General features: G+C 69.9%; 52 protein-coding genes (2 of these 52 only partly in view). 21 read left to right on the forward strand and 31 right to left on the reverse strand.

From position 1 onward, the window contains the following. From HUS56_RS06790 to HUS56_RS06800, 3 genes are all read right to left on the reverse strand, one after another. Positions 1–901, reverse strand: the 5' portion of a protein-coding gene (locus HUS56_RS06790; RefSeq protein ID WP_173922644.1) for an NAD(P)/FAD-dependent oxidoreductase. 779 nt of this gene lie to the left of the window's left edge; only the first 901 of its 1680 coding nucleotides appear in the window; the start codon lies at positions 899–901; its stop codon lies off the left edge, out of view. A gap of 127 nt (positions 902–1028) precedes the next feature. Further along, positions 1029–1850, reverse strand: a complete 822-nt coding sequence (locus tag HUS56_RS06795; RefSeq protein ID WP_173922645.1) for an ABC transporter permease — start codon at positions 1848–1850, stop codon at positions 1029–1031. Positions 1851–1980: 130 nt separating this feature from the next. After that, positions 1981–2991, reverse strand: a complete 1011-nt coding sequence (locus HUS56_RS06800; RefSeq protein WP_254431327.1) for an ATP-binding cassette domain-containing protein — start codon at positions 2989–2991, stop codon at positions 1981–1983. A 60-nt stretch (positions 2992–3051) separates the two neighbouring features. Between HUS56_RS06800 and HUS56_RS06805 the strand changes: the two genes are divergently transcribed. Beyond that, entirely contained in the window at positions 3052–4041 is a 990-nt protein-coding gene (locus tag HUS56_RS06805) for a YafY family protein (protein WP_173922646.1), read from the forward strand. A gap of 54 nt (positions 4042–4095) precedes the next feature. Here the strand turns inward: HUS56_RS06805 and HUS56_RS17250 are convergent, their stop codons facing one another. Further along, positions 4096–5268 carry a LysR substrate-binding domain-containing protein gene (locus tag HUS56_RS17250; RefSeq protein ID WP_254431328.1) on the reverse strand — a complete coding sequence of 391 codons (1173 nt, stop codon included), beginning with the start codon at positions 5266–5268 and terminating at the stop codon, positions 4096–4098. Positions 5269–5406: 138 nt separating this feature from the next. Between HUS56_RS17250 and HUS56_RS06820 the strand changes: the two genes are divergently transcribed. Then, positions 5407–9039, forward strand: coding sequence for a bifunctional proline dehydrogenase/L-glutamate gamma-semialdehyde dehydrogenase (locus HUS56_RS06820; protein ID WP_173922647.1), 3633 nt, complete (start codon positions 5407–5409; stop codon positions 9037–9039). 66 nt (positions 9040–9105) lie between these two features. On the opposite strand, the gene HUS56_RS06825 is transcribed toward HUS56_RS06820, so the two are convergent. Beyond that, positions 9106–9666, reverse strand: coding sequence for a RimK/LysX family protein (locus HUS56_RS06825; protein ID WP_254431329.1), 561 nt, complete (start codon positions 9664–9666; stop codon positions 9106–9108). Positions 9667–9693: 27 nt separating this feature from the next. Between HUS56_RS06825 and HUS56_RS06830 the strand changes: the two genes are divergently transcribed. Then, a complete protein-coding gene (locus HUS56_RS06830; protein WP_173922649.1) occupies positions 9694–10887 on the forward strand; it encodes a RimK family alpha-L-glutamate ligase in 1194 nt (397 codons plus the stop codon). Positions 10888–11184: 297 nt separating this feature from the next. Here HUS56_RS06830 and HUS56_RS06835 read toward each other — a convergent pair whose 3' ends face one another. Both HUS56_RS06835 and HUS56_RS06840 read right to left on the reverse strand, forming a co-directional pair. Continuing rightward, positions 11185–11571 (reverse strand): GntR family transcriptional regulator, encoded by a 387-nt coding sequence (locus HUS56_RS06835; RefSeq protein ID WP_173922650.1) that lies wholly within the window; start codon positions 11569–11571, stop codon positions 11185–11187. Between the two features lie 2 nt (positions 11572–11573). Next, complete coding sequence (locus HUS56_RS06840) at positions 11574–12011, reverse strand: Lrp/AsnC family transcriptional regulator (RefSeq protein WP_173922651.1); 438 nt, start codon at positions 12009–12011, stop codon at positions 11574–11576. Between the two features lie 86 nt (positions 12012–12097). Between HUS56_RS06840 and HUS56_RS06845 the strand changes: the two genes are divergently transcribed. After that, complete coding sequence (locus tag HUS56_RS06845) at positions 12098–12898, forward strand: LLM class F420-dependent oxidoreductase (protein WP_173922652.1); 801 nt, start codon at positions 12098–12100, stop codon at positions 12896–12898. Positions 12899–12904: 6 nt separating this feature from the next. On the opposite strand, the gene HUS56_RS06850 is transcribed toward HUS56_RS06845, so the two are convergent. Beyond that, positions 12905–13675 carry a hypothetical protein gene (locus HUS56_RS06850; RefSeq protein ID WP_173922653.1) on the reverse strand — a complete coding sequence of 257 codons (771 nt, stop codon included), beginning with the start codon at positions 13673–13675 and terminating at the stop codon, positions 12905–12907. Between the two features lie 334 nt (positions 13676–14009). On the opposite strand from HUS56_RS06850, the gene ddaH reads away from it, so the two are divergent. Further along, positions 14010–14870, forward strand: coding sequence for a dimethylargininase (gene ddaH, locus HUS56_RS06855; protein ID WP_173922654.1), 861 nt, complete (start codon positions 14010–14012; stop codon positions 14868–14870). Then, positions 14867–16111: an ornithine--oxo-acid transaminase gene (gene rocD, locus HUS56_RS06860; protein WP_173922655.1), complete on the forward strand. Its 1245-nt coding sequence runs from the start codon at positions 14867–14869 to the stop codon at positions 16109–16111. The genes ddaH and rocD overlap by 4 nt, the downstream gene beginning before the upstream one ends. Before the next feature lie 70 nt (positions 16112–16181). Here rocD and HUS56_RS06865 read toward each other — a convergent pair whose 3' ends face one another. Beyond that, complete coding sequence (locus tag HUS56_RS06865; RefSeq protein WP_173922656.1) at positions 16182–16925, reverse strand: DUF4097 family beta strand repeat-containing protein; 744 nt, start codon at positions 16923–16925, stop codon at positions 16182–16184. Between the two features lie 26 nt (positions 16926–16951). Further along, a complete protein-coding gene (locus HUS56_RS06870) occupies positions 16952–17782 on the reverse strand; it encodes an alpha/beta fold hydrolase (protein ID WP_173922657.1) in 831 nt (276 codons plus the stop codon). Between the two features lie 197 nt (positions 17783–17979). On the opposite strand from HUS56_RS06870, the gene HUS56_RS06875 reads away from it, so the two are divergent. Next, positions 17980–18735 carry a polyprenol monophosphomannose synthase gene (locus HUS56_RS06875; RefSeq protein ID WP_173922658.1) on the forward strand — a complete coding sequence of 252 codons (756 nt, stop codon included), beginning with the start codon at positions 17980–17982 and terminating at the stop codon, positions 18733–18735. Here HUS56_RS06875 and HUS56_RS06880 read toward each other — a convergent pair. Then, complete coding sequence (locus tag HUS56_RS06880; protein ID WP_173922659.1) at positions 18674–19276, reverse strand: TetR/AcrR family transcriptional regulator; 603 nt, start codon at positions 19274–19276, stop codon at positions 18674–18676. The two genes, HUS56_RS06875 and HUS56_RS06880, sit on opposite strands and share 62 nt — an antisense overlap. Before the next feature lie 127 nt (positions 19277–19403). On the opposite strand from HUS56_RS06880, the gene HUS56_RS06885 reads away from it, so the two are divergent. From HUS56_RS06885 to HUS56_RS06895, 3 genes are read left to right on the forward strand one after another with little or no spacing between them, the layout of a single operon-like run. Further along, entirely contained in the window at positions 19404–19754 is a 351-nt protein-coding gene (locus tag HUS56_RS06885) for a hypothetical protein (protein ID WP_173922660.1), read from the forward strand. 22 nt (positions 19755–19776) lie between these two features. Beyond that, positions 19777–20289, forward strand: coding sequence for a hypothetical protein (locus HUS56_RS06890; protein WP_173922661.1), 513 nt, complete (start codon positions 19777–19779; stop codon positions 20287–20289). 11 nt (positions 20290–20300) lie between these two features. Beyond that, entirely contained in the window at positions 20301–20819 is a 519-nt protein-coding gene (locus tag HUS56_RS06895) for an isoprenylcysteine carboxylmethyltransferase family protein (protein ID WP_173922662.1), read from the forward strand. 15 nt (positions 20820–20834) lie between these two features. Here HUS56_RS06895 and HUS56_RS06900 read toward each other — a convergent pair whose 3' ends face one another. Together HUS56_RS06900 and HUS56_RS06905 are read right to left on the reverse strand one after the other, a co-directional pair. Continuing rightward, complete coding sequence (locus tag HUS56_RS06900) at positions 20835–22181, reverse strand: alpha-hydroxy acid oxidase (protein ID WP_173922663.1); 1347 nt, start codon at positions 22179–22181, stop codon at positions 20835–20837. 17 nt (positions 22182–22198) lie between these two features. Then, complete coding sequence (locus HUS56_RS06905; RefSeq protein ID WP_173922664.1) at positions 22199–22921, reverse strand: FadR/GntR family transcriptional regulator; 723 nt, start codon at positions 22919–22921, stop codon at positions 22199–22201. Positions 22922–23121: 200 nt separating this feature from the next. On the opposite strand from HUS56_RS06905, the gene HUS56_RS06910 reads away from it, so the two are divergent. Then, the gene (locus HUS56_RS06910; protein WP_173922665.1) at positions 23122–23364 is read left to right on the forward strand and encodes a hypothetical protein; all 243 of its coding nucleotides are present in this window, start codon (positions 23122–23124) and stop codon (positions 23362–23364) included. 7 nt (positions 23365–23371) lie between these two features. On the opposite strand, the gene HUS56_RS06915 is transcribed toward HUS56_RS06910, so the two are convergent. After that, entirely contained in the window at positions 23372–24406 is a 1035-nt protein-coding gene (locus tag HUS56_RS06915) for an NAD(P)-dependent alcohol dehydrogenase (protein WP_173922666.1), read from the reverse strand. Between the two features lie 35 nt (positions 24407–24441). On the opposite strand from HUS56_RS06915, the gene HUS56_RS06920 reads away from it, so the two are divergent. Continuing rightward, positions 24442–25038 (forward strand): DUF1707 domain-containing protein, encoded by a 597-nt coding sequence (locus HUS56_RS06920; RefSeq protein WP_173922667.1) that lies wholly within the window; start codon positions 24442–24444, stop codon positions 25036–25038. A gap of 10 nt (positions 25039–25048) precedes the next feature. Here HUS56_RS06920 and HUS56_RS06925 read toward each other — a convergent pair whose 3' ends face one another. The 3 genes from HUS56_RS06925 to HUS56_RS06935 all read right to left on the reverse strand — a co-directional run bounded on the left by HUS56_RS06925 (position 25049) and on the right by HUS56_RS06935 (position 29126). Next, positions 25049–26071, reverse strand: a complete 1023-nt coding sequence (locus tag HUS56_RS06925; RefSeq protein ID WP_173922668.1) for an NYN domain-containing protein — start codon at positions 26069–26071, stop codon at positions 25049–25051. 46 nt (positions 26072–26117) lie between these two features. Then, the gene (locus HUS56_RS06930) at positions 26118–27998 is read right to left on the reverse strand and encodes a CHAT domain-containing protein (protein WP_173922669.1); all 1881 of its coding nucleotides are present in this window, start codon (positions 27996–27998) and stop codon (positions 26118–26120) included. Between the two features lie 198 nt (positions 27999–28196). After that, positions 28197–29126: a 2-hydroxyacid dehydrogenase gene (locus HUS56_RS06935; protein WP_371808299.1), complete on the reverse strand. Its 930-nt coding sequence runs from the start codon at positions 29124–29126 to the stop codon at positions 28197–28199. Between the two features lie 38 nt (positions 29127–29164). Between HUS56_RS06935 and HUS56_RS06940 the strand changes: the two genes are divergently transcribed. Then, positions 29165–29737 (forward strand): hypothetical protein, encoded by a 573-nt coding sequence (locus HUS56_RS06940; protein WP_173922671.1) that lies wholly within the window; start codon positions 29165–29167, stop codon positions 29735–29737. Between the two features lie 9 nt (positions 29738–29746). Here the strand turns inward: HUS56_RS06940 and HUS56_RS06945 are convergent, their stop codons facing one another. The 8 genes from HUS56_RS06945 to HUS56_RS06980 all read right to left on the reverse strand — a co-directional run bounded on the left by HUS56_RS06945 (position 29747) and on the right by HUS56_RS06980 (position 39680). Beyond that, positions 29747–31186 carry a rhamnulokinase family protein gene (locus tag HUS56_RS06945; RefSeq protein ID WP_173922672.1) on the reverse strand — a complete coding sequence of 480 codons (1440 nt, stop codon included), beginning with the start codon at positions 31184–31186 and terminating at the stop codon, positions 29747–29749. A gap of 115 nt (positions 31187–31301) precedes the next feature. Then, the gene (locus HUS56_RS06950) at positions 31302–33338 is read right to left on the reverse strand and encodes a bifunctional aldolase/short-chain dehydrogenase (protein WP_173922673.1); all 2037 of its coding nucleotides are present in this window, start codon (positions 33336–33338) and stop codon (positions 31302–31304) included. A 1-nt stretch (position 33339) separates the two neighbouring features. Continuing rightward, positions 33340–34506 (reverse strand): L-rhamnose isomerase, encoded by a 1167-nt coding sequence (gene rhaI / locus HUS56_RS06955; RefSeq protein ID WP_173922674.1) that lies wholly within the window; start codon positions 34504–34506, stop codon positions 33340–33342. 30 nt (positions 34507–34536) lie between these two features. Continuing rightward, on the reverse strand, positions 34537–34884 hold the full coding sequence (locus tag HUS56_RS06960) for an L-rhamnose mutarotase (RefSeq protein WP_173922675.1): 348 nt from the start codon (positions 34882–34884) through the stop codon (positions 34537–34539). 99 nt (positions 34885–34983) lie between these two features. Then, positions 34984–36021 carry a rhamnose ABC transporter substrate-binding protein gene (gene rhaS, locus HUS56_RS06965; RefSeq protein ID WP_173922676.1) on the reverse strand — a complete coding sequence of 346 codons (1038 nt, stop codon included), beginning with the start codon at positions 36019–36021 and terminating at the stop codon, positions 34984–34986. Positions 36022–36085: 64 nt separating this feature from the next. Beyond that, positions 36086–37141 carry an ABC transporter permease gene (locus HUS56_RS06970; RefSeq protein ID WP_173922677.1) on the reverse strand — a complete coding sequence of 352 codons (1056 nt, stop codon included), beginning with the start codon at positions 37139–37141 and terminating at the stop codon, positions 36086–36088. Then, positions 37138–38163, reverse strand: a complete 1026-nt coding sequence (locus HUS56_RS06975; RefSeq protein ID WP_173922678.1) for an ABC transporter permease — start codon at positions 38161–38163, stop codon at positions 37138–37140. Before HUS56_RS06975 ends, HUS56_RS06970 begins: the two co-directional genes overlap by 4 nt. Next, complete coding sequence (locus HUS56_RS06980; protein WP_173922679.1) at positions 38160–39680, reverse strand: sugar ABC transporter ATP-binding protein; 1521 nt, start codon at positions 39678–39680, stop codon at positions 38160–38162. Before HUS56_RS06980 ends, HUS56_RS06975 begins: the two co-directional genes overlap by 4 nt. A gap of 269 nt (positions 39681–39949) precedes the next feature. Between HUS56_RS06980 and HUS56_RS06985 the strand changes: the two genes are divergently transcribed. From HUS56_RS06985 to HUS56_RS06995, 3 genes are all read left to right on the forward strand, one after another. Next, positions 39950–40969 (forward strand): LacI family DNA-binding transcriptional regulator, encoded by a 1020-nt coding sequence (locus HUS56_RS06985; protein WP_217423956.1) that lies wholly within the window; start codon positions 39950–39952, stop codon positions 40967–40969. 129 nt (positions 40970–41098) lie between these two features. Next, the gene (gene gdhA / locus HUS56_RS06990; RefSeq protein WP_173922681.1) at positions 41099–42457 is read left to right on the forward strand and encodes an NADP-specific glutamate dehydrogenase; all 1359 of its coding nucleotides are present in this window, start codon (positions 41099–41101) and stop codon (positions 42455–42457) included. A 268-nt stretch (positions 42458–42725) separates the two neighbouring features. Further along, the gene (locus tag HUS56_RS06995) at positions 42726–43250 is read left to right on the forward strand and encodes a hypothetical protein (protein ID WP_217423957.1); all 525 of its coding nucleotides are present in this window, start codon (positions 42726–42728) and stop codon (positions 43248–43250) included. Positions 43251–43298: 48 nt separating this feature from the next. On the opposite strand, the gene HUS56_RS07000 is transcribed toward HUS56_RS06995, so the two are convergent. The 3 genes from HUS56_RS07000 to HUS56_RS07010 all read right to left on the reverse strand — a co-directional run bounded on the left by HUS56_RS07000 (position 43299) and on the right by HUS56_RS07010 (position 49092). Further along, positions 43299–44708, reverse strand: coding sequence for an MFS transporter (locus HUS56_RS07000; protein ID WP_173922878.1), 1410 nt, complete (start codon positions 44706–44708; stop codon positions 43299–43301). A 5-nt stretch (positions 44709–44713) separates the two neighbouring features. Beyond that, positions 44714–45196 (reverse strand): MarR family winged helix-turn-helix transcriptional regulator, encoded by a 483-nt coding sequence (locus tag HUS56_RS07005; RefSeq protein ID WP_173922683.1) that lies wholly within the window; start codon positions 45194–45196, stop codon positions 44714–44716. 128 nt (positions 45197–45324) lie between these two features. Beyond that, positions 45325–49092, reverse strand: coding sequence for an NPCBM/NEW2 domain-containing protein (locus HUS56_RS07010; RefSeq protein WP_254431330.1), 3768 nt, complete (start codon positions 49090–49092; stop codon positions 45325–45327). 279 nt (positions 49093–49371) lie between these two features. Between HUS56_RS07010 and HUS56_RS07015 the strand changes: the two genes are divergently transcribed. Further along, entirely contained in the window at positions 49372–50220 is an 849-nt protein-coding gene (locus tag HUS56_RS07015; RefSeq protein WP_173922685.1) for an alpha/beta fold hydrolase, read from the forward strand. Positions 50221–50275: 55 nt separating this feature from the next. Here HUS56_RS07015 and HUS56_RS07020 read toward each other — a convergent pair whose 3' ends face one another. Then, on the reverse strand, positions 50276–50917 hold the full coding sequence (locus tag HUS56_RS07020; protein ID WP_173922686.1) for a histidine phosphatase family protein: 642 nt from the start codon (positions 50915–50917) through the stop codon (positions 50276–50278). A gap of 43 nt (positions 50918–50960) precedes the next feature. On the opposite strand from HUS56_RS07020, the gene HUS56_RS07025 reads away from it, so the two are divergent. Together HUS56_RS07025 and HUS56_RS07030 are read left to right on the forward strand one after the other, a co-directional pair. Beyond that, on the forward strand, positions 50961–52010 hold the full coding sequence (locus HUS56_RS07025) for a biotin/lipoate A/B protein ligase family protein (RefSeq protein WP_173922687.1): 1050 nt from the start codon (positions 50961–50963) through the stop codon (positions 52008–52010). A 140-nt stretch (positions 52011–52150) separates the two neighbouring features. After that, positions 52151–52474 (forward strand): hypothetical protein, encoded by a 324-nt coding sequence (locus HUS56_RS07030; RefSeq protein ID WP_173922688.1) that lies wholly within the window; start codon positions 52151–52153, stop codon positions 52472–52474. Between the two features lie 83 nt (positions 52475–52557). Here HUS56_RS07030 and HUS56_RS07035 read toward each other — a convergent pair whose 3' ends face one another. Then, a complete protein-coding gene (locus HUS56_RS07035; protein WP_173922689.1) occupies positions 52558–53745 on the reverse strand; it encodes an MFS transporter in 1188 nt (395 codons plus the stop codon). 55 nt (positions 53746–53800) lie between these two features. Between HUS56_RS07035 and HUS56_RS07040 the strand changes: the two genes are divergently transcribed. Beyond that, positions 53801–54235 carry a MerR family transcriptional regulator gene (locus HUS56_RS07040; RefSeq protein ID WP_173922690.1) on the forward strand — a complete coding sequence of 145 codons (435 nt, stop codon included), beginning with the start codon at positions 53801–53803 and terminating at the stop codon, positions 54233–54235. A gap of 66 nt (positions 54236–54301) precedes the next feature. Here HUS56_RS07040 and HUS56_RS07045 read toward each other — a convergent pair whose 3' ends face one another. Then, complete coding sequence (locus HUS56_RS07045; protein ID WP_173922691.1) at positions 54302–54802, reverse strand: flavodoxin family protein; 501 nt, start codon at positions 54800–54802, stop codon at positions 54302–54304. 110 nt (positions 54803–54912) lie between these two features. Here HUS56_RS07045 and HUS56_RS07050 point away from each other — a divergent pair, with 110 nt between their 5' ends. After that, a protein-coding gene (locus HUS56_RS07050; protein ID WP_254431331.1) for a site-specific DNA-methyltransferase crosses the window boundary here: on the forward strand, positions 54913–55327 show its 5' end (the start). It continues 503 nt past the right edge of the window; 415 of the gene's 918 nt are visible here — the first part of the coding sequence; it begins with the start codon at positions 54913–54915; its stop codon lies off the right edge, out of view.

Genomic DNA, 55327 nt, shown 5'->3' on the forward strand with positions numbered 1-55327 from the left:
CCGTTCGGTTCATCTCCAGCAGTCGATCGAGCACCGCTGGGGCGACGTTCGCGAGCAGGGTGCCAGCGGATGCCTCGTGCTGGATGCCGTCGGCCAGGTAGCGCACACGTCCGACCGGGTCGACCGCGATCACCTCGGCGCGCGTCACCAGCCGCGCCCCCGCCTCTCGTGCCGCACGAGCGAGCTCGCCGCTCACGGCGCCCATCCCACCGGTCGGCACGTCCCAGTCACCGGTGCCGCCGCCGATGACGTGGTAGAGGAAGCAGCGGTTCGCGTCGAGTGATGCGTCGTCGAGGTCGGTGAACGTGCCGATGAGCCCGTCGGTCGCGACGACGCCGCGCACGAGATCGTCGTCGAATCGTGCATCGATCGTGCGGCCCAGCGGCTGCTCGACGAACTCGGACCAGATGCGGTCGTCGCCGACGAGCGCACGTGCCTCGGTTCGAGTGGGAAGTGGTTCGGTGAGGGTCGGGAAGAGCCGTTCGGCAACACGGGCGGTGTCGGCGTAGAAGGCCGACCACGCCTCGGCGTCGGCTCGGGCGCCGACACGTTCGAACGCCTCGCGTGCGGCCGCGGCATCCGCTTCGACATCCACGAGCAGGCCGCGCCGCGGGTCGCGTGGATCGGGGGTGTAGGAGGAGTACCGACGCCGGATGAGCTGCACGTCGAGGCCGAGGTCGTCGATGATGCGCTGCGGCAGGAGGCTCACGAGGTACGAGTAGCGGGAGAGGCGCGCGTCGACGCCCTCGAATGCTTCGGCCGAGACGGCCGCGCCGCCGAGGTGGTCGTCGCGCTCGAGGAGCAGCACGTCGAGCCCTGCACGTGCGAGGTACGCGGCGGCGGTCAGTCCGTTGTGACCGCCGCCGATGATCACGACGTCATGGGGCTGGTGCTGGGGCATCCGTCGATCCTAAGCCAGGCGCTGCAGGATACGCGGGTTGAGGAGGCCTCAAGGGCCGTCTCGAGACCCGACCGCGAACGGGGGTTCGAGACGCGGCTGCGCCGCTCCTCAACCCGCAGAGTCCCGCTCAGCGGGCGCGGCGCATCGCTCGCACGCCGACGACGATCCCGATCGCGCACGTCACGGCGGCCGCGATGAGGCCGCCGAGTACGACGGGCGCCCCGAAGTCACCCGCGAGGAGCGCCCGCTCGGCGCCGACGAGGTAGCTGAGCGGGTTGACGGCCGCGGCGACACGCATCCATGCGGGGCCGTCCTCGAGCGGAAGCAGCATGCCCGACAGGATCATGAGCGGGAACAGCAGCGTCTGGTGCACCATCCAGAACATCCAGTCGCGGTTGCGGCAGGCGAGCGCGAGCGTGTAGCTGAGGGCGCCGAAGCCGATGCCGAAGACGGCGAGGATCGCGAGACCCGCGACGAGCCCCGGCACGTCGAGCCGGAAGCCGAACGGCACCGCGACGACGACGACGATCGTGCCCTGGATGACGAGCGGTACGACCTCCTTGAGGGCGCGTCCGATGAGCAGCGCGCTGCGCGAGACCGGCGCGACGAGGGTGCGCTCATGCGAGCCGGTCTGCATCTCGAAGAGCAGGTTCGCGCCCGTCGAGGCCGTGCCGAACAGCGCGACCATCACGAGGATTCCGGGTACGAACCACTGCAGTGTTCCCGCGACGTCGCCGCCGGCCGCGCCGACGAGCAGCGGCCCGAACAGGCCGAGGAAGATGAGCGGCTGTACGAGCGAGAACATCACGCTGAACGGGTCGCGCACGAGCGGGCGCGACTCGCGAACGAAGACGGTGGCGGTGTCGTGCACGAATCCGGTCTGGCGAACGGATGCCGCGGCGGGCGTGTCGTGGGTGGCGGTGCGTGCAGCAGTGGTGATGGTGTTCATGGGGTGCTCCTTGTCGGTTCGGTGGTGTCGTTCGTTGGTCGAGTAGCGCCGCCGAAGGCGACGGGTATCGAGACCGGAGGTGAGGTCTCGATACGGCTGCTCCGCGGCCTACTCGACCACCGGGAGTGGGTCACGCGGCTGCGGGCGTTGGGGTGGCCGCCTCGTCGCGGAGGCTGCGGCCGGTGAGCGCGAGGAACACGTCGTCGAGTGTCGGCTCGCGGTGGGTGGCCGCGACGACGTCGATCCCTGCGTCCGACAGCTCGCGGATCCAGCGCGGCAGCGCGCGGGCTCCGTCGTCGGCCGTGGCGGTGACCACGAGATCGCCGACACCGCCGACACCGCCGACCCCGGCGACCTCGCCGCCGATGCGGGCTGCGGCGGCTGCGGCATCCGTCGCCGACCCGAGCGTGAGCGTCACGCGGTCGCCCGCGAGCGAGGACTTGAGCGCCCTGGCGGTGTCGTCGGCGATGACCGAGCCGTGGTCCATGACCATGACCCGCTCGGCGAGCTGGTCGGCCTCGTCGAGGTAGTGGGTGGTCAGGAAGATCGTCGTGCCGGTCTCGCGGCGCAGATCGACGATGTGCTCCCAGAGGTTGGCGCGGCTGTGCGGGTCGAGCCCGGTCGACGGCTCGTCGAGGAACAGCAGTTCGGGCCGGTGGATGAGCCCGAGCGCGATGTCGAGCCGGCGCTTCTGGCCGCCCGACAGGGACTGCACCTGGCGGTTCGCGACCTGCCCGAGCTCGAGCGACTCGATGAGCTCGGTGGCGCGGGCACGGGACTCGCGTCGGCCCAGTCCGTAGAACATGCCCTGCGCGTGCAGCTCGTCGCGCACCCGCTGGGTGTGCCCGCCCGACGAGCCCTGGCCGACGTAGCCGATGCGGCGGCGCACCCCGGCGGGGTCGCGGCGGATGTCGCAGCCGGCCACCGTCGCCTCGCCCGACGTCGGCGGCAGCAGCGTCGTCAGCATGCGGAGGGTCGTCGACTTGCCGGCGCCGTTCGGCCCGAGGAACGCGACGAGTTCGCCCTCGCCCACGGAGAGGTCGACGGCGGCGACGGCCTCGACGCGCTGCCCCTTCGAGTGGAACGTCTTGCTGAGACCGCGGGCGGTGATCATCTGGTTCGTGTTCGTGGAGTTCGTCATGGGTCGAGTCTCGCGAGGTCTCCGGTCAACTTCTGACCGGATTGCCGAGATACTTGGAGCATGGCCGCCACGACCTCTCGAACCCTCGAACTCCTCTCGCTCCTGCAGAGCCATCGGCACTGGTCGGCGCGCGAGCTCGTCGATCGCCTGGGCGTGAGCGAGCGCACGCTGCGCCGCGACGTCGAACGACTGCGGGAGCTCGGCTACGGCATCGAGTCGATGCGGGGAAGCGCGGGCGGGTACCGTCTCGAGGCCGGCACCGGGCTGCCGCCGCTCCTGCTCACCGACGACGAGGGCGTCGCGATCGCGGTGGGCCTGCGCTCGCAGGCGACGGCCGGGCTGCGCGGCGCCGAGCACACGACGCTCAGCGCGCTCGCGAAGATCGAGCAGGTGCTGCCGGCTGCGCTGCGCCGACGCATCGACGCGCTCGCCTCGCACGCGACGGTCGCGGTCGCCGGTCGCGGTGCCTCCGATCTCCCCGCTCCCGTCGTCGACACCGAGCTGCTCGGGTTGCTCGCGCTCGCGTGCCGCGACTCGGAGCGACTGCGATTCAGCTACACGGATGCCGCGGGCACGGCGTCATCCCGCGTCGTCGAGCCCTACCGGCTCGTGCCCGTCGCGCGGCGCTGGTACCTGCTCGCGTGGGATCGGCAGCGCGAGGACTGGCGCACGTTCCGGTTGGACCGGATCGCCGACGTCTTCCAGACCCGCGTGCACTTCGAGCCGCGGCCGCTGACCGATGAGGCGGCGCGGGCCCGCGTCGAGACGGCACTGCGGTACCGCGCCCGCACCGTGCGCGCCCGGGTCATCGTCGACCTGCCCCGCGACGAGCTCGTCGAGCACCTCGGCTGGTACGGCCGCGACGTCGTCGCCGACGGCCCATCGCGGAGCGTCTGGCCGCTCGAGGCCGACTACGTCGAGAGCCTTGTGATGGCCCTCATGTGGGTTCCGCGGGGTGTTGCATACCGGATCGACGGGCCGCCCGAAGTGCTCGAGTTCGTGGCGACGCAGGGCGAGCGGTTCGCGGCGGCCGCCGGGGCAACGGCCTGAACGCGCATGCTCACGCCAGGGGGTTGAAGCGTGCAGGACGACGCCGTCCGTTCCCTAACGACCGGCCGGCGTCGCGTTCGCGCGAGCGGCGCGCACGAGGGCGTCGCGACAGGCCACGACCGCCGGTCGGGCGGCGGCAGCGAGGCGTGTCGACGAGAAGACCTCGCGCTGCGGATGCCCCGCCAGGTCGACGAGCCTCACGGTCGGCGCCTCGCCCGCCCACACGAGGTCGGGCAGCAGCCCGACGGCATTGCCCGATCGGATGAGGCGGATGTGCGCCATGAGATCGGCGGTCTCGAAGCGCACGTCGGGCTCGAACCCCGCGTCGCGGCAGAGCTGCTCGGCCCACTCGCGCGGCGCGGTGCCCTCGGGCTCGAGCACCCAGGGCCGGTCGGATGCCGCAGCGAGGGCGGGGGTCTCGATACGCGTCGCCTGCGGCGGCGCTACTCGACCACCGGGGTACTCGGGCGGCGCTCCTCGACCACCGGGGTACTCGGGCGGCGCTCCTCGACCACCGGGGGTCTCGATACGCGTCGCCTGCGGCGGCGCTACTCGACCACCGGGGGTCTCGATACGCGTCGCCTGCGGCGGCGCTACTCGACCATCGGGGTTCTCGGGCGGCGGCGCTCCTCGACCACCGGGGTTCGCGGGCGGCGGCGCTCCTCGACCACCGGTGTCGTCGGGCGGCAGCGCCAGCCGGATCGCGTCGGACGCGAGGTGCACGCGATCGAGGTCGGCGCGGTGGGCTCGCGTGTAGCCCGGGTACTGCTCGGCGATCACGAGGTCGAAGTCGCGCGCGGCCAGGTCGAAGAGGGCGAGCTCGGGCTCGCGCTCCGTGACCTCGACGCGCAGGGCGGGATGCTCGGTGCGCAGCAGCGTGAGAGCGAGCGGCACCATCGCGTGCGCCGCCGACTGGAACACGGCGATGCGCACCGTGCCGCCGACGGTGGTGAGCGACCGCGCGACATCCGCCTCGGCCTCCTCGAGCCGATCCAGCACCGCGCGTGCGTGCTCGACGAGCACGAGCGCCTGCGGCGTGAGCTGCACGCGCCGCCCGACCTGCACGAGCAGCGGCACGCCGGCCTCCTTCTCGAGCAGGCTCAGCTGCTGCGACACCGACGACGGGCTGTACGACAACGCCTCTGCCACGGCCGCGAGGGTGCCGCGCTGGCTCAACTCGACCAGCAACCGCAGTCGGCGTACATCGAGCATCGCGCCTCCCGGCATCCCTCGAATTGTTCGGCTTCTATGAACAGTATCCATCGGATTCATTCGCTGTACCGAACGGATGTCGCGGCGCACACTGGTGAGAAAGAGGCGTGCGATTCCGGCGCGCCCGCAGTCGAAGGACGTACCCTCGTGACCATGTCGAACGTCGCCACCGATGTCGTGCCGAACACCGATCACGTCGTCGCACTCGTGCGGCGCTGGCTCGCGGACAGCGCCGACCACGCGGCCGAGCCGGCCGCGGAGCGGCTCGCCGGCGTGCTGAAGGACCCGAACGGGCTCGCGTTCACCGTGGGCTTCGTCGACGGCGTCATGCGCCCCGAAGACCTCGGCGTCGCCGGACGCAACCTCGAGCAGGTGGCGAAGCTCACGCCGAAGTTCCTTCCGTGGTACCTGCGTGCCGCCGTGCGCGTCGGCGGGTTCGTCGCGCCGGCGTTCCCGTGGGCGGTCATCCCGATCGCCCGCCGCGTCCTGCGCGGCATGGTGGGCCACCTCGTGCTCGATGCGACCCCGGCCAAGCTCGGGCCCGCCATCGCCACGCTGCGCGAGTCGGGCAATCGGCTGAACCTCAACCTGCTCGGCGAGGCTGTGCTCGGCGAGGACGAGGCCGACCGTCGCCTGCGCGGAACCAAGGAGTTCCTCGCCCGCGACGATGTCGACTACGTGTCGATCAAGGTGTCGAGCGTCGTCAGCCAGCTCTCGATGTGGTCGTTCGACGAGGCGGTCGCCAAGGTCGTGCACAAGCTCACGCCGCTGTACGAGCTCGCCGCGAAGAGCGGGGCGAGCGGCATCCCGAAGTTCATCAACCTCGACATGGAGGAGTACCGCGACCTCGACCTCACCATCGCGGTCTTCACGACGTTGCTCGACCAGCCGCAGCTGCAGCACCTCGAGGCCGGCATCGTGCTGCAGACGTACCTGCCCGACGCGCTCGGCGCCATGCAGGAGCTCACCGCCTGGGCGCAGCGCCGCCGGGCCGCAGGGGGCGCGCCCATCAAGGTCCGCGTGGTGAAGGGCGCGAACCTCCCGATGGAGCGCGTGGACGCCGCGATCCACGGCTGGCCGCTCGCGACCTACGACACCAAGCAGGACTCCGACACCAACTACAAGCGCGTGTTGCACTGGTCGATGACGCCCGAGCACACCGACGCCGTGAAGCTCGGCGTCGCCGGCCACAACCTGTTCGACGTCGCCCACGCCTGGCTCACCGCCCGCGAGCGGGGCGTCGAGTCACGCGTCGAGTTCGAGATGCTCCTCGGCATGGCGACCGGGCAGGCCGAGGCGGTGCGTCGCGACGTGGGCAACCTGCTCCTCTACACACCCGTCGTGAACCCTCGTGAGTTCGACGTGGCGATCGCCTACCTCATCCGTCGCCTCGAGGAGAACGCCAGCCACGACAACTTCATGTCGGCCGTCTTCGAGCTCGCCGATGATCCCCGCCTCTTCGAGCGTGAGCAGCAGCGGTACCTGCGCTCCCTCGCGGCCCTCGAGTCGGATCCCGCGACCGTCCCCTCCCCGAACCGCACCCAGAACCGGCGCACCGAATGGACCGACGAGTCGTTCGCGGCGGCGATGGCGGTGCCCGACGCCCCGGCCCCGGGGACCGAGCTCGACGAGGACGTCTCGCTCACGAGCACCGTGCTCGGCATCATGCGCGGCTCGAGCGGCATCGAGCAGGCGGATGCCGCGGCATCCGTCACCCCGACCGCGACCGGTCCCGGCTTCACGCCCGGATTCCGCAACGAGCCCGACACCGACCCGGCGCTCGCGCCGAACCGGGAGTGGGGACGCCGTATCCTCGATCGCGTGCCCGCATCGCGGCTGGGCGCCGACACCATCGCCGCCGCACGGATCGACGACCACGAGAGCCTCGAGTCGGTGATCCAGACGGTGGCCGCGCGCGGACGCGCCTGGGGTGAGCTCTCTGGTGGGGAGCGCGCGGCCGTCCTCCACCGCGCGGGCCTCGCGCTCGCCGCCAATCGCGACCGCCTCATCGAGGTCATGGCCGCCGAGACCGGCAAGACCATCGCCGAGGCCGACCCCGAGGTGAGCGAGGCGATCGACTTCGCCCACTACTATGCCGAGCGCGCCCGCGAGCTCGACCATGTGCACGGCGCGATGTTCGTGCCGTCGACGCTCACGGTCGTCACGCCGCCGTGGAACTTCCCGGTGGCCATTCCCGCGGGCGGCGTGCTCGCCGCGCTCGCCGCAGGCTCGGGCGTCATCATCAAGCCCGCCAAGCTCGCGCAGCGCTCGGGCGCCGTCATGGTCGAGGCGCTGTGGGAGGCCGGCATCCCGCGCGATCTCCTCGCCCTCGTGGACATCGGCGAACGGGAGCTCGGCAGGGAGCTCGTCTCGCATCCGGCCGTCGACCGCGTCATCCTCACCGGGGCGTACGAGACCGCGCAGCTGTTCCGGTCGTTCCGCAACGACCTGCCGCTGCTCGCCGAGACGAGCGGCAAGAACGCGATCATCGTCACGCCATCGGCCGACCTCGACCTCGCGGTGTCCGACGTCGTCAAGAGCGCCTTCGGCCACGCCGGCCAGAAGTGCTCGGCTGCGTCGCTCGTGATCCTGGTCGGCTCGGTCGCGAAGTCCGAACGGTTCCACCGCCAGCTGCTCGACGCCACCGCGTCGCTGCGGGTCGGCTACCCCGAGCACCCCCTGAGCCAGATGGGCCCGATCATCGAGCCCGCCGACGGCAAGCTCCTGCATGCGCTCACCCAGCTCGGCATCGACGAGGAATGGCTCGTCGAGCCGAAGCAGCTCGACGCCACCGGCCGGCTCTGGTCGCCCGGCATACGAACCGGCGTGAAGCCGGGCTCGTACTTCCACCTCACCGAGTTCTTCGGCCCGGTGCTCGGGATCATGCACGCCAGGGACCTCGACGAGGCGATCCGCCTGCAGAACGCGGTCGACTACGGACTCACCGCCGGCCTGCACTCGCTGGACTCCGAAGAGATCGCGACCTGGCTCGAGCGCGTGGAGGCCGGCAACCTCTACGTGAACCGGGGCACCACCGGCGCGATCGTCCAGCGCCAGCCGTTCGGCGGGTGGAAGCGCTCGGCGGTCGGCGCGGGCGCGAAGGCCGGCGGACCGAACTACCTGTTCGGGCTCGGAGAGTGGATGCCGCGACACGGCGCCATGTCGAGCACCCTCCACCTGCGCGGCCTCGAGAAGCGCGTCACCGAGCTGATCGAGGCGTCGCAGCCGGCCCTCGACTACGAGTCGTTCGAGATGCTGCGTCGGTCGGCGCTGTCCGACGAGCTCATGTGGGCCGAGGAGTACGGCGCGGTGAAGGACGTCTCGGGCGTCGGCGTCGAGCGGAACCTCTTCCGCTACCGACCCATCCCGGTGACCATCCGCATCAGCGAGTCCTCGAGCCTCGCCGAGGGCTTGCGCATCATCGCGGCGGGCCTGCTCGCCCGATCGCCGCTCACCGTCTCGACGGCGATCGAGCTGCCGAAGACCGTGCACACGATTCTGGATGCGCGCGAGTTCCGCGTCATCCGCGAGGGCGACGCCGCCTGGCTCGACCGGGCGTCGAAGGGCGGCATCACCACGCCGCGCGTGCGCCTCGTGGGCGGCGGAGCGGCAGCGGCATCCGCGCTGGCGACCGCCCTGGGCGGGTCTCCGGATGTCGCGGTGTGGTCGCACCCCGTGACGCCGTCGGGCCGCGTCGAGTTGCTGCCGTTCCTGCACGAGCAGGCGATCTCGATCACGAACCACCGCTTCGGCAACCCCACGACGCTGACCGACGGGGTGATCTGAGGGCGGCTGAGCGTTCCCTCGACGCTCGCACAGGGGCAGGCAGAAGGGCAGAACGAAAGAGGCAGGTCAGAAGGGTGGCGGGTCGGTGTAGCTGCGGCCGGTCGGACTGCGCCACGTGACCGTATGGTCGGCATTCTTGGTCTGCCTCGGGCCGCGATTGCGGCGGCGGATGCGCTTCGGCGCGCGACCGCCGAGGAACGAGCTCGCCGAGTCGACCACGAAGCCCTGCCGCAACGCCTCTCGACCGATGAGCATGCGGAAGCCCATGACGTCGCGATTGGTGAGCGTCACCTCTGCGGTGACCGGTCGGCCGAGGAGGACGACGTCGATGAGCACGACGAGGCGATCTTCGAGGTGCCCCGAGGAGCTGCGCACCGAACGGCGATCGTGGATGGGCAGCTCGACGACGACGGCGTCGAGGTCGCTGTTCTGCCACGGGTGCACGCCGAAGCGCACCGCGGGTGCGGCGTCCGTGCCGATCTCCTCGATGTCGAACGCGTGCAGTGACGAGGTGCGGGCGCCGGTGTCGAGCTTGGCCTTGATCCACGGGATCCCGACCCCCGGCAGGTTCACCCATTCGCGCCATCCCGTGACGGTGATGGTGTTTGAATGGGGAGGTTCGCTCACCCCACCATCTTCGCAGGGACCCCACGCATGAAATTGGCGATCCTCTCGCGCGCGCCGCAGGCGTACTCGACGCAGCGACTCAAGGCGGCCGCCCAGCAGCGCGGACATGACGTGAAGGTGCTGAACACCCTACGCTTCGCGATCGACCTGTCGGGCCCCGAGCCCGACCTGCAGTACCGCGGCCGCCGGTTGTCGGACTACGACGCGATCCTGCCCCGCATCGGCAACTCGATCACGTACTTCGGCACGGCCGTGGTGCGCCAGTTCGAGCAGATGGACGTCTACACGCCGAACACCGCCAACGGCATCACGAACGCGCGCGACAAGCTTCGCGCGACCCAGATCCTGTCGCGCCACAACATCGGCATGCCGGCCACGGCGTTCGTGCGCAATCGTGCCGACGTGCGGCCCGCCATCGAGCAGGTCGGCGGTGCGCCGGTCGTGATCAAGCTCCTCGAGGGTACCCAGGGCATCGGCGTCATCCTCGCGCCCGAGGTCAAAGTGGCCGAAGCCATCATCGAGACGCTGCACTCGACGAGGCAGAACGTGCTCATCCAGCGGTTCATCGCCGAGAGCCGTGGTCGCGACATCCGTGCCCTCGTCATCGGCGACCGGGTCGTCGCGGCGATGCGACGGGTGGCGAGCGGCGACGAGTTCCGGTCGAACGTGCACCGCGGCGGCATGGTGGAGCGCGTCGAGCTGACGCCCGAGTACGAGCAGGCGGCCGTGCGGTCGGCGCAGATCATGGGCCTGAAGGTGGCGGGCGTCGACATGCTCGAGGGCGCTGAGGGTCCGCTCGTCATGGAGGTGAACTCGTCGCCCGGCCTGCAGGGCATCGAGGGCGCGACCAAGCTCGACGTGGCCGGCGCCGTCATCGACTACATCGCGAACCAGGTGGCGTTCCCCGAGATCGACGTGCGTCAACGGCTCACCGTCTCGACCGGGTACGGCGTGGCGGAACTCGTGGTGCACGGAGCCGCCGACCTGGTCGGCAAGACGCTCGGCGACTCGGGCCTCTGGGACCGCGACATCACCGTGCTCACGCTGCATCGCGGTACGACCGTGATCCCCAACCCGCGCAAGGGCGTGGTGCTCGAGGCCGAGGATCGGCTGCTCTGCTTCGGGAAGCTCGAGGAGATGCGCTCGATGATCCCCGAGCGCCGCCGTCGCCGAGCGAAGGTGCGCAAGCTGCCGAAGCAGCCCCTTCCCGAGGCCGGCTGAGCGGATGCCGCGGCGGGCGCGGGCGACGAACCACCGACTGTTTTCGGCGCGGCTCGCGACCAATGGGTCTTTCGGCCGCGACTCCTGAAAAGAAGGACGCCGCTGCGGATGAAGAAGGACGCGGCTGCGGGTCGAGGAAACGTCCTTGCTTTCAGGAGTGCACGCGGCGCCTTCAGGAGTGCACGCGGCGCCTTCAGGAGTGCACCGCGTTGAGAGATGCCTACGGCGTGCGGTCGACGGCGGTGAGCCCGGAACCGGCTCCGGCGGCGGTGGCGTGCGCCCGCGGCATCCGGCCGGTCAGCGCTCGACGTCGAGCGCGGATGCCGCGAGCTCGAGTGCCGTCGCACGGTCGATGCCGAGATGCCGCACCCGGTCGGCATAGGCGATCGCGGCGAGCTGTGCCTCGCGGGTGACGGCGTCGCCGTGCGCCGCCACGTAGCTGCCGGCCCGACCGCGCGTCTCGATCACGTGGTCGGACTCGAGCGCGCGGTACGCCTTCGCGACCGTGTTCACTGCCAGGTCGAGTTCGGCGGCAAGGGCGCGCACCGTCGGCATCCGCGTGCCGGGCGGAAGGGCGCCGGAGGTCACGGCGTCCACGACCTGGCGCCGCAGCTGCTCGTAGGGCGGCGTGTCGAGGTCGTGCCGGATCGCGAACCGGATCGGCGCGTCCGCGGCATCCGCCATCGTCAGTCCCGGTTCCGGTTCACGAGCCGCGAGAGCACGATCGCGCTGCGGGTGTGATCGACGTTGGGCGCGATGCGCACGCGTTCGAGCGCATCCTCGAGCGAGGCGATGTCTCGGGCGCGCATGTGCACGATCGCATCTGCGCTGCCGGTGACCGTACCGGCGTAGACCACCTCGGGCACTCCCTGGAGGATGCGCTGCAGCTCGTCAGGCGCCACGGTGCCGCGGCAGAACAACTCCACGTACGCCTCGGTCGACATGCCGTCGACCGTCGGGTCGACCTGGATCGTGAACGACCGGATGACGCCATCGGCCACGAGCCGGTCGACCCGACGTTTCACGGCTGATGCGGAGAGTCCCACCGACGACCCGATGTCACCGTAGCCGGCGCGCGCATTCTGGCGGAGCAGGTCGAGGATGGCGCGATCGAGGTTGTCCATCCTCGGAGTGTACGTTGATTCGTTGCGTTGGCACAGGAGCCGACGCGGGTTTCCTGCGTCGCTCGCGTCGACCTAGGCTGGATCCCATGCCTCTCGACGCTCCCGTCCGCATCGGCGTGCAGCTGCAGCCGCAGCACGCGCAGTACTCCGCGATTCGCGACGCCGTGCTGCGCCTCGAGGACGACGGTTTCGACGTCGCCTTCAACTGGGACCACTTCTTCCCGCTCACGCGAGGCCACGAGGGGCCGCACTTCGAGGCGTGGACGATGGTCGGCGCCTGGGCCGAGCAGACCGAGCGCATCGAGATCGGCACCCTCGTGAACTGCAACTCGTATCGCAACGCCGACCTGCAGGCCGACATGGCTCGCACCATCGATCACCTCAGCGCGAAGGGCGGCACCGGTCGATTCATCTTCGGCACCGGTTCGGGGTGGTTCCAGAAGGACTACGACGAGTACGGCTACGAGTTCGGCACGCGAGGGTCGCGGCTGAACGCGCTCGCCGATGCGCTGCCTCGCATCGAGGCACGATGGGCGAAGCTCGACCCTCGACCGACTCGCGACATCCCGATCCTGATCGGCGGCAAGGGTGAGCAGAAGACGCTCCGCATCGTCGCTCGACATGCCGACATCTGGCATTCCTTCGTGCGCCCCGACGACCTGCCGCACAAGCTCGACGTGCTCGCGCGTTGGGGCGAGAAGGTCGGTCGGGATGTCTCCGAGATCACGGTCTCGAACACGCTGAGTCCAAGGCACGTGGACTTCGAGTACGCCGACGCGCTCTACCACGCCGGCGTGCGACTGTTCACGCTCGGAGTGTCGGGACCCGACTACGACCTGACGGTGGCACGCGAGTACCTCTCGTGGCGGGACGCGAAGAACCACTGACGCGAGTCAGCCCGCGAGGCCGCGCAACTCCAGTGACCCATCCACGTGCCAGGTCGCATCGACCTCGCCGGCCGAGCCGGAATCCGAGCTGGTGAGCGTCAGCCCATCTCGGGGGAACCGCCCATCCTGCGTGCATGCCGCGGCCGCACCGTGCGCACCGTAGGAGACGTACAGGCAGAGGTCGATGCTGTCCCTCGCGGCGTAAAGGCGTGTCCCGTCGGACTGCACGCCGAGCAGCCGGAACTCCAGTGGACCCTTGCCGAAGTCGGCGATCGATCCCTCGACCGGTACGTCCTCGGATGTCGCAGGGCGTGAGAACACGTCAGCGGCACGGGTCTCGGCGGCGACCGGCTGAGACGCGAGGAATTCGGCCATCGTCTGCCCTTCGGCGGCTGGAGCATCCACCGCTGACAGTGCCGTCGTCGCGGCCGAAGGCGGCGGGAACCGTGCTCCGAGCTGCCACCCCACGGCCACGCCCACCAGCAGCGCCGCGGTGCCGGCCGCCATCGCCCAGCGGAATCGGCGCACGGATGCCGCGTCCGATGCGGCGATCCACTCGGCCATCGCGCGCGTCGAACCCGTCGGCGTCTTCTCCACGACGGTCCGCGCGGCCTCGATCGGCACCTCCACGATCGCCGCTTCCTCTTCGCCCGCCTGTTCCTGACGCAGGGACTCGAGCTCGGCGATGGCGGCCGCCCGTTCGGCATCGCTCGCCACTGCGCCGTAGGCCACGCGCTGGAGCTCGCGCATGCGTTCGTCACGCGCCTTCGCGTCCATGGGGGCCTCCGTCGGTCAGCCGGCGGGCGACCGGCTGTGCATCAGGATGCCGCACCGTTGCTCGCAGAGCAACCCGGCGACGCTGCGCTCCGAGCGTCGCGGCCCCCGGTGACGCGCGAATCGGCCGATTTCGCGAGGAATGAGCAGGAAAGTTGCGCATCACGACCAGAATCGCAACGCCTCCCCGTTCACACTGGAAGAGGCGTCTCGACGGCGGCGCAACCCGAACGTCGTCGTCGAGGCTCGCGAGAGTGACCTGGTCCGCCGACATTGCCGATCCAGTCGGGTGCCGAAGCGGTTCGCTGCGACATCCGATGACCCGCAGAGGAGTGAGATGTCGACCGTGATCGAAACCGGGGAGCAGCCGAGCCTCCGGCCAGAGCGGACGCCGACCGGACGCCGCGTGCTGATGTGCCGTCCTGAGTACTTCACCGTCGTCTACCGCATCAACCCCTGGATGAATCCCGCCGAGCCGACCGACACGTCGGTCGCGCTCGAGCAGTGGCAGGCGCTCTACGACACCTACCTCCGGCTGGGATACGACATCGAGCTCATCGACCCGATCGAGGGCCTGCCCGACATGGTCTATGCGGCGAACGGCGGCTTCGTCGTCGACGGCATCGCCTACGGCGCGAAGTTCACCTACCCCGAGCGCCAGCCCGAGGGACCCGCGTACATGGACTGGTTCCGCCGGGCGGGCTTCGACGTGCGCGCGCCACGCGAGGTCAATGAGGGCGAAGGCGACTTCCTCCTCGTCGGCGACACCATCCTCGCGGGCACCGGGTTCCGCAGCGACTCGCTGTCGCACGTCGAGCTCGGCAGCATCTTCGGCCGCGAAGTGGTCACGCTGCGCCTCGTCGATCCGAGCTTCTACCACCTCGACACGGCCGTCGCGGTGCTCGATCCCACGCCCGGTCGGGAGCACATCGCGTACCTGCCAACGGCGTTCGACGCGGAATCGCTGGCGGTGCTGCAGCAGCGCTTCCCCGATGCGATCCTGGTGAATGAGACGGATGCCGCGGTGCTGGGCCTGAACTCGTTCAGCGACGGGTACAACGTGGTGATCGCCTCTCGTGCCACCGACTTCGAGCGCCAGCTGCGCGAGCACGGCTACAACCCGATCGGCGTCGACCTCTCGGAACTCCTGCTCGGCGGCGGCGGCGTCAAGTGCTGCACCCTGGAGTTGCGCTCATGACGCTTCGTGAGACCCAGGGGTCCGGCGTTTCCGTGCGCACCGCCGACGCCATCCGCCAGGAATCGGAGCACGCCGCCCACAACTACCACCCGCTGCCCGTCGTCGTGGAGTCGGGTGAGGGTGCCTGGGTGACCGACGTCGACGGTCGACGCTACCTCGACTGCCTCGCCGCCTACTCGGCCGTGAACTTCGGGCACGGCAACCCCCGCCTCGTCGAGGCGGCGCGCGAGCAGCTCGGGCGCATCACCCTCACGAGCCGCGCCTTCCACAACGACCGGCTCGCTCCGTTCGTCGCCGAGCTCGCCGCACTCTGCGGCAAGCACATGGTGCTGCCCATGAACACCGGCGCCGAGGCCGTCGAGACGGGCATCAAGGTGGCGCGTGCGTGGGGCTACCGCGTGAAGGGCTTGGCCGCGGATGCCGCGAACATCGTCGTGATGGCCGGCAACTTCCACGGGCGCACCACGACGATCATCTCGTTCAGCGACGATCCCGACGCTCACGAGGACTTCGGTCCCTACACGCCGGGCTTCCGCATGGTGCCCTACGGCGACTCGGCCGCGGTGGCCGCGGCGATCGACGAAGAGACCGTGGCGGTGCTCGTCGAGCCCATCCAGGGCGAGGCGGGCATCCTCGTGCCGCCCGCGGATTTCCTCCCCGAGGTGCGTCGCATCACACGAGAGCGCAACGTGCTGCTCATCGCCGACGAGATCCAGTCGGGCCTCGGCCGGGTCGGTGCAACGTTCGCCTGCGACCTCGTCGGGGTCGTTCCCGACCTCTACCTGCTCGGCAAGGCCCTGGGCGGCGGCATCGTGCCGGTGTCTGCGGTCGTGGGCGACAGCGACGTGCTCGGCGTGATCCGTCCCGGCCAGCACGGGTCGACGTTCGGCGGCAATCCGCTCGCCGCGGCGGTCGGACTCGAGGTCGTGCGAATGCTGGCCACCGGCGAGCCGCAGGCGCGTGCGCGTCTGCTCGGCGCCCGCCTGCACGAGCGGCTCGCGTCGCTCGTCGGCCGCGGCGTCGTCGCGCTCCGTGGCGCCGGGCTCTGGGCCGGCATCGACATCGACCCGTCGCTGGCAACCGGTCGCGAGGTGTGCGAGGCGCTCATGCGTCGAGGCGTACTCGCGAAGGATACGCACGGATCGACCATCCGACTCGCTCCGCCGATCGTGGTCGAGGAGGCCGACCTCGATTGGGCGGTCGACCAGCTCGAGGCGGTGCTCGTGGAGCTTCGCGGCTAGCTTCACATCGGCGCGACTGGGCACGGCGTCTTCGAGCTGCACCCCCGGGCGACTCGACTTCCGAGCGGGCTCAGCTGCCCTCCTCGACCGTGATCGATCCGTTCGAGGTGTGCAGGTCGAGCGTGAACCGTCCGTCCGAGTCGTTGGCGACCCCGATGTCCCTGCGTCCGTTCGAGGTCTCCGCGGTCACCCGGTAGCTGTCGGCGGGCACCGTCAGCTCGATGGACCCGTTCGACGTGCGCGCCTCGATGTCCTGCGCGACGGCGACCTCGAGCTCGATGGCTCCGTTCGAGGTCTCGGCACGGATGCCGTCGCCGTTCAGGTCCTCACCGGTGATGCGCCCGTTGCTCGTCCCGACGTCGATGCTGCCCGAGACCCCCTCGAGATCGACGTCTCCGTTGTTCGTGCTCACCTCGACGCGGGCGACGCCGGTGAGGTGGATCTCCCCGTTGGACGTCGAACCGCGCACGTCGACGCCGACCGGCAGCTCGACCTCGTAATCGACCTTGCAATTGCGGCCGCAGCCGCTCAGCGTGAGCACGTCGCCGTCCACCGAATGCGTCTCGTCAGCGGCTGACGGACGATCGCCCCGGTAGCTCACCGTGCGCGAGACGGTCACCTCGGTCGCCGAGTCGTCACCGCGCACCACCACGTCGCCCTGCGGCTCGTCGATCTCGATGGTCGCGATCGACTCGGTGAGGGTCGTCTCGTCGGAGAAGCGCTCGACCGGCTGGAGGAAGACGCACCCGCTGAGGGCGCCGACGGCGAGCGTCACGACTCCGGCAGTGGCGGCGGTGCGAAGCATCCTGTGCATCAGTCCATCTCCTTCATCGGGTGGGCTCAGCCCGCGAGGAATGCGAGCAGCGTGGCGTTCACCTCGTCGGCGTGGGTCCAGAGCAGGCCGTGCGGTGCGCCCTCGAGTTCGACGAGTTCGGCATCGGGAAGGCGCTTCGCGAGCTCGCGCGACGAGACGTCGATCGGCACGATGCGGTCTCCGGTGCCGTGCACGATGAGCGACGGCACGTCGATCCTGGTGACGTCGTCGCGGAAGTCGGTGAGCCAGGTGTCGATCATGGCCGATGCCGCGTACCACGAGCCGGCGGTCGCGACGGCCCAGCTCGCCCGAACGGCGTCCTCGCTGATGCGCGATCCGAGGTTCTCGTCGAGGCTGTAGTAGTTCTCGAGGAACCCGGTGAACCACGCGAAGCGGTCGGTCTCCGCCGTCGTGCGCAGGTCGTCGAAGTCCGAGGCCGCTCCAGCGGGGTTGTCGTCGGACTTGCGCAGGCAGGGGAGGATCGACGAGATGAACGCGGCTTTCGCCACGCGCTCGCTGCCGTAGGTGCCGAGGTAGCGGGCGATCTCGCCGCCGCCCATCGAGAATGCGACGAGCGCGGCATCCGTCACGTCCAAGTGGTCGAGCAGTGCCTTCAGGTCGGCGGCGAACGTGTCGAAGTCGTACCCGATCGTCGGCTGGCTCGACCGGCCGAAGCCTCGTCGGTCGTAGGTGATGACGCGGTAGCCGGCCTCGAGCAGCGCACGCACCTGCCGCTCCCACGAGTGGCCGTCGGCCGGATAGCCGTGGATGAGCACGACCGGCCGGCCCGAGCCGTGGTCTTCGTAGTACAGCTCGATGGGTGCCGAGTTCTCGGTTCCGACCGTGACGAACGCCATTGATTCCCCGATCCAGGTGACGGATGTCGCGACGCGGCGAACACCGGCCGCCTCGGCCAGTCCACCACTGCGACGCCCGACGGCACAAGGGACCTTCGGCCTTCCCGGCCGGGACGCACGTGACCCGCTGGGGCTCCGTCGAGCCGATGGGGAGCGGCTACGATAGCGCGGACACGCCCGCCGAGGTGAGGGAGCGAATGGCCGGCCTACTCGTGGTGATCCCGACCTACAACGAGCGTGAGAGCCTCGCCGACACGGTGTCGCGTGTGCGAGCGACCGTGCCCGAGGCTTCCGTGCTGGTGGTCGACGACGCCTCGCCCGACGGCACCGGCCCACTCGCCGACGAGCTGGCGGCCTCCGATGCCGCCGTGCATGTGCTGCACCGGTCGTCGAAGAACGGCCTCGGCGCCGCCTACCTCGCGGCGTTCGACTGGGCGCTCGACCGCGGCTTCGACCCGATCGTGCAGCTCGACGCCGACGGCTCGCACCTGCCCGAGCAGCTGCCGCGCCTGCTCGACCGGCTGGGCCCGGCGGATGCAGCAGGCTCGGCCGACGTCGTCATCGGATCGCGCTGGGTGCCCGGCGGGTCCATCCAGAACTGGCCTCGGCGCCGGGAGCTGCTCTCACGGTGGGGCAGCGCCTATGCCCGCACGATGCTCGGGCTCCCCACGAGGGACGCGACCGCCGGGTACCGCGTGTTCCGCGCCGACGCACTTCGGCGGCTCGATCTTGCCGGCGTGCACACGCGCGGTTATGGCTTCCAGGTCGACATGCTGTGGCACGCGCATGACGCCGGCCTGCAGATCGCCGAGGTGCCCGTGACCTTCGTCGAGCGGGCACGCGGCCGGTCCAAGATGACCACCGCGATCGTGCTGGAGGCGATGGTCCGGGTCACCGGCTGGGGGATTCAGCGTCGGCTCGCGCGCCGGTCAGGAGCCGCCAGAGTTGCATGAGGTGCCCGACCATGTCGATGCTCGGGTCGAGCAGCCACTGCGTCTGGAGGCCGTCGGCGGCCGCCATGATCAGGCCCGCGGCGATCGTCGGCTCGAGGTCGGGGTCGCAGCGTCCGGCATCCTGCTCCTCGCGGATGAGGTCGGCGAAGGCGTCGCGGAACGCGTCGGCCCGCCGCACGAAGTACGCGTGGGCCGGATGCGCCGGGTCGACCGCCTCGAGCGCCAGCTGGGCGTAGAGCTGCACGAGCCCGGGAACCTCGGCGTTGTGGGCGATGACCTTGAAGAAGGTCTCGGCTGACCGCCCGGTCTCCGCTCCGTAGGTCGCGAGATCGACCTCATCGCGCTTGCGGAGGACCTCGGCGAACAGTTCCTCCTTCGAGCTGAAGTAGTGCAGCAGGCCCGCCTGGCTCAGGCCGACGGCGTCGGCCAGTTCCCGCACGCTCGCGTGACGGTAGCCATTGCGCGCGATCACGTCGAGCGCAGTGGTGAGGATCTCCTCCCGTTTGGCCACGCCCTTGGCGTACGCCCCCCTCGTTGCCATACCTGCATGGTACGAAACGACGGTGCTGCCGCGCGCGAGCAACGCAACCCATTGACGCTTCTGGGCTGTCCACGTAAACCGGAGTGGAGATCGACACGCCGCATCGACGTGACGGAGGGAGGTCGACATGGGGATTCGTCTCAACCAGACGGCGCTGAAGCACGCGCGGTCGCTCGTACGCGACGGCAAGGTCGTGCGCGACGAACGCGACGACTGGAGTGAGCACGCGCCGAGCGCCGATGACGAGAACGCCTTCATCGAGAAGCACGGCTGGACCGAGTACGGCAGATGGCACCTGGGTGTCGACGACGACGAGAACCGCGAGACGAAGGCGCACTGGAGCTTCCCCTACGGCGACTTCACGAAGGTGCACCGATGCGGGGTGATCTCGCTCGAGAGTCGGGCCGGCCAATACGACCACGACGACATCCGCGACGAGGCGAAGAAGCTGCTCGACCTGATCGACGACCAAACCTGACGAACGGCAACGGAGGAACCCGATGTCCACGACGAAGACGCCGACGGTGCGCGATGAGCGCCGCGAAGCGAAGAAGGCGGTGGGCGCTGCCCGCCGCGCGACGAAGGAGGCGAAGAAGCTCGAGAGGTCGCTCAAGGGCGCGAACCGAGCACGATTCGAGGCGATCGAGGCTGCGGCGATCGCCGACGTCGAGCGTGCGCGGGCCGACCTCGACACACGGCCGGCCCGGGCCGCCCGGGCCGCCCGCGTGGCGACGGCACGCCTCGAGAAGGCCTCGATCCGGGCGACGGCGTCCGGAGACGCGAGGCGGCGGGACCTCGCGAAGCGCGATGAGCAGGAGGCGAAGGGCAAGAAGGACGCCAAGGCGCGCGCGAAGTCGATCAAGCGGCGGCGGGCGCAGGCGAAGATGGCCAACAAGATGGCGAGAAAGGTCACTATCCGCAACCTCATCACCTCGGCCGTCACCCCGACCGAGGCGGAGCAGCGCAAGAAGGACCTGAAGCTCATCCGGCGTCTGTCCAAGCGCACCCGCTGAGCGCCGCCGCCGTGACGCGGTTCCTCCGCAACGTCCCGGTGCCGCCCGGGCAGGCGGTCGGCGTCGTGCTCGTCCTCGCGCTGCAACGGCTCGCGCCCGTGACGCTTCCCGGTTCGGTATGGGTCCATCGCGTGGTCGGTGCGCTCACCGGCATGGCCGGTGTCGCGTGCGCGGTGTGGGCGACGGCCGAGCGACGTCGGCTCACCGAGGGCGATTACGACATGGAACAGCCGACGTCGCTGGTCGCGACCGGCCCGTACGGACTGAGCCGGCACCCGATGTACGTCGGCTGGTGGTGCATCCACCTGGGGATCGGCCTGGCTCGGGGATCAGCGTGGGTGGCTGTCACCTTCCCCGCCGCCGTCATGGCCGAACATCCGGGAGTCCTGGCCGAGGAGCGGGAGCTCGGGCGTGCGTTCCCCGAGTTCGCCGACTATCGTCGCCGCGTTCCGCGCTACCTCGGTCTCCCGACAGCTGGATCCACGTCGGCGCGCCCGAGACCGCTGGCGCGCCGACCCCGAGCGTCCTGAACGGGCAGTCCGGGATCAGGGAGCGAGTGCCCGCGATGCGGCTGCCTTGGCCGCGGGTGCCGACCGTGGCGTGCGCACCGCCTTCGGCTTCGACGCGGTTGCCGCCTCCGCGGCATCCGTCACGGGCCGTGCGATCGGCACCAGGCGTGCCAGCTGCGTCACGTGCTGCGGCCCGAGCTCGTCGAGCGTCGCCACCTCGAGCAGCTTCATCGTGCGAACGATCTCGTTGCGCAGGATCTCGATCGTCTTGTCGACGCCGCGACGCCCGCCGGCCATCAGGCCGTAGAGGTACGCCCGCCCGATGAGGGTGAAGCGCGCGCCGAGGGCGATCGATGCCACGATGTCGGCGCCCGACATGATGCCGGTGTCGAGGTGCACCTCGAGATCCGTGCCGACCTCGCGCGCGACCACGGGCAGCAGGTGGAACGGGATGGGGGCACGGTCGAGCTGTCGGCCGCCGTGGTTGGAGAGCACGATGCCGTCGACCCCGCGATCGGCGAGCAGCTTCGCATCTTCGAGCGTCTGCACGCCCTTGACCACGATCTTGCCGCCCCACATGCCGCGGATGGTGTCGAGGTCGTCGAACGAGATGGTCGGATCCATCGCCGCATCCAGCAGTTCGGCGACGGTGCTGCCGCCCGTCGACGTCAGCGATGCGAACTCCAGCTTCGGCGTGGTCAGGAAGTTGATCCACCACGCCGGACGGGGCAGGGCGTTCAGCACCGTGGTCGGCGTGAGCTGCGGCGGAATCGAGAAGCCGTTGCGCTTGTCGCGCAGCCGCGCCCCCGCCACCGGCGTGTCGACGGTGAAGAAGAGCGTGTCGAAACCCGCGGATGCCGCGCGCTCGACGAGGCCGTACGAGATCTCGCGCTTGCGCATGACGTAGAGCTGGAACCAGTTGCGTCCGGTGGGGTTGGCCGCACGTACGTCCTCGATGGAGGTGGTACCGAGCGTCGAGAGCGTGAACGGGATGCCGGCCGCCCCCGCCGCGCCGGCACCGGCGACCTCGCCCTCGGTCTGCATCATCCGGGTGAAGCCCGTGGGGGCGATGCCGAACGGCAGCGCGCTCGGCCCGCCGAGCACCTCCCGCGAGGTGTCGACCTCGGGGACGTTGCGCAGGATCGACGGGTGGAACTCCACGTCCTCGAACGCCTGCCGGGCTCGCGCCAGCGACAGCTCGCCCTCGGCGGCGCCCTCGGTGTACTCGAACGGCGCCTTCGGCGTGCGGCGCTTCGCGATGGCGCGCAGGTCGGCGATCGTCAGCGCCTTCTCGAGGCGGCGATCGGTGGGGTTGAGGGTCGGCTTCTTGAACCGCATGAGCTCGGCGAGCTCGGTCGGCTTCGGCCACTGGCGCTTGACCATCGTGGTGCTGCTCGCTTTCAAATGTTCGCGATCGGGACGGGTTCGATGAAGGTCTCGGCGTAGTAGCCCGAGATGTGGTCGTGCACGCGCGTGCGCGCGGTCGCGGCATCCGCTGCCCTGATCGCGTCGACGATGCCGCGGTGCTCACGACGAAGGCGAGCGGAGGTCGCCGCCCAGTCGGAGATCGTCGCGAGGCCGGCGAGTGCGTATCCCTCGATGCCGCTGCGGAGACCGGCCATGGTGGCCGTGATCACCTGATTACCGGATGCCTCGGCCAGCGTCAGGTGGAAGGCCGCATCGAGCGCGAGGAACTCGGGGGGACTGAGGTCGGGGGAGTCCATGGCGTCGAGCAGTGCTTCGGCCCCCGACAGGTCGACGCGTTCCGCCGCCTCGGCGAGGTCACCGGCGACCGACGTCTCGAGGATCAGCCGGGTACGCACGATGTCGGAGACCGCGAAGCCGCGCACCGCGACCTGCAGGCGCATGAGCGCGCTCATGCCGCCGCCCGGCGTCGAGATGATGATCGCGCCGGCGTTCGGGCCCGACCCGGCGTGGGTGCGGATGAGCCCGAGCACCTCGAGCACGCGCAGCGCTTCACGCACACTCGAGCGGCCGACGCCGAGCTCGGCCGACAGGGCTCGCTCGCCCGGCAGCCGGTCGCCTGGGCGCAGGTCGCCGCTCAGCAGTCGTGCCTCGACGTGTTCGAGCACGGACTGCCAGGCGCGCGCGCCATCGGTCATCCGCCATCCTCCTGTGTGGTCTGACCACAGCGTAGCAGATGTGGTCAGACCACACTGGCCGGCCCGATACCCGGGCTGCGTCCGAGTGCCTCGGTGCCCGATACCGGCGGGCATCGCCGACTGCAAGCCCCTGCCGTGTCCGCGCGGTTCGGCGAAGACTGGCTGCCGAGCGGCCAGCAGCGCCGAGTGAGGAGTCCACGATGTCCGACATCAACACGCCCGACCCGCGGGTGCACCCCCAGGCCCCCGCAGAGGGTGCCGACGATGCGTCCGCCGAGTCGCAGCACGACGACGCTGCGCCCGACGAGGACATGTCCTCGTACAACATCGAGCCACCGCCCACCGAGGACGGCGAGGTGCCCGGCGCGCCCGATGCGAGCAGCGCACTCGGGGAGCAGGGACCCGACGAGCCCGGCGCGAACGCCACCGGCGTCGGCAGCTGAGCCCGGCCTACGGGACGATCACCGCGCGACCTCGGAGCGTTCCGTCGTGCAGGCGGCGATACGCCTCGGGTGCCTCATCGAGCGAGAACGTCTCGGTCTCGACGTGCACGAGGCCGGCGCGGGCCAGCTCGAACACCTCGAACAGCTCGCCGCGTGAGCCCCAGTACGGCGACCGCACCGTCGCGTCGTACGGCGTGGTCAGCATGCCGCTCGGCAGCGTGCCCGCGCCGACGCCGATGAGCACCTGATCTCCTTCGACCGCGACCATCGCGTGGCCCGAGTCGAGGGTCGGCTGGATCGCGACGAAGTCGAAGACCGCCGTGGCGCCCTTGCCTCCGGTGAGCTCCTTGACGCGGTCAGCCGCCTCGGCGTCGGACGGGAACACGTGGTGCGCTCCGACCTCGGTCGCGAGCTTCAGCTTGTCGACGTTCACGTCGAGCGCGACGACCATCGCCGGCGACAGCGCACGGAGAAGCTGGATGGCCACGTGTCCGAGCCCGCCCGCACCGATCACGACGGCGGTCGAGCCTGGAACCAGCTTCGGCAGCGACTGCTTGATGGCGTGGTAGGGCGTGAGCCCGGCATCGGTGAGGGCGACGTTGGCGATCGGGTCGAGATCGCCGATCGGCAGGAGGTGGCGTGCGTTCGGCACGATCATGTACTCGGCCATCGAGCCCGGGGAGCCGAGTCCGGGCGGTGCGATGCCGAGCTCGGCCGCTCGCTCGCAGTAGTTCTCCTTGCCCTGCGCGCACTGGTAGCAGCGGCCGCAGCCCTGCGGGCCGTACACCGCAACGGACTCGCCGATCTCGAGGCCGGTCACCCCGTCGCCGAGCTTGTCGACGACGCCGACGCCCTCGTGCCCGAGCGTGAGCGGCAGGCCGTAGATGTACTGCTCCTCGCTGAGGCCCATGATGAAGCTGTCGGAGTGGCATGCTCCCGCCGCGGTGACCCTGATCCGCACCTGGCCAGGGCCGGGCTCGGGCGTCTCGATCTCGACCACCTCGGGCTCGGCGCCGATCTGCCGGTACTGCAGTGCCTTCATGTCAGCTGCTCCATTCTCGGTCGGATGCGTTCCGGATGCGTCCAGTCTTCCAACGACCTGTTCCGGATGCCACGACGAAAGTCCTGTACCCGAGACATCGATTCGGGCAGTCTGGGGGCGTGAGCGGATATGCGAGTCCCGAGTTTCCGGAGCGACGACTGAGTGACGCCGAGCGGGAGGAGGCAGTGGGGCATCTTGCCACCGCACGCGCCGAAGGCCGGCTCACCGCTCGAGAGTACGAGGAACGCGCCACGGCGGCGCGAGCCGCGGTCACCCGTGCCGACCTCGTGCCGCTGTTCGCGGACCTGCCCGAGCCGGCACCGCCGGAGGAGCAGCTGCCTCGGACGACGGCGGCGACGGCTCCCGGAGCGCCCGGTCCGGTCACCCCGCCGCCGGGCGGGTACCTGGGTGACGTCGCACCGGGCTCTGACGACTCGGGCAGCGGGCGAGCGCTCGGCGGCGCGGTCGGAGCGACGATCATGGCGCTCGTCCCGTTCCTCGCCGTGGGACTGTTCTTCCTCTTCGGGTTCAACGGGAGCTTCGCGTGGTCGTGGCTCTGGTTCCTGCTGATCCCGATCGCGGGCATCATCATCTACGGCCCGGGATCCGAATCTCGGCGCCTCCGCCGCTGAAGCGTTCTCGTCAGCCCTTCTTCGGGCGGATCCGGATGCGGTTCTCGCCGGTCTCGTCGAGCTCGACGACGCCCGCCCGGGATCTCACGAAGTCGGTGAACGAACCGAAGCCGAGGCGGCGCTCCTGGAACGTCGGATCCATCCGCAGCATCTGGTTCTTCACGGCGCCGCTCGACTGCCACTCCTGGTCGTTCTTGGCACGCAGCAGTTCCATGGCCTTGAGCAGGAGGCGCCCGGGGTTGCGCGTGGTCGGCGCAGGCGCGGCGTCCGCGTCGCCGTTCGACCTCGAAGGAGTCTTGTCCTTCTCGCCCGTGGCCGGCTTGGGGGTCGCCGCCGTGCCGGCTGCGGCATCCGTCGCCTTCGCCCTCGTGCCACTCGATGCCCGGCGCGATTTCGTCGTCGGCGCCGTCGCCTCCTGTTCAGCGGATGCCGCGGCAGCCGTCTCGACCGCCTCGTCGTCTTCGACCGCGGCATCCGTCGACAGCAGCGCGTCGTAATCCGCGTACTCGTCGCAGGCCGCCGTGAGCGCCCGGCTCGTGCCCCCCGCCACGCCGATGCCGACCACGTAGCGGCCGAGGCGCCGGGCCTTCTGTGCGAGCGCGACGTAGTCGGAGTCGCCGGCGACGATGACGATGTGCGAGAGGTCCTCGATACGGAAGAGGTCTTCGACGGCGTCGACCGAGAGGCGGATGTCGGCCCCGTTCTTGGTGGCCGAGAGCGGGAAGAGCTGCACCAGGTCGACGGCGCGGTCGATGAGCTGACCCCGGTAGCTCGCGTTCACGGGGGTCGACCAGTCGGCGTAGGCCCGCGCGATGGCGATGGTGCCGAACGTGGCTGCGAAGTCGAGCACGGCGTCGACGTCGACGGTGGCCTCCTTCAGGCGCGCCGACACCTGCGTGCCGGGTGTCACCGCCCTCGCGCGCGACGTGTCCTTTCGGTACGCGCCCACGCCGTGCAGCTGGTCGTAGCGCGAGATGACGATGTTGTCGAAGTCGAAGTACAGGGCCACGCGGGGTTCTGCCGAGGCGTGCATGTCGCCCTTTCGTCGATTGGCTGATGCTCCCGATGCTAGCCCCGCCCTACTGATCGGAGAGCTTCCAGACCGTCGCGGTGAACTGTCCGGCGTTGCCCTCGAGGTGCGTGTCGTCGTTGACGCCCAGCTTCAGTTCGCTCCGGCTGGGGCAGGTGTAGGTCCCGTTGCTCCCGACCAGCTCGAGCGTGTTCGACCCTCGCACGCCCACGAGGAGGGCGGCGAGCGGGTAGTCGGGGTAGGGCGCCTGCTCGATGACGGCTTCGAGGCCGTCGGGCCCGACCGCTGCGCCCTCGTGGAGCGAGCCGTCCGCCTTCGCCGTGATGCGATACTCGTCGCCGATGTCGCAGACCACCTGCGTGTACGTCCAGTCGTAGTCCGTGAGGAACACCGCCTCCTGCTTCACGAACTCGCCCGCGGATGCTGCGTTCGCCGGCTGCCCGGTGAGCTCATCGGCATCGACCGGCTGGCCGGTGGAGCCCGTCAGGATCTGCTCGACGGCCGGGGGCCGGACCAGCGCGACGGTCGTGATGGCGCCCGCGATGGCGAGGGCCGCGATGGCGCTCACGACGAGCCATGGCGTCCAGCGCGACGGCGGCGTCGCGGCGGGAGTCGGTCTCGACGCGGGTGGCATCGGCGGGCGAGTGGGTGGCCGAGCCGCGGCCGAACCGGCGCGGCGCCCAGTGCTCCCCCGTGCCGGCTGCGTCCCCGTGGGCTTGGTCCACCATGGAGCCTCGGTCACGTCCTCGGCGTTCGGCGGTTGCGGCGAGGCCCAGCGGAACGGAGCCGCAAGCGCCTCGGTCGGGGCATCCGTCGATGCCGCCATCGGAGCCACGTCGAACAGCTTCGCGTCTTCACCGCGGAGGTACAGCACCGGGGTGACCCACTCGAGCGTTCCCCGGCCCATTCCGAGGATCCCGATGCGACCGCTGCGCACCGCCTCGTCGATGCCCCTGCCGTGCGAGAGGGCCGTGTAGAAGCCCCGCGCGAACTCGATGGCGGCGTCGTCACTGATCGAGAACTGCATGGCGGCGACGGCCCGGATGCCGCTGTGCGCGAGCGCCGCGGCGGTGCCGGAGAAGAGATCGCTCGTGCCGCCCGCGCCCGACTGGCACGAGTTGAGCACGACGAGACGGGGGGTGGGTTCGGCCTCGTCGAGCAGGTCCGCGAGGCTCGACGCGGTGACGTAGTCCGCTCGGCCGTCGCGGCCGACGAAGGCGAGCACCCCTTCATCGGTCTCGACGTCGTAGGTGCCATGGCCGACGAAGTGCAGCACATGCCACGGATCCTCGAGCAGCTTGCCGTGCACGCCCGTCCAGGTCACGTCGTCCAGCCACTCGAGCACCACCCGCCCCGATTCGAGGTGCGGTCGTAGCGCCTCCTCGAGTCGTTCCCGCTCGCCGTCGACATCGAGGGCGGGCAGACCACGCGGCGACGCGATCATGCCGAGCACTCGCATCGGCGGTTCGATCGAGAGCGTGGCGGGGGAGTGCGGGGCCGGCACTTGTCGCACGAGAGGCTCCTTGCGGCAGAGGTAGATGCCGGCCTCCTCGTCGAAGAGCGCCTCCCACGGCAGGGCGGCGAGGCCCGGTGCCGTGAGCCGCAGGGCGATCTGAACGCCCGTTCCGCGTTCCGATGCGACCGCCATGCTGGTGCGGTAGGCGGTGCGGATGTCGCCGCTGAAGGCGGAGTCGAACAGGCGCCGGCCGACGTCCCGCAGGACCGCCTCCGTGTCGGAGATGACTCGGCGGGCGGACACCGACGACGAGAGCACGGTGGCCTCCAGGAGCGGCCGCCGCTCGATGAGATCGTCGAAGTCGAGCGTGACCGTCTGCGACGGCTCGCCGCCACCCACCGACCTCAGCACGTGCACCACGTAGGAGCCCGGTTCGGGGCCGGGCCCGACCTCCAACCCCAGCACGGTGTTCATGCGCGGATCCTTGCGCGGGAGTGGCGGTGCGCCAACGGGGCAGACACTGGAATCGAGCTCGGTGCCAATCCCGACTCCATCAGGAACGCGTCCTGCCGCATGATTCCCCCCGGAACCGCCTGCATGCGCACAGACGTGCGGTCAGCTCTCAGGGTACTCCCGATTCCGCGCCCACGGACAGCTCGGCGTGCCCTCGGATCAGCTGCGCAGCACGACGTTGAGCGGCTCCTCGCCGTGCAGCATCCGCTCGATCTGCTGTCGCAGCAGGCGCGCCATGCGGGGCATCATGGCGGTGGACGCTCCGCCGACGTGCGGCGAGATGAGCACGTTGGGCAGCGCGAACAGCGGATGCCCGTCGGGCAGCGGCTCGGGGTCGGTCACGTCGAGGGCGAAGCGCAGCCGACCGGATGCCGCTTCAGCGACGATCGCGTCGGTGTCGGCGACCTTGCCCCGAGCGATGTTGACCACGAGGGCTCCGTCGGGCAGCGCGGCGAGGAAGCCGGCGTCGACGAGTCGGGTGGTGGATTCGGTGAGCGGAACCCCGATGATCACGATCTCGGCGTCGGGCAGCAGCTGCGGGAGCTCGTCGATGCCGTGGATGCGACCGGCCCGATCGAGGCGGGCGCGACTCGCGACCCGCGTGACGTCGGCCTCGAAGGATACGAGGCGCTCTTCGATGGCTCGCCCCACGCCGCCGAACCCGACGAGCAGCACCCGGCGGTCGGCGAGGCTGGCGTGCCGTGCGGGCGCCCAGCGGCCCTGGGATGCGGCGCGCACGAAGTCGGGGATGCCGCGCTGCGAGGCGAGCACCAGGGCGAGCGTGAGCTCGGCGGTGGAGGTCTCGTGCACGGTCGCCGCGTTGGCGAAGACGTGCCCGGGCGGGAGGGCGCCCGCAACGTCGTCGTAGCCGATCGACTGCGATTGGATGAGCCGCGTCGTCACCCCTGCGAGGGCGGGCAGGTGCCGCGCCTGGCCCATGTACGGCGGGACGACGATGTCGATGTGGGGTGCCGGCGCTGGGGTCTCGAGGTTCCAGACCACGACGTCGACGCCGTCGGGTGTGGGGCCGAGGGCGTCGCGCAGGGTCGCGCCGGGCACGGAGATCAGCAGCGGGGCATCCGTCATCATCCGATCCTCTCAGAACGGGTCACTGCTAGCTTTTCGACATGGAGGACATGCGGGCCGGCGATGCCGTGCCCGAGCGGCGGCCGGCGGCATCCGCTCGGCATGAGCGTCGTCGGGACTGGGGTGACCGGCAGGCCGCGACGGTGTTGGCGCAGGCGCTGAAGGAGCGCGTCTACGCCACGTTCACCGGGCTCGCGATCGTGCTCGTGCTGCGAGCCCACGATCCCACACCGCAGCAGGCGACGTTCTCCCTCGTCATCGGCGTGCTCGGCATCACGGTTGCAGGGTTCGTCGCCGAGGTGATCGCTCACCTCGCCGCCCACGCATCGCTACCCGACGGTGAGGAGCTCGGCCGGATGTTCCGCGTCGCGAGCGGTGCATTCGCCTCGGTCGGCATTCCGGTCGTGCTGCTCCTCTGCTCGTGGCCGGGCTGGATCAGTCTCGCGACCGCCCTCGCCGTAGCGACGTGGGTGTACCTCGGCACCCTCGCCCTCATCGGCTGGGCGGCCGTGCGTCGCACGAAGCTCGTGTGGTGGCAACAGCTGCTCGCGCTCGTCGCCCTCGTCGTGCTCGGCGGCATCGTGATCGTGCTGCAGCTGCTCGCGCACTCGTGATCCGAGCGCTCAGCGGCAGCCCGTCGGGTCGTAGCGGGTCGGGGGGAATGCCGAAGCGACGATCGACCGCAGAGACTCCAGGTCGCCGCCGGCGAAGCCCTGCGCGCGGGCCTGCACGAGCACGTTGCCGATCGCGGTCGCCTCGACCGGTCCGGCGAGCACCGGCAGCCCCGACCGATCGGCCGTGCGCTGGCAGAGGAGCGCGTTGAGCGCGCCCCCGCCCACGATATGGATCGTCTCGACGTCGACCGTCGAGAGCAGCGACGCGGTGCGGACGGCCTGCGCGAACGCCTCGGCCAGGCTCTCGATGATGGAACGGGTGAACTCGGCGCGGGTCCCGGGCGCCGCGACCTCGTGCTCGACGCACCACTCCGCGATGCGGCTCGGAAGGTCGCCCGGAGCGAGGAAGCGCGGGTCGTTGGCATCGAACACCGGCACCGGAGCGGTGACGGATGCGGCGGCAGCGAGCAGTTCGGAAAGGTCGATCGGGTCGCCGCTGCGCTCCCACCACCGCACCGACTCCGACAGCAGCCAGAGCCCCATCACGTTGTGCAGGAACCGGACCCGACCGTCGACACCGCCCTCGTTCGTGAAGTTCGCGTCGCGCGCGGCATCCGACGTCACCGGATGCCCCAGCTCCACGCCGACGAGGCCCCACGTGCCGCATGAGATGTACGCGGCCGACTCGGCGCGCATCGGCACGGCGACGACCGCGGATGCGGTGTCGTGGGATCCGACCGCCACGAGCTCGATGCCCGACGGGGCCGCGAGGTCCGCGGCGATGCCGGCGCGGAGCCCGCCGACCGTCTCGCCGGGGCTGACGAGCGGCTCGAAGAGGGAGGCGCTGAAGCCGAGCCGCTCGATGAGGTCGTCGTCCCATTCGCGCGATTCCACGCCGAGGAGCCCGGTGGTGGATGCGTTCGTGCGCTCCGTCAGCCGCGCCCCCGAGAGCTGGAACGCGATGGCGTCGGGCACGAGCAGGAGGGAATCCGCGGCGTCGAGGCATCCGCTCGGGGATTCCTGCTCGGCGGCGAGCTGGTAGAGCGTGTTGAACGGGAGGAACTGCAGGCCGTTTCGGTGATACAGCTCGGCGAACGGAACCGTCCGATGCACGCGGTCGACGCCCGTCGCCGTGCGCTCGTCACGGTAGTGGAAGGGCTCGCCGAGCACGCGGTCGCCTCGCAGGAGGACGTAGTCGACGGCCCACGAGTCGACGCCGATCGATGCGACGGTCGGCGCGCGGCGGACGGCATCGGCGAGTCCGTTCAGCACGTCGCGGAAGAGGCCCGTGAGGTCCCAGTGCAGGCCGGAGGCGAGGCGCACCGGCCCGTTCGGGAAGCGGGCGACGGGCTCGAGTTCGAGGGAGCCCGTCCGGCCGTCGACGTGGCCGAGGATCACCCGCCCGCTCGTCGCGCCGAGGTCGACCGCGGCGACAGCCCCGCCGCTCATCGGAGGACCTCGGTCGTCGAGGAGCGCCGCCGGAGGCGACGCGTATCGAGACGGGGTGCCATGGTCTCGATACGCGTCCGGCTGCGCCGGGCGCTACTCGACCACCGGGAGGCGGTCATCGCAGGAAGGCTGCGGCGACGCCCGCGTCGACCGGGACGTGCAGCCCGGTGGTGTGGCTGAGCTCGGGGCCGGTGAGCACGAACACCGCGTTCGCGACGTTCTCGGGCAGCACCTCGCGTTTCAGGATGGTGCGCTGCGCGTAGAACTCACCCAGGTCCTCCTCGGGGATCCCATACGTCTTCGCCCGATTCGCGCCCCAGCCCGACGCGAAGATGCCGGAGCCGCGCACCACGCCGTCGGGGTTGATGCCGTTGACCTTGATGCCGTATTCCCCGAGCTCGACCGCGAGCAGCCGCACCTGGTGCGCCTGGTCGGCCTTCGTCGCCGAGTACGCGATGTTGTTCGGGCCGGCGAACAGCGAGTTCTTCGACGCGATGTACACGATGTCGCCGCCGAGGCCCTGCTCGATGAGCACCTTCGCCGCGGCCTTCGACACGAGGAACGAGCCCTTCGCCATGACGTCGTGCTGCAGATCCCAGTCGGCCTCGGTGGTCTCGAGCAGCGGCTTCGACAGCGAGAGGCCCGCGTTGTTCACCACGAGGTCGAGGCCGCCGAAGGCGAGCACCGCGTCGTCGATCGCGCGCTGGACTGCTCCGGCATCCGTCACGTCCGCCTGGACCCCGATCGCGACATCCGCGGTTCCGAGCTCGGCAGCGGCGGCCTGGGCCTTCTCGAGGTCGAGGTCGGCGATGACGACGCAGGCGCCCTCCGCGGCGAGGCGGGTGGCGATGGCCTTGCCGATGCCGGATGCCGCGCCGGTCACGAGGCTCACACGGGTTGCGTGCGTCTTGGGCTTCGGCATGCGCTGGAGCTTGGCCTCCTCGAGTGCCCAGTACTCGATGCGGAACTTCTCCTCGTCGGAGATCGGCGCGTACGTCGACAGCGCCTCGGCGCCGCGCATCACGTTGATCGCGTTCACGTAGAACTCACCGGCGACGCGCGCGGTCTGCTTGTTCTGGCCGAACGAGAACATGCCCACGCCGGGCACGAGCACGATCGCCGGGTCGGCGCCGCGGATCGCGGGAGAGTCGGGCGTCGCGTGCGCGTCGTAGTATGCCCGGTAGTCGGCGCGGTACTGCGCGTGCAGCTCCTTCAGGCGCGCGATGGAGTCCTCGACACTTGCGGAAGCGGGGAGGTCGAGCACGAGCGGCTTCACCTTCGTGCGCAGGAAGTGATCGGGGCAGCTCGTGCCGAGCGCGGCGAGCGGCTGCAGCTTCTCACGGCTCAGGAACTCCAGCACCACGTCGGCGTCGGTGAAGTGCCCGACCTGCGGCTTGTCGTACGACGCGAGCCCGCGGATGGTCGGCGCGAGCGCGGCCACCTTGGCCCGGCGCTCGGCTTCGGGCAGCGGCTCGTGACCCGGCACGACGGCCCCGAACGGGTCGGCCTTGCCATGCTCGGCGATGTACGCCGCGGCGGTGTCGATGATCCAGAGGGAGTTCTTCTCGGACTCCTCCGACGTGTCGCCCCACGCGGTGATGCCGTGGCCGCCGAGGATGCAGCCGATCGCCTGCGGGTTCCGCGCCTTGATCTCGGCGATGTCGAGGCCGAGCTGGAAGCCGGGGCGGCGCCACGGAACCCAGACGACCTCGTCGCCGAAGATCTTCCGCGTGAGCTCCTCCCCGTCGGCGGACGTCGCGATCGCGATGCCCGAGTCGGGGTGCAGGTGGTCGACGTGCGCCGCGTCGACGAGGCCGTGCATGGCGGTGTCGATCGACGGCGCCGCGCCGCCCTTGCCGTGCAGCGTGTAATCGAACGCGGCGACCATCTCATCCTCGCGATCGACCCCGGGATAGACCTTCACGAGGTCGCGCAGCCGGTCGAGGCGCAGCACCGCGAGCCCCTGCTCGGTGAGCGTGCCGAGGTCGCCTCCCGAGCCCTTCACCCACAGCAGCTCGACGGGCTGGCCCGTGACGGGGTCGACGTCGGTGCCCTTCGCCGACGTGTTGCCGCCGGCGTAGTTCGTGTTCCTGGGGTCGGCGCCGAGGCGGTTCGACCGCGCGATGAGGTCGGCGGCTGCCTGGTTCGTCATCTCACGCCCCCCAACTCGCCTGCACGCCGCCGACGCGTTCCTCGACGATGCGCTGCAGGTAGCCGGATGCCGCGAACGCGGCCATCGGGTCGGCGGGCAGGCCGCGCGACTCGCGCCACTCGGCGAGGGCGGGCCGCACGTCGGTGTAGAAGGCGTCCATGAAGATGCGGTTGGCCTCGAGCACGTCGCCCGAGACCTGCGCAGCACGCAGCGCAGCCGTGTCGACGAGCAGCGCCCGTGCGGTCATCTCCTGCACGTTGAGCACCGAGCGGATCTGGCCCGGGATCTTGTCCTCGACGTTGTGGCACTGGTCGAGCATGAATGCCACGTCGGGGTGGTTGAAGCCGCCGCCTCGGATCACCTCGAAGATGATGCGGAACAGCTGGAAGGGGTCGGCCGCCCCGACGATGAGGTCGTCGTCGGCGTAGAACCGCGAGTTGAAGTCGAACGAGCCGAGCTTGCCGAGGCGCAGCAGCTGCATGACGATGAACTCGATGTTGGTGCCGGGCGCGTGGTGGCCCGTGTCGAGGCAGACCATGGCCTTGTCGCCGAGCGCGGCGACCTGGGCGTAGCTCGTGCCCCAGTCGGGCACGTCGGTGTGGTAGAACGCCGGCTCGAAGAGCTTGTACTCGAGCACGAGGCGCTGGTCGTCGCCGAGGCGCGCGTAGATCGCCTGCAGCGACTCGTGAAGCCGGTCCTGCCTGCCGCGCAGGTCGGCCTGGCCGGGGTAGTTCGACCCCTCGGCGAGCCAGATCTTGAGGTCGCGGCTGCCGGTCGCATGCATGATGTCGATGCACTCGAAGTGGTGGTCGATGGCCTTCTGCCGCACGGCCGCGTCTTCGTGCGTGAGGGCGCCGAACTTGTAGTCGTCGTCCTGGAAGGTGTTCGAGTTGATGGTGCCGAGGGCGACGCCGTGGTCCTCCGCGTGCTTCCGGAGGTCGTCGTACGAGTCGACCCGGTCCCACGGGATGTGCAGGGCGACGGTCGGCGCGAGCGCCGTGAACCGGTGGACCAGCGCGGCATCCGCGATCTTCTCGTAGGGATCGCGCGGCGTGCCCGGCGTCGCGAAGACCTTGAACCGGGTGCCCGAGTTGCCGAATGCCCAGGACGGCAGCTCGATGGACTGCAGCTCGAGCTGGGCGAGCACATCGCCCGGGAGGTTCGTCATGGTGGTTCTTCCTGTCATTGCGGTGGGTCGTCAGCGCTCGTCGGCGAGCCGCGCGAGCTGGTCTTCGAGGTGGAACACCTCGGTGAGTCGGAGGGCATCCTGGTCGGCGCGGCCGTCGAGGGCGACGAAGAACCCGGCCATCTCGCGCTCCCAGGCGGTGGTGCGGGCATCCTTCTCGAGCGCCCGCTGCGACGCCTGGTCGTCATCGGTCTCGTAGTACCCGATGAGCAGGCCGTCCTCACGGAGGAACAGCGAGTAATTGCTCCGACCGGATGCCTCGATCGCGGCCAGCATCGACGGCCACACGGCTTCGTGGCGGGCCCGGTACTCGTCGAGGCGCTCGGGCTTCACCTGCAACTGGAAGCACACTCGCTCCATCGGGGTCCTCCTTCGTCGTTCCCGAGGCCGGGACGGGTTCGGTTCGGTCGGCGGTGATCGGGCCCGGCCGGCGGCGTTCTCCGGCCGGGCCCGTGGCGACTAGAAGTCGAAGTCGCCGATGTTCTCCGCGTCGAACACGAACGGGTCGCCGAGCAGCACGACGCCGTCCGCTCCGACCTCGTAGTCGCCGAGCTTGCCGGCCGAGAAGGTGTCGCCCTCCTCGCCGGTGATCTCGCCCTCGATGAGCGCCTTGGCCGCATAGGCGGTGAGGTAGCCGAGGTCGGCCGGGTTCCACAGCGCGAACGCCGTGACCGTGCCGTCTTCCACGAACTCGCGCATCTGGTTCGGCGTGCCGAGGCCCGTCAGTGCGACGGTGCCCTTGAACGCCGACGTCGAGAGGTAGCGGGCCGCGGCGGCGATCCCGACCGTCGTCGGCGAGATGATGCCCTTGAGGTTGGGGTGCGTCTGCAGCAGCGCCGCCGTCTTGTCGAACGACGTCTGGTCGTCGTCGTCGCCGTAGACCGTCTCGACCAGCGTGATGTCGGGGTAGTCCGAGGCGAGGTACTCCTCCATTCGCTCGATCCACGCGTTCTGGTTGGTCGCGTTCGCCGAGGCCGAGAGGATCGCGATCTCGCCCGCGCCGCCGATCTGCTCGGCGATCAGGTCGACCTGCACCTTGGCGATGCCCTCGGCGTCGGCCTGGTTGATGAAGAGGTCACGGCAGTCGGGGTTGGTGTCCGAGTCGAAGGTCACGACCTTCACCCCTGCGTCGCGGGCCTCGTTGAGCGCGTCGCAGATCGCCTGGGGGTCGTTCGCCGATACCGCCAGAGCGCCCACGCCCTGCTGGGTCGCGGTGTTGATGTAGCTGACCTGCGCGTCGGGGCTCGCCTCGGCGGGCCCGACTTCGGCGAAGGTTCCCTCGAACTCGTCGATCGCCTCCTGGGCGCCGTCGGAGGACGTGTCGAAGTACGGGTTGCCGAGGTTCTTCGGCACGAACGTGATCGACAGGTCGCCGCCGCCCTCGCCGCCACCCTCGGTGCCGCCGGTGCCCGAATCGACGGCGCAGCCGGTGGCCAGGAGTGCAACGCTCACCGCGAGCGCGGTGAGGGCACCGGCGCGGTGCTTCTTGTAGGACATCTGTGTTCTTCCCTTCATCGGATGGGGTCGATGAGTGATTTCATCGACGCGTCGCGCGGCCCGGTCAGCCTGCTGTGGAAGCCTCGACGCGCGGCGTTCTCCCTGGCGACCTCCGGCGCTTGCGCAGCCAGGCCAGGAAGCTTGATGCCACCACCGACAGCACGAGAAGCACGCCGGTGATGATGTTGATGACGTCGGAGGTGACGTTCGCGAGGCGCAGCGCGCTCGCGAGCACCCCGATGAGCAGCACGCCCGCGATGACGCCGTGGATCGCCCCGCGTCCACCGAAGATCGACACCCCTCCGAGCAGCACCGCGGCGATCACCTGCAACTCGAGCCCGGTCGCGTTGTCGCCGCGCGCGCTGCCGTATCGGAGGGTGTAGTAGATGCCGGCCAGGGCGGACACCGTGCCGGTGAGCACGAAGAGGATGAACTTCGTGCGCTCCACCCTGACTCCCGAGAAGCGGGCCGCCTCGCTCGAGAGCCCGATCGAGTAGATGCCGCGCCCGAACGGCGTGAAGTGCAGCAGGACCGTGAACACGACGAGGAGCACGAGGAACAGGAAGAGCACCACGGGGATGTTCGTGTTGCCGACCCGGGCCTTCGCCAGATCGGTCCAGAACTCGGGGAAGTCGGTCACGGCGGTCGTGCCCAGCAGCCCCACCGCCAGGCCGCGGGAGAGGGCGAGGGGACCGATCGTCACCGCGAGCGACGGGAGCCCGACGACGGGGACGAGGAATCCGTTCACCGCGCCGCCGATCGCACCGACGAGGATCGCCACGATGGCGGCGACCTCGAACGGGAGGCCCGCCTGGGTGAGCACGCCGGTCAGCACGCTGGCGAGTCCCGCCATGCTGGCGACCGACAGGTCGATCTCGCCCGTGATGATCACGAGCGTCATGGGGAGCGCGATGAGCAGGATCGGCATGACATCGAGCAGGAGGAACGTGAGGGTGATCGGCTGGCCGAATCCCCTGACGGTCAGCGATGCGACGATGGTCACGATCACGAGCAGGGCGATGATCGCCATCTCGCGGGTGAGCAGGATCCGTTGCCACAGGGGGCGGTCGAAGTCCCGGTAGGTGCGCACGGTGGCGGTGTCGGTGGTGGTCGCGGTCATGACTCGTCCTCCCTCGCCTCGAGGAGCTTCCGTCTCTGCCGGAGCGCGAGGACGCGGTCGAGCACGATGGCACCGATGATGAGCGCGCCGACGACGGCGCGCTGCCAGAAGTCGGGAATGCCGAGGATCGGCAGAGCCCGGTTGATGGTGAGCAGCAGCCCGGCGCCGATGGCCGCACCCCAGACGGTGCCGCTCCCGCCGAAGATCGCGACACCGCCGATGACGGCCGCGCCGACGGCGTCGAGTTCCCATCCCGAACCCGCTTGGGAACTCACGGTTCCGTACCGGGCTGCGTAGAGCACACCCGCGAGCCCGGCGAGCGCCCCCGAGAGCACGAACGCGACGAGCAGTCGACGGGTGACCCGAAGCCCGTAGAGCTCAGCGGCGTCGGGGTCAGACCCGATCGCGTAGAACTCGCGCCCCGCTCGGCTGTTCTTCATGACCCAGCCGGCGACGATCAGCACGACGAGCGCGATGATCGTGAGGATCGGGATGAAGAGGACCTGGCCGGTGCCGAGGGCGAGGAAATCGCGTGGCAGATCCGATGCGTTCACCCGGTCGCCGCCCGCCCACAACACGTTGATGCCGCGATAGGCGTAGAGCGTACCGAGCGTGATGACGAGCGACGGCACCTTGGCGAAGGCGACGAGGGCGCCGTTCACGAGGCCGAGCACAGCGCCGAAGACGATGACGATGAGGAACACCGCGAGGGTCGGGATGCCCTGCAGGTCGATGAACAGCCGGCCCGTGAGGTAGGCCGAGAGCCCGAGGACTGAGCCGACCGACAGGTCGACGTTGCGGGTGATGATCACGATCGCCTGGCCCACCGCGAGCAGCACGAGGATCGACGGCGTCAGCAGCAGGTCGCGCCAGCCGTCGGCGCTGAACAGGAAGTTCGGGTTGGCGATGGTGGCCGCGAGGATCACGAGCAGCAGGGCGAGGAGGATGCCGAACTCGCGCACGGCGCTCACCGCGCGCAGGCGCTTGGTGACATCCGACCTCTCGATGGTGGGTGCGGTCACGACTGGGCTCCTGTCGCGTGGGTGGCGGCGAACATGACGTTCTCGGATGTCGCGTCCGCGCGATCGAGCTCGGCGGTGATGCGGCCCTCCCGCATGACGAGGACGCGGTCGGCCATGCCGAGCACCTCGGGAAGCTCCGACGAGATCATGAGGATGCCCATGCCGCGCCCCGCCAGCTCGGAGAGCAGGCGGTGCACCTCCGCCTTGGTGCCGACGTCGATGCCGCGGGTGGGCTCATCGATGATCAGCACCTTCGGTTCCGTCGCGAGCCACTTGCCGAGCACGACCTTCTGCTGATTGCCACCCGAGAGCGTGCCGGCGAGGGAGCTGAGGGCGTTCGTCTTCACTTCGAGCCGGCTCGCCCACAACCGCGCCGCCGCGTTCTCGGATCGGCCGGTGATGATGCCGGCCTTCGCGAGACGTTCCCGGATCGCGACGGTGAGGTTCCGGGCCACGGATGACTCGAGCACGAGCCCCTGGCGCCGTCGGTCTTCGGGCACGAGGGCGACGCCGCGTTCCATCGCCTCGGCGGGCTTGCGCTTGGGCAGCGACGTCCCGGTCACCCGGACGCTGCCCGAGTCGTAGCCGTCGACGCCGAAGATGGCCCGCGCCACCTCGCTTCGACCGGCGCCGACGAGGCCCGCGAGTCCGACGATCTCGCCGGACCGCACGGTGAGGTCGATGTCGTGGAAGATCCCGGCGCTCGTGAGTCCCTCGACCTCGAGCAGCGGAGGCCCGATTCGAGCGTCCAGCTTCGGGAACAGGTCGGTCACCTCGCGACCCACCATCTGGCGCACGATCGCGTCGACGCTCGTCTCGTGGATGGGGCTTGTGGCGATGTAGGCTCCGTCGCGCATCACGGTGACGGTGTCGCAGAGCGCGAACACCTCGTCGAAGCGGTGCGAGATGAAGACGAGCGCACGGCCTTCATCGCGAAGGCTCCGTGCGATGGCGAAGAGCCGATCGACCTCGACGCCCGAGAGTGCAGCGGTCGGCTCGTCCATGATGAGGAGCTTGGCGTCGAGCGAGACGGCCTTGGCGATCTCGATGACCTGCTGGTCGGCGATGGAGAGGCCCTCGGCGGGGCGGTCGGGATCGATTCGCACGGCCAGTCGCTGGAACAGGCGTTCGAGCTCGGCCCGCATGGCCGATCGGTCGATCCGGCCGAAGCGGTTCACCGGCTGTCGGCCCATGAAGACGTTCTCGGTGACCGAGAGGTCGGGGAAGAGCGTCGGCTCCTGGTAGATCACGGCGACGCCCGCGGCCTTCGATTCCGCCGTCGAGGTGAAGTCGACGTCCTCACCATCGAGGCGGAACTCGCCGCCGTCGCGCTGGTAGAGGCCGGCCACGATCTTCACGAGCGTCGACTTGCCGGCCCCGTTCTCGCCGACCAGGGCGTGGATGGAACCGCCATGCACGCTCAGGGTGCCGGAGCGGAGCGCGACGACCGACCCGAATTCCTTCCGGATGTCGCGCAGCTCGAGGACCGGAACGGCACCGGCCGGATTGCTCGTCATTGAACCTGCTCGCTTCTCGTGATCGCTTTCGAGGCCGCTGGTCGACGGTGGGAGTGAATCGATTCAAACGCCCTCGCGACGGCAAGGTTGCCACGGTTGGGCTTTCACGTCAAGCCGCGAGCGGCGACCGTGACCGAAACATCGCCGGAAGACGGCGCGGCGTCTGGCCACGGCGTATGAATCGTTTCACAATTCCGGGTACACTACGGTCATCCCGCGGTCAGACGTGGCGAACTCACCGCCACCCCGGGTTCGAAGGAGAGCAGCGCGTGGCAGTCAGCGTGCGGGATGTCGCAGCTGCGGCATCCGTGTCGGTCGGAACGGTCTCGAACGTGCTCAATCGACCCGACAAGGTCGCGCCGGCGACGGTCGCGCGCGTCACGGCCGCCATCGAGGAACTCGGATTCGTGCGGAACGACGCCGCCCGCCAGCTCAGGGCGGGCCGCAGCCGTTCGATCGGCCTGGTGGTGCTCGATGTTCGCAACCCCTTCTTCACCGATGTCGCCCGTGGTGCGGAGGACCGTGCCGCGGAGGAGGGCATGACGATCCTCGTCGGCAACAGCGACGAGAACTCCGATCGCGAAGGCTCCTACCTCGACCTCTTCGAGGAGCAGCGCGTGCACGGCGTGCTGATCTCGCCGCTGACCGATGACCTCCCTCGCCTCGAGCGGCTGCGCTCGCGGGGCACCCCGGTCGTGCTGGTGGATCGCGAGTCCGCCGACCGGCGATTCTCGTCGGTCGCCGTCGACGATGTCGCGGGGGGATCGCTCGCCGTCCGTCACCTCGTCGAGACGGGGCGACGTCGCATCGCGTTCGTCGGGGGGCCCCGGAGCATCCGCCAGGTCGTCGATCGCCTCGAGGGCGCCCGACTGGCCGCGGCCGATCACCCCGACGTGACGCTCGAGGTCGTCGAGACCGAATCCCTGACGGTGCTGCAGGGCCGTGCTGCGGGCGAGGCCATCCGTGCTCGGCCGGCATCCGAGAGACCCGACGCGATCTTCGCCGCCAACGACCTGCTCGCCGTGGGCGTGCTCCAGGGCCTGATGATCCAGGGAGGGGTGCGCGTTCCCGAGGAGATCGCCCTCATCGGCTACGACGACATCGACTTCGCCTCCGCCACCGTCGTACCGCTCTCCTCCATCCGGCAGCCCGCCTCGCTCATCGGCTACACCGCGGTCGACCTGCTGCTCAAGGAGGCGTCACTCGGCGACGACTTCGAACGCGATCACGTCGTCTTCCAGCCCGAGCTCGTGGTGCGGGATTCGACTCGCCCACGAATCGGAGCCTGACGCATCCGCTCCGCTCGCGCGCCCGCCCGCCGTCACACGGGCAGACGCTCAGCAGCCGCTGGGTATTGTGGAGGCGCGGCGCGGCCCGACCCGCGTCGGATTCCCCCCTTCGGATCCGGAGACCCACCAGTGAGCCCTCGAACCACGATCGAAGACGTCTATGCCCAGATCCTCGCGCGAAATCCCGGTGAGCCCGAGTTCCACCAGGCCGTGCGCGAGGTCTTCGGTTCGCTCGACCGTGTGCTCGAGAAGCGCCCCGAGTACACCGAGGCGTCGATCCTCGAGCGCATCTGCGAGCCCGAGCGGCAGATCATCTTCCGGGTGCCCTGGCTCGATGATGCCGGCCGGGTCCAGATCAACCGCGGTTTCCGGGTGCAGTACAACTCCGCCCTCGGCCCGTACAAGGGCGGCCTGCGCTTCCATCCGAGCGTGCTGCTCGGCACGGTGAAGTTCCTCGGCTTCGAGCAGATCTTCAAGAACGCCCTGACGGGCATGCCGATCGGTGGCGGCAAGGGCGGCAGCGACTTCGACCCCAAGGGCCGGTCGGATGCCGAGGTGATGCGGTTCTGTCAGTCGTTCATGACCGAGGCCTACCGGCACATCGGCGAGTACACCGACGTGCCGGCGGGCGACATCGGCGTCGGCGCGCGCGAGATCGGATACCTCTTCGGCCAGTACAAGCGCATCACGAACTCGTACGAGTCGGGCGTGCTCACCGGCAAGGGCGTGACCTGGGGCGGCTCGCTCGTGCGCACCGAAGCCACGGGCTATGGAGCCGTGTACTTCACGCAGCACATGCTCGCGACGCGTGGACAGTCGTTCGACGGTGCCCGCGTGCTCGTGTCGGGCTCGGGCAACGTCGCCATCTACGCGATCGAGAAGGTGCAGTCCCTCGGCGGCATCGTCGTGGGAGCATCCGATTCCTCAGGTGCGGTGCACGATCCCGACGGCATCGACCTCGAACTCCTGCGCGACGTGAAGGAGCGGCGTCGCGACCGCATCGAGGTGTACGCGACCGAGCGCGGCGGCCGGGCCAGGTTCGTGCCCGGGGCATCCGTCTGGGATCTCGACGGCGATGAATCGGTTCAGGTCGCGCTGCCGTGCGCGACGCAGAACGAGCTGGGCGAGGAACACGCACGCACGCTCGTGGCCAACGGACTGGTCGCCGTCGCCGAGGGGGCGAACATGCCCGCGACGCCCGGCGCGATCCGGATCTTCCGGCAGGCGGGTGTGCTCTTCGGTCCGGGCAAGGCCGCGAACGCCGGTGGCGTCGCGACGTCGGCGCTCGAGATGCAGCAGAACGCGTCGCGCGATTCCTGGGGCTTCGAGCACACCGAGGAACGTCTCGCCGAGATCATGGCCGGCATCCACGAGCGCACCGCCGAAACGGCGGAGGAGTACGGCGTGCCGGGCGACTACACCGTCGGGGCGAACATCGCGGGCTTCATCCGCGTCGCCGATGCGATGCTCGCGCTCGGCGTCATCTAGCGGCGGGATGCCGCAGCCTGCGTTCCCGCGTTCGGCGTGACGTCCGGAAGTCGGCACTTGAATCCGGGGCGCGACGGGCGCAGAGTGGAGGGAGCGATGGAGGTCTCCAATGCGTCACGCAACGGTTTCCACGGATGTCATGCCGATCCTGTCCCCGGGCAGGCACCGCTCGCCACGGCGCGGTGCGTGCTTCATGGAGTTCGCGTCGTACCTCGCAGGTGAACGCTGGAGCGACCACCCCGCGTGTACGCACGGCACCCTCGCTCACATGGCGCGGTTGGTGAACGACCTGACGCGCGACGCCGGCCGAGCCCGGCTCACGCCCCTCATCCCGACGGTCATCGGGCTGACGAGCGACGACCCGCTGCTCGACGTCCTGCTGGCCGTTCGGGCCGCGAGTGCCGCGGTGCCGATCGCCGCCGAGGAGCGCCAGCGGTCGCAGGCCGTGGGTCTGCGTGTGGCCATCTCCGTGCTCGCCGAACGAGACGACCCGCGTGCTGCAGACGCCATCGAGTCGGCACGGGCCGCGCTCCGCACTGCCCCAGCTGCCGACGCCTGGGCTGCCGGGTTCATCGAGCGGATCGGTCCGCTGCGCCGTCCGGGCATGAACGTCCAGCAGTGCAGGGACATCGTGACGGGCGCCGTCGACGGGATCGCTCGCGCGTGCGTCGCCGACGCCGATGATCGGCTCGTCGCGCTGCTCACGGACGCCGTGTCGGACACGGCTCGATTCGTGGGCGCAGCCCCGGCGGAAGCGGTTCCCGCCCCCGCGGACCTTCCCGTCGCCCGCTAGGGTTCGCCGGGCAGCGGTCCGGGCGCGAGCTCGCGGGCGCCCTGTCGCTCACCGCCGGGGAAGCGGGATCGGCGTGGTGAGCGCGACCTCCTCCGAGAAGTCGGCCGGCTCGAGACGCTCCGCGGCCTGAACTGGCTCGGCGGGCTCGGCTCGCTCGTGGCGCACGATGTCGCCCGGACGCGTCGGGTCGACCGCGAGCGCCGCGGTCGGGGCATCCGCGAATCGCACCGCCGGACGCCAACGCGCGACGGGATGCCGGCCCACCCGCATGCCGCGAGCGACGACGAGCCACCCGAGGCCGATCAGCGCGGCGACCGCGGCAGCCACGGACGCGACGCCCAGGCCCCACCGCGGCCCCAGCGCGTCGACCACCGCACCGACGATGGGGGCACCGATCGGCGTGCCACCCATCATGACCGCCATGTACAGGGCGAGCACCCGCCCGCGCAGGCCGCTCTCGGTCGTCGTCTGCACGTACCCGTTCGCCGTCGTGAGGATGGTCACCGTGGCGAACCCGAGCAGGATCGTCGACGCGGCGAAGGTCCAGAACGTCGGCATCAACGCGGCGATGAGCGCTGCCGCAGCGAAGAATCCGGATGCCGCGATGATCACGCGCATGCGGGCCCGCTCGCGTCGTGCGGCGAGCAGCGCGCCGGTGAGCGAGCCGATCGCGAGGATCGACGAGAGCAGGCCGTACTCGCCGGCGCCCCGGCCGAACTCGACCGCCATCGTGGAGGCGAAGATCGGGAAGTTCATGCCGAATGCGCCGATGAGGAAGACGATCACGAAGACGACGACGAGGTCGGGCCGGCTCGAGACGTAGCGGAACCCCGCGACGAACTGGCCGCGGGCGCGTGGAGCTCGCGGCATCCGATGCAATTGATCACGGCGCAGCATCGCCAGGGCGGCGAGCATCGCGACGAACGTGAGGGCGTTGAGCACGAAGACCCAGCCCGAGCCCACCAGCACGATGAGCACGCCCGCAACGGCCGGACCGATCAACCGTGCGGTGTTGAACGAGGCTGAGTTCAGCGCGACCGCGTTCGACATGTTGGAGCCTGAGACGAGGTCGGAGACGAACGCCTGGCGTACCGGCGTATCGACGGCGTTGACGAGCCCGAGCAGCAGGGCGAACACGTAGAGGTGCCACAGCTCGGCGTGGCCGAACACGAGCAGCAGGCCGAGCGCCAGGCCGAGCAGGCCGAGGGTGCTCTGCGTGCCGAAGAGGATCTTGCGGCGGTCGAAGCGGTCGGCGATGAGGCCGGTGACGGGTACGAGCACCAGCTGCGGCGCGAACTGCAGGGCCATCGTGATTCCGACGGCGAGCGCGTCGTTGGCGGTGAGCTCGGTCAGCACCACCCAGTTCTGGGCGGTGGCCTGCATCCAGGTGCCGACGTTCGAGACGAGGGCGCCGATGAACCAGATGCGGTAGTTGCGGGTCGCAAGGGAGCGGAACATGGCACTCACTGGTCGATGATCCTCCCGAGGATGGTCGTGGCGTCGGCGAGCGTCTCTCGCTCGGCGGGGGTGAGCGCGGCGAATCGCTTGGCGAGCCAGGCGTCGCGACGACGACGGGTCTCTCGGATGATCGCCTCGCCCGATTCGGTGGTCGAGACGAGCACCTTGCGTCCGTCATCGGGTGCGGTGGCACGCGTCGCGTAGCCGGCGTCGACCAGGCAGTTCACCGTGCGATTCATCGACGGTGCCGTCACCCGCTCGAGGTCGGCCAGGCGGCCGATCGTGAGCGGGCCCTCGCTCGAGATCCAGCCGAGGGTCGAGAACTGCGAGGCGCTGAGCTCGGTCTCGGTGCGCTCCTGCCGGAGTCGCCGGGCCAGCCGCATGATCGCGATGCGCAGCTCGCTGCTCTGTTCGGCGAGGGTCGGACGTCGAGCGGATGTTGCGGGGGAAGACCCTGGGGACAGAGTTGTGTGTGCGACATCCGTCATGATGCTTAGTCTAACAAATTAGTTAGCCTAAGCATTACCCTCGGGCAGGCCGCGACCCTGAACGCCGCGAAGGCCCGCCCCGCGGACGCGGAGCGGGCCTCCTCGACGCTGCTCGAATCAGTGCGCCATCATTCGCAGGTGAACCTCGCGTCGCCCCAGACGCCGTGTGCACCGTTGATGCTGCCGGGGGCCTCGACGATGAGGTCGACGTACTGCGCTCCCGTCAGGTCGACGTTCACCGACTCGGGTGCGAACCCCGGCGTGAAGGTTCTCGACTGGTACCGGTTCGTGCCGTCGGTGTCGACCTTGAAGATCACGTTGCCGCCGAACCCGTACTCGAGTCCGACCTCGGCGGTGAACGCCGAGCACACGCCGCCCACGTAGTACGTGATCTTGGATTGCGCGTGGACGCCGAGCCCCTTCTCGTACTCGGGCGACTCGCCGGTTGCGGGATCCGTGTAGTTGACCTTCAGCGGGAGATCCGGCGAGTTCGCGGCATCCTTGTTGGCCACGTCCTTGCCGATGACGCCCCAACCGTTCGTCGCGCTCAGCCACTCGAGGTCGGATGCCCACGCCGACGCCGTCGGTGCCGGCGGCAGCGGCTGGTCGACGACCTGCCAGTCGAAGATCTTCAGCCGGCTCTCGGTCGGCAGCACGACGTACGCGAGCTCCTTCGCAGGGTTGAGCCGCACGAGGTTCGAGTACACCTGATACGGGTACGTCGGATACTCGTAGACGTCGGGGTTCGACGCACTGTTGCGTCCCAGCGACTTCACTGCGACGGTGGCACCGCCGAGACCCGACGCCTGCGGCAGCCAGTTCGGGAAGAAGACGTTCTGCCTCGAGACTGTGCCGTCGGTGTAGGTGAGCGTCAGCTCGGGATTCACCCCCGACCCGGATGCCGCGGACGCGAGCAGCGCGAGGTGCGTGCCCTGGCCGCTGAGGGCGATCGTCTGGCCCGCGGGTGCGACCGAGTTCGGGGTCCCGACCGGTTCCGGCCAGCGGTACTCGATCGCCGCGTCGCCGCTGCCGACCGTCACCACCCCGCCCGGAGTCGCTCCGGCGGCAGCGAGCGCGTCGGCCGAGAACGACGCACCACCACCGTCGAAGTTTCCGGCTCCAGCGGTCGCGACATCGGTGATGGAGACGGCGTTGTACGCACCGGCGAGTGAGCCGTACGCGACATACAGCTGATTCGCGCCCGACACCGTCTGGGACTCCCGCTTCGACAGGTACGACGCCTGGACGGTGACCGTCTGCAGGTCGGCGGCTGCGGCATCCGTCACCTCGAAGACGAACTCGGCGGTGATCGTCTCGCCCTTCTTCACCGTGTCCGCATGGTTGCCGGTCGCGGAGACCAACGTCCATCCCTCGGGAGCGATCGGCGTGAGCAGCACATCGTCCTTCGCCTTGCTGCCGGTGTTCCGGAACGTCGCGGTCGCCGTGGTCTGGTCGCCTTGGAAGACGCGGTCGGTGAGGGCGACGGTCACGGACGCCGCCGTGGCATCCGCGTCCTGACCGCCCACGCCGCTCGTGTCGGTGAGCATGAGGCGTGCCGACTCGACTGAGGCGATCTCGCCGGTCGCGATGACCACGACCCCGCCCGCCTGGTCGGCGACGTATGCCCAGCCGGCCTGCTCGTCGAGGAGTGCGACGTCGTCGACTCGAGGCAGCGTGCGGTCGTCGAGCTTCACGGTGTTCGGCTCCGAACCCGTGTGCGCCTCGATGCGGTAGGGCCGTGCGTCGGCCATGCCGTCGTACGCGCCGTCGCGCTTGCCGATTTCGATCTTCACCGTGCCCTTCTTGCCGGGCTTCGGTGCGTCGACGGTGAACCGCTGGGTGCTCGACTCGCCGTCGGCGTACGCCCGGGTGACCTCGTCGTCCTCGTAGAGCGTGAACTCCGAGCTGCCCTGCGGGTACACCGACAGCGTGACCGGTGCATCCTCGGGAACGAGCGACGCGTTGCGCGCGGTGATGCCCTGGGGTACGAGCGCGCCCGCCCGCACGAAGATCGGCAGCCGGTCGAGCGGCGCAGGGTGGCCGTTGATCACCTTTCCGCCCTCGTGGACGGCCCCCGACCAGTAGTCGACCCACTGCGTGCCCTCGGGCAGGTAGATGCCGTTGCGGACATCCGTCTTCGTGAAGACCGGAGCGACGAGGTAGTCGGTGCCGAGCAGGAACTCGGTGTTCGCCTCCTCGCTGTAGGCGCCCGGATCATTCGGGTACTCGAGCGCGAGCGATCGCATCATCGGGACACCGGTGCGGTGCGACTCCTCGGCGAGCGTGTAGATGTAGGGCATCAGCCGCTGACGGAGCTGCAGGTAGTCACGATTGATCTCGGTCGCCTCGTCGCCGTAGAGCCACGGACGCTTGTCGACCGAAGCCCAGCCGCTCATCGAATAGAGGGCCGGTGCGAACGCCTTCCACTGCAGGTCGCGCACGTAGCTCTCGGCGGAACCGCCGAAGATTCCGTCGACGTCGCCGGTCGTGAACGCGAGGCCCGAGTTGCCGGCACCGGTGAGCGCCGAGACCTGCCAGCGCACGGCATCGAGGTCGCCGGCGTGGTCGCCGGTCCACTGCATGCCGCAGCGCTGGGACCCGGCCCAGCCTTCGACCATGAGCGAGGTGCCGCGGGCGTCCGAGTACTGCTCGATACCGTTGTAGGCCGACTCGCAGCCGGTGAGCGCCAGGCGGTACCCGTTGCCCACCCAGGCCACGTCGAGCTTCCGGAGGCGGATGCCGGCCTCACCGACCTCGTACGCCTGCTCGGTCAGTGAACGCTGGGTCCAGAGGCCGGTCTGGAGGTTCGTCTCCGCAGCGATCGCGTCGACCGTCTCGGGCAGCTCCTGGTATTCGCAGCCGTAGCCGTCGTTCACGAGCATCCATCCGGCCGGCATGTCATGCTCGACGAACTGCTTCGCGATGTCGAGTGCCTGGGGCGTCCTGAGCTTCAGCGGGTCCTTGTAGCCGTTGTACGTCGGGCTGGACCGGTTGTAGCAGTCGGCGTCCCCGTACTCGAGCGCGTAGACCGGCGGCATGAGCGGTCGGCCGGTCAGCTGCGTGTAGGACTCCAGCGACTGCTTGTAGTCGCCGACGAAGAAGTACGCGTCGAAGCGGCGCTCCTCATGCGTCGTCGTGCCGTTCGCGAAGTCGTAGCTGCCGCGCGCGAAGGTGTTGCGAAGCACGCCGTATCCGTTCGACGACATGTAGTACGGCACGGCATTGGGGTAACCGTCATCGTCCCAGTCGAAGTTCCGCGCGATGTTGACCGTCGCGCCGGTGTGCACGGACCGTCCGTTCTGCATCCCGCCACCCAGGAACTGCTCGCCCTCGACGGAAGCCAGGTGCTGCGTGGCAGAGCGGTTGCCGAACGTGATCGGTGCCGACTCGGACCAGATCACCGAGCCGTCGGCACGGGCGGCCGTGGTTCGCCCAGTCGCCCGGGCGACCGTGATCGTCACCGCATCGCTGGAGATGGTGATCTCGGCGCCCTCCGACACGGAGACCTCCGCGCCCTCGAACGTCTCGGCACCGACGACGATGTCGGCTGTGCGGGTGTCGTCGCCCTGGGGGGTGTTCGCGGGATCCGTGAATTCCCCGCTCGGGTCCGCCTCGAGGCGGAAGGTGCCGTCCTCGAGGAACGTGATCCGCATCGCGCCGTCCTCGGCGCTGAGGGTGACCTGGGCACCGTCCTGGCGGACCGCGGTGATCGCACCCAGAGAGGTACCCGCCTCGTCGACGGGTACCTCGGGTGTCACCGCCTCGACGGCGATGGGCGTGGTGCCGTTGCGGTCTTCAGTGCTCGTCGGCGAGGCGGCGAACGCGGGGGCGACGGTGACCGTACCCGTCACTGCGAGAAGGGCGGCGATGCCCGTCGCGCAGATCCGAGCGGTCATCCTCGACCGTTGAACCGAGGGCCTGGTCATAGGCTGCTCACTTTCGTAGGGGTGATCGATTGTGCTCTTTGGATGGGGAAAACGTTCATATAAGATCACTCTGGATTCACTCGGGTCAAGAGAAATCAAGGAACCCGGTGACGTTTCCGTTCCGGAACGGGGAGAACCACGTCCCGGACTTCGTCGCGCACGGCGTGTGTCTTCGAGAGACCCCGCGCCTCCGGGGCCGCCCTGGGTCCTCTGCTCTCGGCCGGCGCGCCCGCCTGCCACAATGGCCGGATGGCGACCTTCACCGATGCACACGGCGTGCGCATCCACTACGAGTCGTGGCGCGTGCCCGATGCGAACGCCGTCGTCCAGCTCGCGCACGGCGTCGGCGAGCACATCGGCCGATACGGCGAGCTCATCGCCGCACTGAACGCGGCGGGCTACTCGGTGTGGGCCGACGATCACCGCGGCCACGGCCAGACCGGCTTCGAGCAGCACGGGGGAGACCTCGACCGCATGGGGCGCCCGGGCCCCGGTGGCATGCGCGCCGCGATCGCCGGCGTCGAGCGCTTCGCCGACGTCATCCGCGCCGAGGAGGGCGACGGGGTGCCGCTCGTCATGCTGGCGCACTCGTGGGGATCGTTCATGGCACAGCACGTCATCAACCGGCATCCCCACCGCTACGACGGCGTCGTGCTCACGTCCAGCGCCTGGCTGCAACTGGGATACGTGAACCTCGGAGACCTCAACAAGCGGTTCGCCCGGCCGGGGGGCACCACCATGGAATGGCTCAGTCGCGACCCCGCCGTTCCCGAGGCATTCATGGTCGACCCCTACACGACCGACCGGACGATGCAGCAGCTGTTCGGCTGGCCGCAGTCGTTCAGCCTGATGACCCGGCCGTCGAAGCGGATTCCGAGCGAGCTTCCGCTGCTGCTCATGGTCGGATCGGAGGACCCGGTGGCGGGCGAGCGGAGCATGAAGGCGCTCCTGAAGGACTACGTGCGGCGCGCGGGACTCGTCGACGCGACCCTCATCGTGTACGAGGGTGCTCGGCACGAGGTCTTCAACGAGGTCAACCGCGAGGAGGTACGGGCCGACCTCATCGAGTGGCTCGACGCCCGGTTCGCGGTCGACTGATCGAGGTCGCGACCGACCGCGGGATCGACGCGAGCTCGACCGCGGATCGACGCGGTCAGTCGGCGCGCAGCGGCGGCACGTCGAACCCCAGCAGTCGGATTCGAGGGTGGTGCACCGCCCGCGATTCGGTCGCCCATGGGTAGACGATCGTCGTCAGGTGGCAGTTGCCGAGCACGGGCAGCAGGTCGCGATAGCCGTCGGGGTCCATGCCGGCCAGCTCGCAGAAGAGCAGCCGGATGAGGGTGGCGTGCCCGACGATCAGGACCCGGCCGTCGGGGAACTCGCGGTTGAGCTCGTCGAGCACCGGCATCGCACGGGCGATGCCGGCCCGGCCCGACTCGCCGCCCGGCAGCGGATTCGAGGCGGGCGCCTCACGGAATGCCGCCCACGCCTCGGGGTACCGCTGGGCGATCTCGTCGGGCGTGAGTCCCTCGGCTTCCCCGAAGTCGATCTCGGTCAACCGGTCGTCGGTTCGCAGCGGGATCCCCGTCGTCTCGACGGCGGGCGCGGCCGACCGCTGGGCGCGGATCAGGGGCGAGGCGACGATCGCGTCGAGCGCGGCGTTCACCGCCCATGCGCCGAGCGCCGCGGCCTGCCCGAGGCCGTTCCTCGTCAGCGCGACATCGGAGTTGCCGGCGTACCGATGCTCGGCGTGCCAGATCGTCTCTCCGTGCCGCGCCAGGAAGAACGTCGTCATGCATCCGGAGCCTACGCCTCGCGGCATCCGTAGGCTTGTGCCCATGCACGGTGAGTACAAGGTTCCCGGCGGCAAGCTCGTGGTCGTCGATTTCGACGTGGTCGGCGGCGTCATCCGCAATCCGCGCGTCGCAGGCGACTTCTTCCTCGAGCCCGACGCGGCGCTCGACGACCTCAACCGGTCGCTCGAGGGCCTCGCCGCGGCATCCGACGCCAGGCAGATCGCCGCGGCCATCGCCGGCGGATTGCGCCCCGACGCGGTCATGCTCGGGTTCTCGCCCGAGGCGGTGGCGGTGGCCGTGCGACGGGCGATGACGGATGCCACGAGCTGGACCGACTACGAATGGGAGATCGTGCACGACCCGGCCGTGCCGCCGCGCCTGCACCTGGCGCTCGACGAGGTGCTCGCGACCCGTGTCGGCGAGGGGCGACGCAAGCCCACGCTGCGGTTCTGGGAGTGGGACGAGTCGGCCGTCGTGATCGGCAGCTTCCAGTCGGTGAGGAACGAGGTCGACCCCGAGGGGGCCGAGCGCCACGGGTTCGACGTGGTGCGCCGCATCTCGGGCGGCGGGGCGATGATGATGGAGAAGGGCAACGTCGTCACGTACTCGCTCTACGTGCCCGCCGGCCTCGTGCAGGGCATGAGCTTCGCCGACTCGTACGCGTTCCTCGACGACTGGGTGCTGCAGGGGCTGCGCTCGATCGGCATCGAGGCCACGTACCAGCCGCTGAACGACATCACGAGCCCCGCCGGAAAGATCGGCGGTGCTGCGCAGAAGCGCCTGGGAGCCGGCTCGGTGCTGCACCACGTGACGATGGCGTACGACCTCGACAACGAGAAGATGCTCGAGGTGCTGCGCATCGGCCGCGAGAAGATCAGCGACAAGGGCATCGCATCGGCAGCGAAGCGCGTCGACCCGCTTCGCAGCCAGACCGGGCTGCCCCGCGCCGAGATCATCGAGCGGTTGAAGCAGACGTTCGCCACGCTGTACGGCGCGACGACCGGCTCGGTGAGCGACGACGAACTGGCCGCGGCCGAGGAGCTCGTCGAGACGAAGTTCTCGACGCGGGAGTGGCTCTACCGCGTGCCCTGAGCCGGGTTCGACCTCGCGACGACCTTTCGCCGGGTGGAGGACCTCCGCGAGAGGTCGTATACCGTCGAAAGGTCGTGGCGTGAGGTGTCCGAGGTGCGCGCCCGTGAAACCCCCAGCGTTCCCTCTGTACAATCGCCCGAGTGGACTGGTGGATGTGGGTCGGCCTGGGCGTGCTCGCCGCCGGCTTCCTCGTGCTCGCGGTGAAGCGGCGCTGGATCGACCTGTCCGACAAGACGCGGCGCGGCGGCGGCGGTGCCGGCGGCGTCCTGATGATCGGCGACGAGGTCTTCGCGCCGCGCAAGCACGAGGCGCAGGTCGAGCTCGACCGCCAGAGTCGCCTGCCGGCGCCGGCCCCGCTCCCGGGTGACGGCGACAAGGGCATCGCGTTCGCCGCGGACGACGCCGACGACGACGATCCCGATCGGTTCCGAGGGCGCATCCGTCTCGACGTCGATCACGGCTGACCGCTCGAATTGCGCGATTCTCGCCAGAATCGGCGGCTCGATGTTCGCGTGGAGCGTGCGCGCGACCGTGAGCATTCCCGCGGTCATCGGCCGGCGAGCACGCGGGATGCCACGACCGCGCCGACCGCGAGCGCGCCGAGTCCCGCCGCGGCGAACGCCGCGATGATGAGGTCCGACCCGTCTTCGAACACGCCGCCCAGCAGGGCGCCGGCGGCGATGCCGCCGTTGAAGAAGACGACCATGAGCGCGCTCGCCGTCGCCCGAAGCGCGGGCGAGGCGACGCCGAGCATGCGCGCCTGCAGCATGGCGGGCAGCCCGCCGATGGCCAGGCCCCACATGAGGAGGGCGGCCACGACGGCGAACGTGGCGCGTGGCGCGACTCCCAGCACCGCGAGCGCCACGGCGAACGTCGCCGTCATCACGACGAGGGATGCCACGGGCCAACGGTCCGCGGTGAGCGCGGCGATCGCGAGCCCGCCGATCCCGGCGACGCCGAAGCCGAGCAGGAGCGGGCCGATCCATGACGACGGCAGCCCCGCGGCATCCGTCAGGTACGGCGAGATGTAGGTGAAGAGCGTGAAGCTCGCCGCCGCCGTGAGCGTGCACGCGATCGCCGCGGCGAGCACCGCCCGGAAGGAGCGGTCGAGTCGGCGCGCGCTCGATCCCGGTGCGACGGCCGGGGACGCGGGGAGGCGGCGCTGGATGACGACCGCGACCACGGCCAGCGACAGCGCGAGCCCGGCGAACACGAGGCGCCAATCCGCGACCTGGCCCACGACGGTGCCGAGAGGGATTCCGGCGACGGTCGCGCCCGACGCTCCTCCGCTGACGATGGCGACCGTGCGTCCCGACGCGCTCGCGGCCACGAGCGAGGTCGCGTAGACCATCACGACCGACCAGAACGCGCCATGGGCCATCGCGGCGATGATTCGCGAGCCGAGTGCGACCTCGTATGTGGGAGCGATGGCGGTGACCGCGTTGGCGAGGGCCATCACGGCGAGGGCGACGACGATGAGCGTGCGTCGGTCGATTCGCGCGGTCAGGCGCACGAGCGGCAGACCCGCCACGATGATGGTGGCGGCCCACAGCGACACGAGCAGTCCGATCGTGGACGCCGAGACCCCGAACTCGGCGCTCATCGCTGGCAGCAGCCCGGCGGGGATCATCTCGACGGTGACCGTGGCGAAGACCGCGAAGGCGAGTGCGAGCAGGGCGAACCACGGCGTTCTCGTGACCGGGATGCCGGTTCGGATGGCGGTTGTCTGTGACATACCGCGAGACTAAACTTTGACATCTATGTGAAGGTCAAGCCCTTCGGAGGATGCGATGAAGATCGGCGAGCTGTCACGTCGCACGCGAGTGCCGACCCGCATGCTGCGGTACTACGAGCAGCAGGGCCTGCTCTCGTCGGAGCGGCTGCCCAACGGGTACCGCGACTATCCCGAGAGCGCGGTCGAGCAGGTCGAACTCGTGCGCGGCCTCATCTCCTCGGGCCTGCCGACGAGGCTCATCGGCACCATGCTCGGCATGGACGGCGTCGAGGGCGAAGAACTGGCGCGCACGTGTTCGAGGAACCTCGCCGAGAGCCTCGCCGAGGAGCTGGCGACGCTGGAGTCGAAGATCAGGTGCCTCGAGCGGAGTCGCGACACGGTGCGCCGGTTCCTGGCGCGCACCAGGCATGCCGAGGTGATCGGCGACGCCCGCCTGGTGCTCGAGCACGTCCCCTCGTCGACACCGGCCGCCGCAGGTGCTCCGCGCTGACGCGCTGACTCCCGTTCACCCGACCCATCGCCACCACCGCGGAATCGCCCCGCGCTCCCGCGGGAGCTACCGCCCGGCGACCGCCGCGGCCACCTTCGAGCCCCACTCCTTCGCCCGGTTCTCCTCGCCGCCGGCGAGCGGACCGCCGTACCCGTGAACACCGAACGTCTCGGGCGTCGCCGCGGGCTCGAGTCCACGCGCCACGAGTCGCTTCATCGCCTTCTTCGCAGCCGAGCCGGGCAGGCGCGGCGAGACCGTGCGCGTGTCGAACGTCGCCACCCGTACCGCCCGCGACGGCGGCGACAACTCCAGAATCCATTCCCGGATGCCGCGGGCCGGAATCATCGTGGCGCCCTGCTGGCGCGCCGACTCCCGGGTCGACGGCGTGGTCATCGAGAACGCGTGCGTCGGCCCGCCCACGATCAGGAGGTCGACATCGTCGGGAATGACCGGCGGAGCGTCGACGACGGGGACGACCTCGGTCTCGCCGCCCACGCCCGAGGCCGCCGCTCTCGCGATCGCCTCGGTATTGCCCCAGATCGACTCGTACACCACCAGTGCCCGCATGATCGCCCTCCGTCCTCGGCCGCGCCTCGGCACCCATCAGGGTAGACGCGAGGCGAGCGCACGGCGAGGACCTTCGGCCCGCCGGCCTGCCCGCTGGCAGACTGGTGCCCGTGGCATCCGACGAACCGAACCGCATCATCCACGCGGACAACCTCGCCGTGCTGCCGACGCTCCCGGCGGGCCGCTTCACGCTCGTCTACCTCGATCCTCCGTTCAACACCGGGCGGGCACAGGCGCGACAGTCGACACGGCACGTGCGCGTCCCCATCCCCGCCACGGCGAACGGCGAGCTGACGGATGCCGCCGCACCTGCGTCATCCGGCACCATCACCGGCTTCGCCGGTCGGCGGTACGAGCGCATCCGCGGCGACCTGCTGCGGTACGACGACCGTTTCGACGACTACTGGGCGTTCCTCGAGCCGCGGCTCGTCGAGGCCTGGCGCCTGCTCGCCGACGACGGCACGCTCTACCTGCACCTCGACTACCGCGAGGCGCACTACGCGAAGGTGCTGCTCGATGCGCTGT

Origin of the sequence: Agromyces sp. Marseille-P2726 (assembly GCF_902809835.1) — a bacterium.
In the GTDB taxonomy this organism is placed as follows: Bacteria; Actinomycetota; Actinomycetes; order Actinomycetales; family Microbacteriaceae; genus Agromyces.

Excerpts from the sequence above, each read along its gene's own strand:
- HUS56_RS06875 (WP_173922658.1), top strand. The coding sequence starts at position 17,980 with ATGGCCGGCCTACTCGTGGTGATCCCGACCTACAACGAGCGTGAGAGC.
- HUS56_RS06980 (WP_173922679.1), bottom strand. The coding sequence starts at position 39,680 with ATGACGAGCAATCCGGCCGGTGCCGTTCCGGTCCTCGAGCTGCGCGAC.
- HUS56_RS06870 (WP_173922657.1), bottom strand. The coding sequence starts at position 17,782 with ATGGCGTTCGTCACGGTCGGAACCGAGAACTCGGCACCCATCGAGCTG.
- ddaH (WP_173922654.1), top strand. The coding sequence starts at position 14,010 with ATGTCGACCGTGATCGAAACCGGGGAGCAGCCGAGCCTCCGGCCAGAG.
- HUS56_RS06890 (WP_173922661.1), top strand. The coding sequence starts at position 19,777 with ATGTCCACGACGAAGACGCCGACGGTGCGCGATGAGCGCCGCGAAGCG.
- HUS56_RS06995 (WP_217423957.1), top strand. The coding sequence starts at position 42,726 with ATGGCGCGGTTGGTGAACGACCTGACGCGCGACGCCGGCCGAGCCCGG.
- HUS56_RS17250 (WP_254431328.1), bottom strand. The coding sequence starts at position 5,268 with ATGCCGGGAGGCGCGATGCTCGATGTACGCCGACTGCGGTTGCTGGTC.
- HUS56_RS06920 (WP_173922667.1), top strand. The coding sequence starts at position 24,442 with ATGCGTCCAGTCTTCCAACGACCTGTTCCGGATGCCACGACGAAAGTC.
- HUS56_RS06880 (WP_173922659.1), bottom strand. The coding sequence starts at position 19,276 with ATGGCAACGAGGGGGGCGTACGCCAAGGGCGTGGCCAAACGGGAGGAG.
- HUS56_RS06910 (WP_173922665.1), top strand. The coding sequence starts at position 23,122 with ATGTCCGACATCAACACGCCCGACCCGCGGGTGCACCCCCAGGCCCCC.
- HUS56_RS06905 (WP_173922664.1), bottom strand. The coding sequence starts at position 22,921 with ATGACCGATGGCGCGCGCGCCTGGCAGTCCGTGCTCGAACACGTCGAG.
- HUS56_RS06850 (WP_173922653.1), bottom strand. The coding sequence starts at position 13,675 with ATGGACGCGAAGGCGCGTGACGAACGCATGCGCGAGCTCCAGCGCGTG.
- HUS56_RS06935 (WP_371808299.1), bottom strand. The coding sequence starts at position 29,126 with ATGATGACGGATGCCCCGCTGCTGATCTCCGTGCCCGGCGCGACCCTG.
- HUS56_RS07020 (WP_173922686.1), bottom strand. The coding sequence starts at position 50,917 with ATGACGACGTTCTTCCTGGCGCGGCACGGAGAGACGATCTGGCACGCC.
- HUS56_RS06865 (WP_173922656.1), bottom strand. The coding sequence starts at position 16,925 with ATGCACAGGATGCTTCGCACCGCCGCCACTGCCGGAGTCGTGACGCTC.
- HUS56_RS07015 (WP_173922685.1), top strand. The coding sequence starts at position 49,372 with ATGGCGACCTTCACCGATGCACACGGCGTGCGCATCCACTACGAGTCG.
- HUS56_RS06820 (WP_173922647.1), top strand. The coding sequence starts at position 5,407 with ATGTCGAACGTCGCCACCGATGTCGTGCCGAACACCGATCACGTCGTC.
- HUS56_RS06970 (WP_173922677.1), bottom strand. The coding sequence starts at position 37,141 with ATGACCGCGACCACCACCGACACCGCCACCGTGCGCACCTACCGGGAC.
- HUS56_RS06840 (WP_173922651.1), bottom strand. The coding sequence starts at position 12,011 with ATGGACAACCTCGATCGCGCCATCCTCGACCTGCTCCGCCAGAATGCG.
- HUS56_RS06900 (WP_173922663.1), bottom strand. The coding sequence starts at position 22,181 with ATGGTCAAGCGCCAGTGGCCGAAGCCGACCGAGCTCGCCGAGCTCATG.
- HUS56_RS06805 (WP_173922646.1), top strand. The coding sequence starts at position 3,052 with ATGGCCGCCACGACCTCTCGAACCCTCGAACTCCTCTCGCTCCTGCAG.
- HUS56_RS07005 (WP_173922683.1), bottom strand. The coding sequence starts at position 45,196 with ATGACGGATGTCGCACACACAACTCTGTCCCCAGGGTCTTCCCCCGCA.
- HUS56_RS06800 (WP_254431327.1), bottom strand. The coding sequence starts at position 2,991 with ATGACGAACTCCACGAACACGAACCAGATGATCACCGCCCGCGGTCTC.
- HUS56_RS06940 (WP_173922671.1), top strand. The coding sequence starts at position 29,165 with ATGGAGGACATGCGGGCCGGCGATGCCGTGCCCGAGCGGCGGCCGGCG.
- HUS56_RS07000 (WP_173922878.1), bottom strand. The coding sequence starts at position 44,708 with ATGTTCCGCTCCCTTGCGACCCGCAACTACCGCATCTGGTTCATCGGC.
- HUS56_RS07040 (WP_173922690.1), top strand. The coding sequence starts at position 53,801 with ATGAAGATCGGCGAGCTGTCACGTCGCACGCGAGTGCCGACCCGCATG.
- rocD (WP_173922655.1), top strand. The coding sequence starts at position 14,867 with ATGACGCTTCGTGAGACCCAGGGGTCCGGCGTTTCCGTGCGCACCGCC.
- HUS56_RS07045 (WP_173922691.1), bottom strand. The coding sequence starts at position 54,802 with ATGCGGGCACTGGTGGTGTACGAGTCGATCTGGGGCAATACCGAGGCG.
- HUS56_RS06835 (WP_173922650.1), bottom strand. The coding sequence starts at position 11,571 with ATGGCGGATGCCGCGGACGCGCCGATCCGGTTCGCGATCCGGCACGAC.
- HUS56_RS06950 (WP_173922673.1), bottom strand. The coding sequence starts at position 33,338 with ATGACGAACCAGGCAGCCGCCGACCTCATCGCGCGGTCGAACCGCCTC.
- HUS56_RS06845 (WP_173922652.1), top strand. The coding sequence starts at position 12,098 with ATGCCTCTCGACGCTCCCGTCCGCATCGGCGTGCAGCTGCAGCCGCAG.
- HUS56_RS06930 (WP_173922669.1), bottom strand. The coding sequence starts at position 27,998 with ATGAACACCGTGCTGGGGTTGGAGGTCGGGCCCGGCCCCGAACCGGGC.
- rhaS (WP_173922676.1), bottom strand. The coding sequence starts at position 36,021 with ATGTCCTACAAGAAGCACCGCGCCGGTGCCCTCACCGCGCTCGCGGTG.
- HUS56_RS07025 (WP_173922687.1), top strand. The coding sequence starts at position 50,961 with ATGCACGGTGAGTACAAGGTTCCCGGCGGCAAGCTCGTGGTCGTCGAT.
- HUS56_RS06960 (WP_173922675.1), bottom strand. The coding sequence starts at position 34,884 with ATGGAGCGAGTGTGCTTCCAGTTGCAGGTGAAGCCCGAGCGCCTCGAC.
- rhaI (WP_173922674.1), bottom strand. The coding sequence starts at position 34,506 with ATGACGAACCTCCCGGGCGATGTGCTCGCCCAGCTCGAGCTGCAGTCC.
- HUS56_RS07035 (WP_173922689.1), bottom strand. The coding sequence starts at position 53,745 with ATGTCACAGACAACCGCCATCCGAACCGGCATCCCGGTCACGAGAACG.
- HUS56_RS06925 (WP_173922668.1), bottom strand. The coding sequence starts at position 26,071 with ATGCACGCCTCGGCAGAACCCCGCGTGGCCCTGTACTTCGACTTCGAC.
- HUS56_RS06945 (WP_173922672.1), bottom strand. The coding sequence starts at position 31,186 with ATGAGCGGCGGGGCTGTCGCCGCGGTCGACCTCGGCGCGACGAGCGGG.
- HUS56_RS06830 (WP_173922649.1), top strand. The coding sequence starts at position 9,694 with ATGAAATTGGCGATCCTCTCGCGCGCGCCGCAGGCGTACTCGACGCAG.
- HUS56_RS06885 (WP_173922660.1), top strand. The coding sequence starts at position 19,404 with ATGGGGATTCGTCTCAACCAGACGGCGCTGAAGCACGCGCGGTCGCTC.
- HUS56_RS06915 (WP_173922666.1), bottom strand. The coding sequence starts at position 24,406 with ATGAAGGCACTGCAGTACCGGCAGATCGGCGCCGAGCCCGAGGTGGTC.
- HUS56_RS07010 (WP_254431330.1), bottom strand. The coding sequence starts at position 49,092 with ATGACCGCTCGGATCTGCGCGACGGGCATCGCCGCCCTTCTCGCAGTG.
- HUS56_RS06795 (WP_173922645.1), bottom strand. The coding sequence starts at position 1,850 with ATGAACACCATCACCACTGCTGCACGCACCGCCACCCACGACACGCCC.